Source organism: Paraburkholderia sp. EG287B (genome assembly GCF_040965595.1).
Lineage (GTDB): Bacteria > Pseudomonadota > Gammaproteobacteria > Burkholderiales > Burkholderiaceae > Paraburkholderia.
On the sequence record NZ_JBFRCG010000015.1, the window covers coordinates 1 to 56540 of the forward strand.

General features: G+C 63.8%; 53 protein-coding genes and 1 pseudogene (1 of these 54 running past the window's edge). 37 read left to right on the forward strand and 17 right to left on the reverse strand.

Translation table 11 applies throughout. The annotated features are described in order from the left end of the window. The first annotated feature begins 511 nt into the window (after positions 1–511). Entirely contained in the window at positions 512–2836 is a 2325-nt protein-coding gene (locus tag AB4Y40_RS26700) for a beta-glucosidase (RefSeq protein ID WP_368690375.1), read from the forward strand. A 331-nt stretch (positions 2837–3167) separates the two neighbouring features. Here the strand turns inward: AB4Y40_RS26700 and AB4Y40_RS26705 are convergent, their stop codons facing one another. Further along, positions 3168–3605 carry a GNAT family N-acetyltransferase gene (locus AB4Y40_RS26705; RefSeq protein WP_368690376.1) on the reverse strand — a complete coding sequence of 146 codons (438 nt, stop codon included), beginning with the start codon at positions 3603–3605 and terminating at the stop codon, positions 3168–3170. Between the two features lie 384 nt (positions 3606–3989). On the opposite strand from AB4Y40_RS26705, the gene AB4Y40_RS26710 reads away from it, so the two are divergent. The 4 genes from AB4Y40_RS26710 to AB4Y40_RS26725 all read left to right on the forward strand — a co-directional run bounded on the left by AB4Y40_RS26710 (position 3990) and on the right by AB4Y40_RS26725 (position 7222). Then, entirely contained in the window at positions 3990–4811 is an 822-nt protein-coding gene (locus tag AB4Y40_RS26710) for an ATP-binding cassette domain-containing protein (protein WP_368690377.1), read from the forward strand. Then, a complete protein-coding gene (locus AB4Y40_RS26715) occupies positions 4808–5848 on the forward strand; it encodes an ABC transporter permease (protein WP_324159124.1) in 1041 nt (346 codons plus the stop codon). Before AB4Y40_RS26710 ends, AB4Y40_RS26715 begins: the two co-directional genes overlap by 4 nt. A gap of 29 nt (positions 5849–5877) precedes the next feature. Further along, positions 5878–6882 (forward strand): substrate-binding domain-containing protein, encoded by a 1005-nt coding sequence (locus tag AB4Y40_RS26720; RefSeq protein WP_368690378.1) that lies wholly within the window; start codon positions 5878–5880, stop codon positions 6880–6882. 145 nt (positions 6883–7027) lie between these two features. Further along, on the forward strand, positions 7028–7222 hold the full coding sequence (locus tag AB4Y40_RS26725; protein WP_368690379.1) for a hypothetical protein: 195 nt from the start codon (positions 7028–7030) through the stop codon (positions 7220–7222). A gap of 55 nt (positions 7223–7277) precedes the next feature. Here the strand turns inward: AB4Y40_RS26725 and AB4Y40_RS26730 are convergent, their stop codons facing one another. Next, positions 7278–9245: a potassium transporter Kup gene (locus tag AB4Y40_RS26730; RefSeq protein ID WP_368690380.1), complete on the reverse strand. Its 1968-nt coding sequence runs from the start codon at positions 9243–9245 to the stop codon at positions 7278–7280. Positions 9246–9679: 434 nt separating this feature from the next. Here AB4Y40_RS26730 and AB4Y40_RS26735 point away from each other — a divergent pair, with 434 nt between their 5' ends. The 7 genes from AB4Y40_RS26735 to AB4Y40_RS26765 all read left to right on the forward strand — a co-directional run bounded on the left by AB4Y40_RS26735 (position 9680) and on the right by AB4Y40_RS26765 (position 18445). Further along, positions 9680–9775, forward strand: coding sequence for a potassium-transporting ATPase subunit F (locus tag AB4Y40_RS26735; protein WP_368690381.1), 96 nt, complete (start codon positions 9680–9682; stop codon positions 9773–9775). Continuing rightward, complete coding sequence (gene kdpA, locus AB4Y40_RS26740) at positions 9772–11580, forward strand: potassium-transporting ATPase subunit KdpA (RefSeq protein ID WP_368690382.1); 1809 nt, start codon at positions 9772–9774, stop codon at positions 11578–11580. The genes AB4Y40_RS26735 and kdpA overlap by 4 nt, the downstream gene beginning before the upstream one ends. Positions 11581–11593: 13 nt before the next feature. Further along, positions 11594–13744, forward strand: a complete 2151-nt coding sequence (gene kdpB / locus AB4Y40_RS26745) for a potassium-transporting ATPase subunit KdpB (protein ID WP_368690383.1) — start codon at positions 11594–11596, stop codon at positions 13742–13744. 3 nt (positions 13745–13747) lie between these two features. Continuing rightward, entirely contained in the window at positions 13748–14329 is a 582-nt protein-coding gene (kdpC, locus tag AB4Y40_RS26750; RefSeq protein ID WP_368690384.1) for a potassium-transporting ATPase subunit KdpC, read from the forward strand. 79 nt (positions 14330–14408) lie between these two features. Continuing rightward, complete coding sequence (locus AB4Y40_RS26755) at positions 14409–17228, forward strand: DUF4118 domain-containing protein (RefSeq protein ID WP_368690385.1); 2820 nt, start codon at positions 14409–14411, stop codon at positions 17226–17228. Further along, positions 17225–17926, forward strand: coding sequence for a response regulator (locus tag AB4Y40_RS26760; protein ID WP_368690386.1), 702 nt, complete (start codon positions 17225–17227; stop codon positions 17924–17926). Before AB4Y40_RS26755 ends, AB4Y40_RS26760 begins: the two co-directional genes overlap by 4 nt. A 102-nt stretch (positions 17927–18028) precedes the next feature. Further along, on the forward strand, positions 18029–18445 hold the full coding sequence (locus AB4Y40_RS26765) for a universal stress protein (RefSeq protein ID WP_368690387.1): 417 nt from the start codon (positions 18029–18031) through the stop codon (positions 18443–18445). Between the two features lie 25 nt (positions 18446–18470). On the opposite strand, the gene AB4Y40_RS26770 is transcribed toward AB4Y40_RS26765, so the two are convergent. After that, entirely contained in the window at positions 18471–19652 is a 1182-nt protein-coding gene (locus AB4Y40_RS26770) for a cation:proton antiporter (RefSeq protein ID WP_368690388.1), read from the reverse strand. A 393-nt stretch (positions 19653–20045) separates the two neighbouring features. Here AB4Y40_RS26770 and AB4Y40_RS26775 point away from each other — a divergent pair, with 393 nt between their 5' ends. From AB4Y40_RS26775 to AB4Y40_RS26790, 4 genes are all read left to right on the forward strand, one after another. Then, positions 20046–20594: an aspartate carbamoyltransferase gene (locus tag AB4Y40_RS26775; protein WP_368690389.1), complete on the forward strand. Its 549-nt coding sequence runs from the start codon at positions 20046–20048 to the stop codon at positions 20592–20594. Positions 20595–20603: 9 nt separating this feature from the next. Further along, entirely contained in the window at positions 20604–21281 is a 678-nt protein-coding gene (locus AB4Y40_RS26780; RefSeq protein ID WP_368690390.1) for a Crp/Fnr family transcriptional regulator, read from the forward strand. Positions 21282–21375: 94 nt separating this feature from the next. Next, positions 21376–22599 (forward strand): Zn-dependent hydrolase, encoded by a 1224-nt coding sequence (locus AB4Y40_RS26785; RefSeq protein WP_368690391.1) that lies wholly within the window; start codon positions 21376–21378, stop codon positions 22597–22599. 147 nt (positions 22600–22746) lie between these two features. After that, positions 22747–23199: a PA2169 family four-helix-bundle protein gene (locus AB4Y40_RS26790; protein WP_368690392.1), complete on the forward strand. Its 453-nt coding sequence runs from the start codon at positions 22747–22749 to the stop codon at positions 23197–23199. Between the two features lie 91 nt (positions 23200–23290). Here AB4Y40_RS26790 and AB4Y40_RS26795 read toward each other — a convergent pair whose 3' ends face one another. From AB4Y40_RS26795 to AB4Y40_RS26815, 5 genes are all read right to left on the reverse strand, one after another. Next, on the reverse strand, positions 23291–23593 hold the full coding sequence (locus tag AB4Y40_RS26795) for a hypothetical protein (RefSeq protein ID WP_368690393.1): 303 nt from the start codon (positions 23591–23593) through the stop codon (positions 23291–23293). 309 nt (positions 23594–23902) lie between these two features. Continuing rightward, a complete protein-coding gene (locus AB4Y40_RS26800) occupies positions 23903–24082 on the reverse strand; it encodes a hypothetical protein (RefSeq protein ID WP_368690394.1) in 180 nt (59 codons plus the stop codon). A gap of 275 nt (positions 24083–24357) precedes the next feature. Further along, complete coding sequence (locus tag AB4Y40_RS26805) at positions 24358–24540, reverse strand: hypothetical protein (RefSeq protein ID WP_368690395.1); 183 nt, start codon at positions 24538–24540, stop codon at positions 24358–24360. Between the two features lie 173 nt (positions 24541–24713). After that, positions 24714–25262 carry a carboxymuconolactone decarboxylase family protein gene (locus AB4Y40_RS26810; protein ID WP_368690396.1) on the reverse strand — a complete coding sequence of 183 codons (549 nt, stop codon included), beginning with the start codon at positions 25260–25262 and terminating at the stop codon, positions 24714–24716. 110 nt (positions 25263–25372) lie between these two features. Then, a complete protein-coding gene (locus AB4Y40_RS26815; protein ID WP_368690397.1) occupies positions 25373–26200 on the reverse strand; it encodes a helix-turn-helix domain-containing protein in 828 nt (275 codons plus the stop codon). Between the two features lie 567 nt (positions 26201–26767). Between AB4Y40_RS26815 and AB4Y40_RS26820 the strand changes: the two genes are divergently transcribed. Beyond that, positions 26768–26986 carry a BON domain-containing protein gene (locus AB4Y40_RS26820; protein ID WP_256095105.1) on the forward strand — a complete coding sequence of 73 codons (219 nt, stop codon included), beginning with the start codon at positions 26768–26770 and terminating at the stop codon, positions 26984–26986. 90 nt (positions 26987–27076) lie between these two features. Here the strand turns inward: AB4Y40_RS26820 and AB4Y40_RS26825 are convergent, their stop codons facing one another. Continuing rightward, positions 27077–27982, reverse strand: coding sequence for a LysR family transcriptional regulator (locus tag AB4Y40_RS26825; protein WP_368690398.1), 906 nt, complete (start codon positions 27980–27982; stop codon positions 27077–27079). A 98-nt stretch (positions 27983–28080) separates the two neighbouring features. Between AB4Y40_RS26825 and AB4Y40_RS26830 the strand changes: the two genes are divergently transcribed. The 10 genes and pseudogenes from AB4Y40_RS26830 (at position 28081) to denD (ending at position 37436) form a co-directional block, all read left to right on the forward strand. Further along, positions 28081–29385 (forward strand): CitMHS family transporter, encoded by a 1305-nt coding sequence (locus AB4Y40_RS26830; RefSeq protein ID WP_368690399.1) that lies wholly within the window; start codon positions 28081–28083, stop codon positions 29383–29385. Positions 29386–29403: 18 nt separating this feature from the next. Further along, positions 29404–30777 (forward strand): acyclic terpene utilization AtuA family protein, encoded by a 1374-nt coding sequence (locus AB4Y40_RS26835; protein ID WP_368690400.1) that lies wholly within the window; start codon positions 29404–29406, stop codon positions 30775–30777. After that, positions 30764–31078, forward strand: a complete 315-nt coding sequence (locus tag AB4Y40_RS26840) for a hypothetical protein (RefSeq protein WP_368690401.1) — start codon at positions 30764–30766, stop codon at positions 31076–31078. The genes AB4Y40_RS26835 and AB4Y40_RS26840 overlap by 14 nt, the downstream gene beginning before the upstream one ends. A gap of 123 nt (positions 31079–31201) precedes the next feature. After that, on the forward strand, positions 31202–31906 hold the full coding sequence (locus AB4Y40_RS26845) for a FadR/GntR family transcriptional regulator (protein WP_368690402.1): 705 nt from the start codon (positions 31202–31204) through the stop codon (positions 31904–31906). Positions 31907–31974: 68 nt separating this feature from the next. After that, positions 31975–32865: an L-threonate dehydrogenase gene (gene ltnD / locus AB4Y40_RS26850; RefSeq protein ID WP_368690403.1), complete on the forward strand. Its 891-nt coding sequence runs from the start codon at positions 31975–31977 to the stop codon at positions 32863–32865. Between the two features lie 19 nt (positions 32866–32884). Next, the gene (gene otnK / locus AB4Y40_RS26855) at positions 32885–34204 is read left to right on the forward strand and encodes a 3-oxo-tetronate kinase (RefSeq protein ID WP_368690404.1); all 1320 of its coding nucleotides are present in this window, start codon (positions 32885–32887) and stop codon (positions 34202–34204) included. After that, positions 34201–34857, forward strand: a complete 657-nt coding sequence (locus AB4Y40_RS26860) for an aldolase (protein ID WP_368690405.1) — start codon at positions 34201–34203, stop codon at positions 34855–34857. The genes otnK and AB4Y40_RS26860 overlap by 4 nt, the downstream gene beginning before the upstream one ends. 135 nt (positions 34858–34992) lie before the next feature. Beyond that, positions 34993–35585: pseudogene (locus AB4Y40_RS26865) on the forward strand (MFS transporter). Positions 35586–35607: 22 nt separating this feature from the next. Then, the gene (gene otnI, locus AB4Y40_RS26870) at positions 35608–36396 is read left to right on the forward strand and encodes a 2-oxo-tetronate isomerase (RefSeq protein ID WP_368690406.1); all 789 of its coding nucleotides are present in this window, start codon (positions 35608–35610) and stop codon (positions 36394–36396) included. Between the two features lie 50 nt (positions 36397–36446). Next, positions 36447–37436 (forward strand): D-erythronate dehydrogenase, encoded by a 990-nt coding sequence (denD, locus tag AB4Y40_RS26875; protein WP_368690407.1) that lies wholly within the window; start codon positions 36447–36449, stop codon positions 37434–37436. Positions 37437–37516: 80 nt separating this feature from the next. On the opposite strand, the gene AB4Y40_RS26880 is transcribed toward denD, so the two are convergent. Next, positions 37517–39232, reverse strand: coding sequence for an alpha-keto acid decarboxylase family protein (locus AB4Y40_RS26880; protein ID WP_368690408.1), 1716 nt, complete (start codon positions 39230–39232; stop codon positions 37517–37519). 320 nt (positions 39233–39552) lie between these two features. On the opposite strand from AB4Y40_RS26880, the gene AB4Y40_RS26885 reads away from it, so the two are divergent. The 6 genes from AB4Y40_RS26885 to AB4Y40_RS26910 all read left to right on the forward strand — a co-directional run bounded on the left by AB4Y40_RS26885 (position 39553) and on the right by AB4Y40_RS26910 (position 46732). Next, positions 39553–40230, forward strand: coding sequence for a heavy metal response regulator transcription factor (locus AB4Y40_RS26885; RefSeq protein ID WP_368690409.1), 678 nt, complete (start codon positions 39553–39555; stop codon positions 40228–40230). Next, entirely contained in the window at positions 40227–41633 is a 1407-nt protein-coding gene (locus AB4Y40_RS26890; RefSeq protein ID WP_368690410.1) for a heavy metal sensor histidine kinase, read from the forward strand. Before AB4Y40_RS26885 ends, AB4Y40_RS26890 begins: the two co-directional genes overlap by 4 nt. Before the next feature lie 161 nt (positions 41634–41794). Beyond that, a complete protein-coding gene (locus AB4Y40_RS26895; RefSeq protein WP_368690411.1) occupies positions 41795–42082 on the forward strand; it encodes a hypothetical protein in 288 nt (95 codons plus the stop codon). Between the two features lies 1 nt (position 42083). Next, complete coding sequence (gene mdtN, locus AB4Y40_RS26900) at positions 42084–43136, forward strand: multidrug transporter subunit MdtN (protein ID WP_368690412.1); 1053 nt, start codon at positions 42084–42086, stop codon at positions 43134–43136. Then, positions 43117–45153, forward strand: a complete 2037-nt coding sequence (locus AB4Y40_RS26905; protein ID WP_368690413.1) for an FUSC family protein — start codon at positions 43117–43119, stop codon at positions 45151–45153. Before mdtN ends, AB4Y40_RS26905 begins: the two co-directional genes overlap by 20 nt. Further along, positions 45140–46732: a TolC family protein gene (locus tag AB4Y40_RS26910; protein ID WP_368690414.1), complete on the forward strand. Its 1593-nt coding sequence runs from the start codon at positions 45140–45142 to the stop codon at positions 46730–46732. The genes AB4Y40_RS26905 and AB4Y40_RS26910 overlap by 14 nt, the downstream gene beginning before the upstream one ends. An 18-nt stretch (positions 46733–46750) precedes the next feature. Here AB4Y40_RS26910 and AB4Y40_RS26915 read toward each other — a convergent pair whose 3' ends face one another. After that, positions 46751–47104: a DUF4148 domain-containing protein gene (locus AB4Y40_RS26915; RefSeq protein WP_368690415.1), complete on the reverse strand. Its 354-nt coding sequence runs from the start codon at positions 47102–47104 to the stop codon at positions 46751–46753. A gap of 346 nt (positions 47105–47450) precedes the next feature. Between AB4Y40_RS26915 and AB4Y40_RS26920 the strand changes: the two genes are divergently transcribed. Beyond that, complete coding sequence (locus AB4Y40_RS26920; protein ID WP_368690416.1) at positions 47451–48230, forward strand: alpha/beta hydrolase; 780 nt, start codon at positions 47451–47453, stop codon at positions 48228–48230. A gap of 131 nt (positions 48231–48361) precedes the next feature. Here the strand turns inward: AB4Y40_RS26920 and AB4Y40_RS26925 are convergent, their stop codons facing one another. After that, positions 48362–48754, reverse strand: coding sequence for a hypothetical protein (locus AB4Y40_RS26925; RefSeq protein ID WP_368690596.1), 393 nt, complete (start codon positions 48752–48754; stop codon positions 48362–48364). Between the two features lie 366 nt (positions 48755–49120). Between AB4Y40_RS26925 and AB4Y40_RS26930 the strand changes: the two genes are divergently transcribed. The 3 genes from AB4Y40_RS26930 to AB4Y40_RS26940 all read left to right on the forward strand — a co-directional run bounded on the left by AB4Y40_RS26930 (position 49121) and on the right by AB4Y40_RS26940 (position 51486). Further along, positions 49121–49363, forward strand: a complete 243-nt coding sequence (locus AB4Y40_RS26930) for a hypothetical protein (RefSeq protein ID WP_368690417.1) — start codon at positions 49121–49123, stop codon at positions 49361–49363. Between the two features lie 659 nt (positions 49364–50022). After that, positions 50023–50190, forward strand: a complete 168-nt coding sequence (locus AB4Y40_RS26935; protein WP_368690418.1) for a hypothetical protein — start codon at positions 50023–50025, stop codon at positions 50188–50190. An 822-nt stretch (positions 50191–51012) separates the two neighbouring features. Further along, on the forward strand, positions 51013–51486 hold the full coding sequence (locus AB4Y40_RS26940) for a DUF3224 domain-containing protein (RefSeq protein ID WP_368690419.1): 474 nt from the start codon (positions 51013–51015) through the stop codon (positions 51484–51486). Positions 51487–51590: 104 nt separating this feature from the next. Here AB4Y40_RS26940 and AB4Y40_RS26945 read toward each other — a convergent pair whose 3' ends face one another. The 5 genes from AB4Y40_RS26945 to AB4Y40_RS26965 form a co-directional block, all read right to left on the reverse strand. Beyond that, positions 51591–52091: an FAD-dependent oxidoreductase gene (locus AB4Y40_RS26945; protein WP_368690579.1), complete on the reverse strand. Its 501-nt coding sequence runs from the start codon at positions 52089–52091 to the stop codon at positions 51591–51593. A 9-nt stretch (positions 52092–52100) separates the two neighbouring features. Then, positions 52101–52553, reverse strand: coding sequence for a nuclear transport factor 2 family protein (locus AB4Y40_RS26950; protein ID WP_368690420.1), 453 nt, complete (start codon positions 52551–52553; stop codon positions 52101–52103). Between the two features lie 517 nt (positions 52554–53070). Further along, positions 53071–54738 carry a phospholipase C gene (locus tag AB4Y40_RS26955; RefSeq protein WP_368690580.1) on the reverse strand — a complete coding sequence of 556 codons (1668 nt, stop codon included), beginning with the start codon at positions 54736–54738 and terminating at the stop codon, positions 53071–53073. 598 nt (positions 54739–55336) lie between these two features. Continuing rightward, the gene (locus AB4Y40_RS26960) at positions 55337–56101 is read right to left on the reverse strand and encodes an inositol monophosphatase family protein (RefSeq protein ID WP_368690421.1); all 765 of its coding nucleotides are present in this window, start codon (positions 56099–56101) and stop codon (positions 55337–55339) included. Between the two features lie 140 nt (positions 56102–56241). Continuing rightward, on the reverse strand, positions 56242–56540 hold the 3' portion of the coding sequence (locus tag AB4Y40_RS26965) for a response regulator (protein WP_368690422.1). 103 nt of this gene lie beyond the right edge of the window; only the last 299 of its 402 coding nucleotides appear in the window; its start codon lies beyond the right edge, outside the window; its stop codon occupies positions 56242–56244.

A 56540-nucleotide genomic window follows, 5' to 3' on the forward strand; every position in this document is an offset into this window, starting at 1 on the left:
TTCCATCAGGGCCAGCGGATCATCTTGATCCGCACCACAGGCCGGATATAAGTCTGCAGCCTCGTCCTATCAGTCACACATCGAATATCACCTGGCAAACCGGGAGGCGTCCATATAAGACACCATGGAACGGAGAAACGTCGCCTCGGCTAACCGCTGGTAGCTGGTGACTTTAGCATTCTTGCTGCAATCCTCAAACGGCCCGATGGGGCCGGATATCGAATCCGCATGAACCGCTGCCCGGGCGCCGTGAGCCGGTTCGAAGACTCGTAAACTGCCTGCAAGGTAGCGACGAAATGGCAGACGGCGCAGGGCTAAGGCAAACCCTGATGCCGCGACGCCAGGTTAAGTTCCGCGACGGCACGATAAGCGCAAACGTTTCGCCGGGTGCTATCGTCATCTCGCTACGTAGGGTAATTCAACATAAAACTAGAAGAAAAATGTAGTCCGATTACGGTCCCGCAATCCTGCGGGTCATCGCTCATGCAATCGGCAAAACAGGAGAGACACCGTGAGGAATGCGAAGCAAATAGCGGTTGCGGTCGCCGGCGCATTGTGTGCCGGCTCTGTGGCGTATGCGGATCAAGCCGCCACCGGCAACACATGGGGCGCCAGCCCATTTTCGATTGTGGCCCAGTTCTTTTCCCATGATTCGGGTGCGTCACAGCCGGCCTTCGACTGGAAAGCGAAGGGCGACCAGGCCGACAGGCGCGCGGCAGTGCTGGTCTCGCAACTGACGCTCGACGAAAAGATCCAGCTGGTGCACGGGACGGGCATTCCCACCGTCGGACTCGGTGGCCCGTTTCCTTCGTGGGTGCAGGGCGCCGGTTATATCCCCGGCGTCAGCCGTCTGGGCATTCCGCCGTTGGCCACTGCGGATTCGGCGGGCGGCGTGAACGTGCAGAACGCGCATACCACGGCCTTTCCCGCGCCGATCGGGCTCGCCTCGAGCTGGGACGTGGCGCTCGCGGGGGCCTACGGGGCGCGTATTGCCCGTGAGCTGCGCGTGCTCGGCTACGCGGAAGGACTCGGTGGCGGCGTCAATCTCGCACGTGAACCGCGCGATGGCCGCACGTTCGAGTACATGGGCGAAGACCCCGTTCTGAGCGGCACGATGAGCGCCGCGCGCACCATGGGAACGCAGTCGCAGAACGTGATCGCCACGGTGAAGCACTACGCGATGAACGACCAGGAAACCAACCGGATGACGAGCAATTCGGTGGTCGACGAAAGGACGATGCGGGAAACGGAGCTGCTCGCCTTCGAGATTGCCGTGCGCGAGGGGCATCCCGGCAACGTGATGTGCTCGTACAACCTGATCAACGGCGTGTATGCGTGCCAGAACCCGGAACTCCTCACGACCATCCTGAAGCAGGAGTGGGGCTTCAAGGGCAAAGTCCAGTCGGACTGGACGGCCAACCACACGACTGTCGCCTCCGCGATGGCGGGTCTGGATGAAGAGCAGCCAGGCGATCTCGGCACGGCAGGGGCGGGCTTCGGCATTCAGTCGTATTTCAGCAGCGCGCTGAAGGCCGCGGTCCAGGCCGGTACCGTTCCGGTCGCCCGCCTCAATGACATGGTCTTTCGCAAGCTGCGCACCATGATTGCCCTTGGCGTCATGGACAACCCGCCCACCCCTGGCGGCTCGGTCGACCAGACGGCAGGCAACCGTGATGCTCTCGCGGTGGCGCACGAGTCGATCGTTCTACTGAAGAATGGCGCGCCTTCCGGCAGCAACCAGCCGGTCCTTCCGCTCGCCGCTGGCGGCCTGCACTCGATCGTCGTGATCGGCGGCCATGCCGATGTCGGCGTGATGTCCGGAGGCGGGTCGGGAGGCGTGCCCGCGGCAGACGGCAATGCGGTGTCGGGATGCCAGTCCGGCAACCCGCTGCTGTCGAGTTGCGCGACCTGGTACAAGTCCTCGCCGTACAACGCGATCAAGGCCAAGGCGTCTCAGGCCACGGTGACGTACTTCGACGGCACGAACGCCTCCGCCGCCGCTAGCGCGGCCGCCAGCGCCGATGTCGCGATCGTGTTCGCCACGCAATGGGAAAGCGAGGGCACGGATCTGGCGAACCTGTCCTTGCCGGACAACAAGGCGGACCCGAGCAATCAGCTTTACGACCAGAATGCGCTGATCAACGCGGTGGCTGCGAAGGCCAAGCGGGTCATCGTCGTGCTGGAGAACGGCAGTCCCGTCACGATGCCGTGGCTCGGCAGCGTTCACGGCGTCGTGGAAGCGTGGTATCCCGGTGTGCAGGGCGGCCAGGCGATCGCGGACATCCTGTTCGGCGACGTGAATCCGTCCGCGAAGCTGCCGATCACGTTCCCGCGCCAGGAAGCCGATCTGCCGCAGCCGACCATCGACCCCAACAACCTGAACGTCGTCTATAGCGAAGGACTCCTGATGGGATACCGCTGGTACGATGCGAAAAACATCGATCCACTGTTCCCGTTTGGCTATGGTCTTTCCTATACGACGTTCTCGTACTCGGGGCTCAGGACGCATACCGATCAGGGCGGCAACGTGATCGCCACGTTCACCGTCGCCAACACGGGCTCGCGTGCCGGCGCCGAAGTCGCCCAGGTGTACGCCACGCTGCCGCCGGGTCTGGGCGAGCCGCCGCAGCGCCTGGTGGGATGGACGAAGATCGCCTTGCGGCCCGGGCAGTCCCAGCAGGTGAGCGTCGTCATCCCGGCGCGGCGCCTCGCGACGTGGAACGTCACGAAGCACGCGTGGCAGGTGCATGGCGGAAGCTACGAGATTCGCGCCGCGTCGTCGTCGCGTGATACGAACGCGTTGTCGGCACGCGTTGTCGTTGGCGATATGCACTGAGGTCGCTGCGGCCTGGGCGCAGCGCGCGCCCAGGCCTTGCGGACGAGCCGGGACACCCAGCAGCCGGGACACCCAGCATCCAGACAAAATCGGCAGATGCAATAATGTGCCGGCCTGCGGCACTGCCGATGCGCTGCGGGCTCCTTCATGTGCGATGATCGCCGCGGGCGAGTTGACGCCGGCGGCCGTGGCGCGAGGCTACGCGCGGGTTCAAACCTTGATGCGCGAAATGGCCGATGGCGCTACACGAGGCTGGTGCGCCTTGGCTTCGAGCCGGCTCAGGCGAAGCAACTTGCGGCGCTGCATACGCGCAATTTCATGTAGCGGCGGGTTACGGCCGCCTCATCAGCAACGACGTGTCAGTCGCATCGATCACCTGGAACCCAAAGCGCTGGTAAAGGGTGATTGCCCGATTGCCTTTCAGCACGCTGAGTTTGACAGGGACACGAGCGTCGTCGGCCCGACGCAGAAAATCACCGAGCAGCTGGGCCGCGATACCGCGACCCTGATGTTCGGGCAGGATCTGGATTTGTACGATGGTCCATTCATCCGGGTCGCGAAAGAACTTGAAGAGTCCGAGTCTTTCCGATCCGCAACAGATGACATTCGCGTCGTCGTAGCGATAGCGTAGACGCGCCCAATGCGCTTCCTCGTCGGTCGATTCGCCGGCACGTTCCAGATGCCCGGTCATCGTTGCCCTGCGTAACTCGAACAGAAATGGTTCGTCGGCGGGCGTCGCTGCGCGCAGCGTGAATTCAGGTTGATTCATACGTGGCGATGGAAACTGGCATTGACGGGCCCGGTGATTGTTGACCATCTCAAGGGCGTTGTCGACCTCGATGCCGTGGTGGCTCGTGCTGTCGTGCCTCCTGCACGAGCCACCGCGTCAGGTCATACGCGCGAAGTTTGCTATCAACCGTGGACGTGCCCGGGTCTCTTACATTCCGTTGTCCGGATGCCCGGGACTAGTAATTTCCCGATGAAACAAGCGGTCTCGCGAGGCTATTCTTGAACTAGACTTTGACTGTTAGTCTTACTATATTCCAGAGACTTTTCTATGTAAGTTGATGCGGCGATCGATAAGCAAAGGGGAAAGTTTTATGGCTATCGTCGTACACAACATCCCTGCAGGTCATTCGCGCTGGAGCGTAGCGTGACGGCGAGCGATGCCGCGCGCGCTGCGAGCGACTGGCGGCATATCGTGCGCGCGCAGGGCATCAGCCTGTCCTACGGCAAGATCCGCGCGCTTTCCGGCATCGACCTCGCCATTGGCCGCAACGAGATCGTCGGCCTGATCGGCGATAACGGCGCGGGTAAATCCACGCTCATCAAGGTGCTGACCGGGGTCGTGCGGCCGAGCTCGGGCAAGCTGTTCATCCGCGACGAAGAGGTCGACTGGAGCCGCTTTTCCGTGCGCGAGGCGCACCGGTTGCGCTTCGAGACGGTCTATCAGGAGAAATCGCTCGGCGAGAAGCAGCCGCTGTGGCGTAATTTCTTTGTCGGGCGGCAGATCACCAACCGCTTCGGTTTTATCAATGTCGCCGAAGAACGGCGCATCGCCAACGATATTCTCAAGCAACAGCTCGGTTTTCGCGGCGTGGGGATCGACGCGGATTCGTTGATCGCGAAACTTTCCGGCGGCGAGCGCCAGGGCATCGCGATCGGACGCGCGATGCATTTCGACAGCGATCTGATCATTCTCGATGAACCCACGGTGGCGCTTGCCATCAGCGAGGTGCGCAAGGTTCTCGACTTCGTGCGCTCCATTAAGGAGTCCGGCCGCGCCTGCATCTACATCGAACATAACCTCGCCCATGTGCATGAGCTCGCCGATCGACTGGTCGTGCTCGATCGCGGCCGGATCGTCGCGGATATCAAATCCGGTGAGATGAGCCTCGAGGATCTCACGCGGTTCCTGATTTCGCTTCAGCAGAGCGGGCACGGACCGGCGCCGGTTGCGGGGACAAGGACGTGAGCGATCCGATCAAGGAAAAGCGGCCGGTGCGCCCGGTAGGTTTGCGCCTGCCGGGTTTCGCCCGCATGGAGGGCTTGCCGAGCCTGGTCGTATTTGCGCTGGTGGTCGGCCTGTTCATGGCGACCGCGCCACGCGTCTTTCTGGGCTGGCCAATCTACTTCTCCTTCCTGACCACCGTGCCGCCTCTCGCGGTGTTGGCGATCGGGCTGACGCTGGTGATCGCGGCAGGGGAGATCGACCTGTCGTTCCCCTCGGTGATGGCCTTCTCGGGCTTCCTGTTCGCCTGGTGCGTGAACACCACGGGATCCGCCTGGCTGGCCATTATTGCGGCGTTGGCGGGCGGTGCGCTGGTCGGCGTGGTGAACGGGGTGCTGGTCGCGGTGGTCGGCATGCCGTCCATCATCGTGACGATCGGCACGCAGTTCCTGTGGGCCGGTGTGGCGTCGATCCTTTCCGGCGGGCTCTCCTATGCGCTGCAGCAACTCGCCAGCGGGTCAGCGTACGCGGTATTCACGGGCACGCTGTTCGGTCTGATCCCGATGCAGGCGCTCTGGGCGCTCGGCCTCGCCGTGTTCATGTGGTTCATCCTCAATCGCCACCGTTTCGGCGAGCACGTGCTGTTCATCGGAGACAACCGCAACGTGGCGAAGGTCGTGGGCATCAACGTGCTGCGCGAGACGGTGAAGCTGTTCACGCTGATGGGGGTGCTGGCCGGCTTCGCCACGGTCCTGCTCACGCTCGAGAATCTGAACTACTTCTCGACCCAGGGGCAAGGCTATCTGCTGCCGGCGCTAGCCGGTGTGTTCATCGGCGGAACCTCGGTGTTCGGCGGCACGGCGACGATCGTGGGCACCTTCTTCGGCACCTTCGTGATTGGCATGCTGGAGGCCGGCATCGTTGCGACCGGTATCGCCGGCTTCTGGGTCCAGGCGATCGAAGGGGTGGTGTTCATCGTCGCCGTGATCCTGCATCTGTTGGTCGAGAATCCCGCCAGGCTGCGCGCGTTGCGCGAAAGACTCAGGCTTGGGCGGCGCTAAAGCCGTTAAATCAGGAGATAGGAGCGGAAATGAACAAGATCATGACTGGGTTTCTCCTGGGGGCGGGCGTGCTTGCGTTCGGCCTCTCGCCGAACGCTGGTGCCACCGATCCGACCACGTCAGGCCAGCTCGGCGCCGGTATGACGATGTATATGCAGATGGGCGGAAACCCCGGCGACGGCGCCACGCTGCCGCGTCAGACCGGGGCGGCGGATGCGGGGCATGCCTTCGGCATCAAGGTGATCGAGCAGTTCTCGGCCTGGAGCCCGGAGACGATGCTTGCGCAGTTTCGCCAGGCGATGGCGGCGAAGCCGACCTGTATCGGCATCATGGGCCACCCGGGCGATCCGGCCTTCGCCCCGCTGATCAAGCAGGCGGTGGATCAGGGCATCATCGTGACCGTCGGCAATACGCCGCTGCCCGACAACCAGAAGCTCTACGACGCGAAGGGCTTCGGCTACGCCGGCGTCGAACTCTACGTGGGCGGCCAGATCACCGCACAGGCCATGCTCAGCGCCGGGCTCAAGAAGGGCGACGAGGCGCTCGAATACGGTGTCTTCAACGAGAGCGTGCGTAGCCAGTCCGACCGCGGACTTGCCGAGACGCTGGAGAAGGCCGGCGTGAAGGTGACCCGGCTCAATATCTCGCCGCAGGTGGATTCCGATTCATCGCTCGCCGTGCCGATCCTGGTCGCCTTTATCCAGGCGCACCCTGGTCTGAAGGCGATCGGCACCCAGCACGGCGGCGTGACCGGGTTCATTCCGCAAGCGCTCCAGCAGGCTGGCAAGAAGCCGGGACAAGTCATCGTGGGCGGCATCGATCTGGCGCCTGCCACGATTTCCGGGCTGCAGAGCAAATTCATCACCGCGACGCTCGATCAACAGCTTTATCTGCAGGGTTTTCTGCCGGTCACGCAGTGCGTGCTCTCGGCGGCCTATCACTTCGCGGGACTGACCATCAACACCGGCGCAGGTGTGCAGACGCCCGCGACGATCGACTCGCTCATTCCGCTCATCAAGCGCGGGATTCGCTAAGGACGCGTGATGCGAGATGGAGTGGCCCGGATGCCGTCGTCATATCGAACCGATCTGGCGCAGGTATCCCGGCCTTCCGCGCCTTTCATGAGCCGATCAGCGCGTCGTCGATCGCGGCGCATCTCGGCTGCAACGCGGCCGGTCAGTGGTCGTGCTCAAGGGCGCTGCACACAAGCGCGAAATCGATCCGGACTGGACGGGAGCGCTCTACCGGCCCCTGGCTGAAGCGGCCGATGCAACGCCGCGCCACGGTGCCACCTTGATCGCCATTCCTTACTTCGCCTGGCATCACCGCGAAAGCGGACCGATGAAGGTCTGGCTGAACTACCGTGGGGAGTGAAGCTGGCGAAGCGCGTAACGACCCTTCGCGACCGTAAGCGAGGACAGGCTTTCGTTCACTCGAGGTCGAGCCTCGCCCCCATCTCGACGACACGGTTGGGCGGCACCTTCAGGTGGTTGGTCGCATCGAGTTCATTTTTGCGCAGCAGAATAAAGACGCTCAGCAGCAAACGGCGCGCGGGATTGAGATTCCTGGATACCGTGAGCGACTCGCGCCCGAGGTAAAACGACGTAGTCATCGGGTCGTAAGCCTCTCGTCCGGCTTTCTGCAACGCTTGCTTGAGCAGCTCAGGAACATCGAGCGACTCCATATAGCCGTAACGACCCACGACGCGAATGAAGCCTTGATCGAAGCATTGCACATCGAAGCGGTCGTCCTGCGATACGCGCGGAATTTCCTCGGTCAGCAAGGTCAGCAGGATCACCTGCCGGTGCAGGACCTGATTGTGCTTCAGGTGATGCAGCAGCGTCGTGGGCACCGAGTCACCGGCGGCCATCAGAAACACGGCCGTGCCCGTCACCCTGTATGGCGCGTCCTGCGCGAGACTGGCGATGAAGACGTCGAGCGGCAAGCCCGAATCCCCCCGTGAACGGCGCATCGTCCGCAGCCCGACGAGCCAGGACGTCGAGACCAGAAACGTCAGGCCGCCGATGGCCAGCGGCAGCCAGCCGCCATCCGCAAATTTCATCGCGTTGGCGGCGACGAACGATGCATCCACCACCATGAAAACGCCGGCGACGAGTGCGACACGCCACACCGGCCACTTCCATCGCACGTGCGCGAACGCCGCGAACAGCAAGGTGGTAATCGCCATGGTGGTGGACACCGCAATGCCAAAAGCGGCCGCAAGACTGTCCGATGAGCGGAAGAGCAGCACCACGCCAATGGTGCCGGCCATGAGAAGCCAGTTCAGGCCGGGCAGGTAGATCTGTCCGGCCGTGCTCGATGAAGTGTGCCTGACCGTCACGCGAGGCGAGAGACCGAGTTGTCCCGCTTGTCGCGTGAGTGAAAACACTGCGGAGATCAGGGCCTGCGACGCGACGATGGTGGCGAGCGTCGCCAGCACCACCATGGGATACAGCCCCCACGTGGGGACGGTCGTATAGAAGGGCCGCGCCGCTGCGCCGGGATCGCGCAGCAAAAGTGCGCCCTGTCCAAGATAGCTGGCAGTCAGGGCAGGCAGTGCCAAGCCGTACCAGGCCAGACGTATCGGCCTGGCGCCGAAGTGCCCCATGTCGGCATACAGCGCTTCGCCGCCGGTCAGGCACAGCACCACGGCTCCCAGCGCGAGAAAGCCCCGGAAGCCGTTGTGCATGAAGAACGTGATGCCGTTGATCGGGTTGAACGCCGCGAGAATGGCGGGCGTGCCCGCAATGGACGCGACGCCGAGGATAAAGATCACGACAAACCAGATGGCCAGTATCGGCCCGAACGCCACACCGACGCGGCCCGACCCGAGTGGCTGAACGGCGAACAGCGCCACGAGGATCACCACCGTGACCGGCACGACGTAGTGCGAGAAGGCCGGCGTGGCGACCTCGATGCCCTCGACCGCGCTCAGCACGGATATCGCGGGCGTGATGACGCCGTCGCCATACAGCATGGCCGTGCCGAACATCGCGAGGAACACCCAGCGCAGGGCGGCCCGCCGCATTTCGCGTCCGGTCCGCTCTCCCACCAGCAGCGCGAGGAGTGCCAGCAAGCCGCCTTCGCCATGGTTGTCGGCCTGCATCAGAACGAGAACGTACTTGACGCTCACCATCAGGATGAGGGACCACAGAAAGAGCGAGACGATCCCCACCACGTTTTCCGGTGTCGCGGCCACGCCGCGCGCGCCATTGAAAGCTTCCTGCAATGCGTAGAGCGGACTCGTACCGAGGTCGCCGAAAACGATACCGAGCGCGGCGAGCGCCAGCGATGCCATTGCGGTGGCGCCGCCCGCGGACGGCGGCGCATGAGGATGACTCGCGTTTGTCCCGCGCGGGTCAGCCGGATCGACGCTGGCATTGGTCGGGTTCGACATGTTGGCTAAGGTCGTGTGGTTCGGGTCGCTGCAATTCGCAGACGTCGGTGCGCGGATTTTGCATCAGTTTTATGACGCCGTCGTTCGTAGCGTAGGTCACACGAGAAAGATTTTGCAGGCGATCCAGTCATGTCGAGACCCGGGGCCGATGAATTAAACAGCTTACGCAATGGAACCCGGTGACGCGACGGACACGGATGTGCCGACGACCGCCTTTTTCCATGGCTTCGATATTTACACCTTTTTTATTCGCGGTTTCCTAGTCTTGACAAGGCCAGTAGAAGGGGCCGACTTCACGTCGTGATTTCCGATCGTTTGCGGAGCATCGATATGGACCTGATCTACATCGCCGGCATTGTGGTCTTCCTCGGGCTCAGTGTCGCGCTTGTCATGGGTTGCGAGAAGCTTTACGGGCATGCACCGGGAGGCCGGCCATGACCGCATGGATGATCTGGCTCGCCGGCGCCGCGACGCTGCTCCTGCTCGTGTACCTCGTGTACGCGCTATTGCGCGCGGAGGAACTCGAATGAATACCTACAACCTGCTCCACGTCGTGCTTTTCATCGTAGTCCTGACGGCTGTCTCCATTCCGCTCGGCCACTACATGACCTCGGTGCTCGACGGCTCATCGGTCGTCGTGCGCAAGATCGGGCGGCCTGTCGAGCATTCGCTGTATCGGCTTGCGGGCGTGGACCCCGATGCCGAAATGACATGGAAGCAGTACGCGTTCGCGGTGCTGCTGTTCAATGCGCTCGGTGCCCTGGCGGTATATGGCTTTCTGCGCCTGCAGCAATGGTTGCCGGCGAACCCGCAGGGCTTCGGTCCCATGACGCCCGATGGCGCCTTCAATACGGCCATCAGCTTCATCACCAACACGAACTGGCAGAACTATACGCCGGAAAGCACGGTCAGCTATCTCACGCAGATGACGGCGCTCGCCGTGCAGAACTTCCTTTCCGCAGCGACCGGCATTGCCGTGGCCGTCGCGCTGATCCGGGGGTTTGCGCGCCACACGACAAAGACGATCGGCAATTTCTGGGTCGACCTGACGCGCTCCACGCTGTACATCCTCATGCCGATCGCGTTCGTCATCGCGCTGGTGCTCGTGAGTCAGGGGGCGATCCAGAACTTCAAGGCGTATGTGGACGTGCCGACGCTGCAGGTCACGACCTACCAGGTGCCGAAGACCGATGCGCAGGGCAATCCGGTCAAGGATGCCAAGGGCAACCCCGTGATGCAGGACATGAAGGCCGACAAGCAGACCATTGCGATGGGCCCGCTGGCATCGCAGGAAGCGATCAAGATGCTCGGCACCAATGGCGGCGGATTCTTCAATGCCAATTCCGCGCATCCGTACGAGAACCCAACGCCTCTGTCGAATTTCGTCCAGATGATCGCCATGCTGTGCATCGGCGCCGCGCTGTGCATCGTCTTCGGCCGGATGGTCGGCGACAACCGGCAAGGCTATGCCGTGCTTGCGGCCATGACCATCGCGTTTGCGGTCGGCTGCTGGGGCGAGATCTCGGCGGAGCAGGCCGGCAATCCGCTGTTCGCCTCGCTGCGCGTCGACCAGATGAGATCGGCGCTGCAGACCGGCGGCAACATGGAAGGCAAGGAAGTGCGATTCGGCATTGCCGATTCCGGCATCTTTACGGTCGCCACCACGTCGGCGTCGTGTGGGGCGGTGATCAATGCACACGATTCGCTCACGCCGATGGGCGGCTTCGTGCCGATCCTGATGATGCAGCTGGGCGAGGTCGTCTACGGCGGAGTAGGTTCGGGGCTGTACGGGATGCTGGTCTTTGCGCTGCTTGCGGTGTTCATCGCCGGGTTGATGATCGGTCGCACACCTGAGTACATCGGCAAGAAGATCGAATCTTACGAGATGAAGATGGTATCGATTGCGGTCCTCATCATGCCGATGATCGTGCTCGTCGGCACGTCGATCGGCGTGCTGTCTCCGCTCGGCACCGCGGGCATTGCCAATCCCGGCCCGCACGGCTTCTCCGAAATTCTCTACGCGTTTACCTCGGCCACGAACAACAACGGCAGCGCATTTGCGGGGCTCTCCGTCAATACGCCGTTCTATAACGTGCTGCTGGCCATCGCCATGTGGTTTGGCCGGTTCGTGCCGGCGGTCGCGGTGCTCGCCGTCGCGGGCTCGCTCGCCGAAAAGAAGCGCATTGCGGTGACAGAAGGGACCTTGCCCACGCACGGCCCGCTGTTCGTTGTGCTGCTGCTGGGGGCCGTGCTCCTGATCGGCGCGCTGACGTTCGTGCCCGCGCTTGCGCTCGGACCCGTTGCCGAGCATCTGTCGATGATTGCCGGTCACTGAGTACGAGGAAAGCATGTCTACGCCCACTCAACCGCCTGCCCATCGTCCCGACAATCTTGGCCAGGCACGCACGGCCGCACGCTCGATGTTCGACCCGGTGCTCGTGAAGCCCGCCATCGCCGAGTCGTTCAGGAAGCTCAAGCCCCGTACGCAGTTGCGCAATCCCGTGATGTTTTGCGTGTACGTGGGCAGCATCCTGACGACGATCCTCTGGTTCGCCGCGCTCGCCGGCCAGGCCGAGGCGCCGGCGGGCTTCATCCTCGCCATTGCGCTGTGGCTGTGGTTTACCGTGCTGTTCGCCAATTTTGCGGAAGCGCTCGCCGAAGGCCGCTCCAAGGCACAGGCAGCGTCGCTGCGCAGCGCGAAGCACAACGTGATGGCGAAAAAGCTCAACGACCCGCATCCGAAATCGCCCGTCACGGTGATGGCCTCCACCGATCTGCGCAAAGGCGATGTCGTGCTGATCGAAACGGGCGACACGATTCCGGCCGACGGCGAAGTCATCGAGGGCGTCGCGTCCGTTGACGAATCGGCCATTACCGGCGAATCCGCGCCCGTGATCCGCGAATCGGGCGGCGACTTTTCGTCGGTGACGGGCGGCACGCGCGTGCTTTCGGACTGGATCGTGGTGCGGGTTTCGGTCAATCCCGGCGAGGCTTTCCTCGACCGGATGATCGCGATGGTCGAAGGAGCCAAACGGCAGAAGACCCCGAACGAGATCGCGCTGACGATCCTGCTGGTGGCGTTGACACTCGTGCTGCTGTTCGCCACGGCGACCTTGTTGCCGTTCTCGATCTTCTCCGTGGCAGCCGCACAGGCGGGCCATGTCGTGACCATCACGGCCCTCGTGGCCCTGCTGGTGTGCCTGATTCCCACCACCATCGGCGGGCTGCTCTCCGCGATTGGCGTGGCGGGTATGAGCCGCATGATGCAGGCCAACGTGATTGCAACGTCGGGGCGCGCGGTCGAGGCGGCGGGCGACGTCGACGTGCTGCTGCTGGACAAGACAGGCACCATCACGCTGGGCAACCGGCAGGCATCGACCTTTGTGCCGGCGCCCGGCGTCTCGGAGCAGGACCTCGCCGACGCGGCGCAACTGGCGTCGCTCGCCGACGAAACGCCGGAGGGCCGCAGCATCGTCGTGCTCGCCAAGCAGCGCTTCAATATCCGCGAGCGCGACATGAGCGCGCTGCACGCCACGTTTCTCGGCTTCACGGCGCAGACGCGGATGAGCGGGGTCGACCTGCCGGAGCGCGAGATCCGCAAGGGCGCGTCGGATGCGGTGAAGCTGTATGTCGAGTCCCATGGCGGCCGCTATCCGGGAGAGGTCAACAACGCGGTGACGGATGTCGCGCGACGCGGGAGTACGCCGCTGGTGGTCGCCGAAAAACCCGGTGGTCACGGCACGGGCGAAGGGGGGCCGGCGCGCGTGCTCGGCGTGATCGAGCTGAAGGACATCGTGAAGGGCGGCATCAAGGAGCGCTTTGCCGAACTGCGCAAGATGGGCATCCGCACGGTCATGATCACCGGTGACAACCGGCTCACGGCCGCGGCCATTGCCGCCGAAGCCGGTGTCGACGACTTCCTCGCCGAAGCGACGCCGGAAGCCAAGCTCAAGATGATCCGCACGCATCAGTCGGCCGGGCGCCTCGTCGCGATGACGGGCGACGGCACCAACGATGCGCCCGCGCTCGCACAGGCCGACGTCGCAGTGGCGATGAACAGCGGCACGCAGGCGGCGAAGGAAGCGGGCAACATGGTCGATCTTGATTCGAACCCGACGAAGCTGATCGAGATCGTCGAGATCGGCAAGCAGATGCTGATGACTCGCGGCTCGCTGACGACGTTCTCGATCGCGAACGACGTCGCGAAGTATTTCGCGATCATTCCGGCGGCCTTCGCCTCGACTTATCCGAAGCTGCGCGTGCTGGACGTGATGCACCTGACGTCCCCGTCGTCGGCCATCTTGTCTGCGGTGATCTTCAACGCGCTGATCATCGTCGCGCTCATTCCGCTTGCGCTCAAGGGCGTGAAGTATCGCGCGCTCGGCGCCGCTTCTGTTTTGCGCCGGAACCTGCTGATCTACGGGCTTGGCGGCATCCTGTTGCCGTTTCCGTTCATCAAGCTGATCGATGTCGTGCTTACCGCATTTGGATGGGTGTGAACCATGAACAATTCCGTGCGCCCCGTGCTGGTGTTGTTTGTGTTGCTGACGGTGATCACGGGCGGCATCTACCCGCTCGTGGTGACGGCGGTGTCCCAGGCCGTGTTTTCGCATGACGCGAACGGCAGCCTGATCGAAAGGAACGGCAAACCGGTCGGCTCGACATTGATCGGCCAGCAGTTCGACGCACCGTACTATTTCTGGGGCCGCGTCTCGGCCACGACGCCGAATCCCTATAACGCGCAGAATTCCGGCGGCTCGAACCTCGGACCGACGAATCCGGCCCTTGCCGACGAAGTGAAGGGGCGCCTGGCGGCGCTGCACGACGCCGATCCGTCGAACACGGCGCCACCGCCGGTCGATCTCGTGACGTCGTCAGGCAGCGGGCTGGACCCCGACATCACGCCGGCCGCGGCGGCGTATCAGGCCGCGCGCGTGGCGAAAGCGCGTGGACTGCCGCTCGACCAGGTCGACGGACTGATCGCGCAGCACACGTCTGGCCGGCAGTTCGGCCTGTTCGGGGAGCCACGCGTCAATGTGCTGGCGCTGAATCTCGCGCTCGACGAGATCAAGCCGATGCATTGAGGTTTTGCAGGCGCGGCGTGACCTGGCCAACGCCCGCCCCGACAGCACGACCATGGGATGACTCGCAAGGAGACGTGCGATGAACCGGCCCGATCCCGACGAACTGCTGGACCGGATGCAGCGTGACGAGGAGAAAAGCCAGCGAGGACGGCTGAAAATATTTTTTGGCGCATCGGCCGGCGTCGGCAAGACATTTGCGATGCTGCAGGCAGCTCGCCGCCGCAAGGACGAAGGTGCCGACGTCGTCGTGGGGATCGTCGAAACGCATGGACGCAAGGAGACGCTCGCACTGATCGAAGGCCTGGAGGTCATCGCACCCGCGCGCATCGAATATCGCGGCCGCCTGCTTGCCGAATTCGATCTCGACGCCGCGCTCGCGCGCAAGCCGCAACTGATCCTCGTCGACGAACTCGCGCATTCGAACGTCCAGGGCAGCCGGCATCTGAAGCGCTGGCAGGACGTGCAGGAACTGCTGGCTGCCGGCATCGACGTGTTCACGACGGTCAACGTCCAGCATCTCGAGAGCCTGAACGACGTGGTCGGACAGATCACGGGCATCCGCGTGTGGGAGACGGTGCCCGACCGCGTATTCGATCTCGCCGACGAGGTCACGCTGGTCGATCTGCCGCCCGAGGAACTGCTTGACCGGCTGCGCGAAGGCAAGGTCTACATGCCGCAGCAGGCGGAGCATGCGGTCCGCAATTTCTTTCGCAAGGGCAATCTGATCGCGCTGCGCGAACTCGCGTTGCGCCGCACGGCCGACCGCGTCGATGCGCAGATGCGCGAGTACCGCGCCGATCAGTCGATCGAGCGCATCTGGCAGGCGCGCGAACGCATCATCGTGTGCGTCGGTGCGGGCCAGGCGAGCAGCAATCTCGTGCGCGCGGCGGCGCGCCTCGCTTCGAACCAGAAAGCGGACTGGCTGGCGGTCTACGTCGAGACGCCGAAGCTCGCGCGGCTGCCCGACGCCATTCGCAAGCGCACGCTCGAGGCGCTCAAGCTCGCCTCCGAGCTGGGCGCGGAAACCGTCACGCTGCAGGGCGACGAGGTCGCGACGACGGTGCTGGCTTACGCTCGCATGCGCAACGTATCGAAGCTGGTGGTGGGCGCGTCGTCGGTGCGGGGATGGCGCGCGCGCCTCAGTCCGTCCGTCGCGCAGCAGATGGTCTGGTCGGCGCGCGATATCGACGTCACGGTGGTCAACTCCGGCGCGGTGCGCGAAGCCGCCGAGCGCCACGATGCCGTGAGCGGGTTTGCGGGGCCCGATATGGGCGCGCACCGCTCCGCACCGGTCTCCTACGCCTGGGCACTCGCGATCTGCGCGGCCATTACGGCGATCGCCGGCATGCTGCTTGACCGGATCGCGCAGACCAATCTCGTGATGCTCTATCTGCTCGGCGCCGTCTTCACGGCCGCGCGGCTCGGGCGCGGGCCGGGCGTGCTGTTCTCGTTTCTCGGCGTGGCGGCATTCGATTTCTTTTTTGTGCCGCCACGCATGTCGTTCACGGTCGCCGACACCCAATATCTGCTCACCTTCGCCGTGATGCTGATGACCTCGCTGATGATCAGTCACCTGACCGCGAGCCTCAAGCGTCAGGCGCATCTCGCCACGCTGCGCGAGCGCCGCACGGGCGCCATGTTCGCGATGACGCGCGAACTGGGTGGCGCACTGATGACGGACCAGATCATCGAGATCGGCATGCGTCACGTGAGCGAAGTGTTCCAGGCACGCACGGCGGTCCTGCTGCCGGATAGCGCGGAGAAGGTGCGGCCCAAGGTCGAGAATCCCGATCCGGCGACCGCACTCGACGACGTCGATCTCGATATCGCCCAATGGGTCTATGACCAGCAGAAACAGGCCGGCCACGGCACGGAGACCCTGCCTGCCGCGACGGCGCTGTACCTGCCGCTGAAGGCGCCGATGCGCACGCGCGGCGTGATCGCGCTGCTGTCTGAACGGATGGCGGAGTTTGCCGTGCCCGAGCAGCGGCGCATGCTCGACACCTTTGTCGCGCAGATCGCGCTCGCGCTCGAACGGGTGCACTACGTCGAGATCGCACAGGACGCGCTGGTCAGCATGGAATCGGAACGCCTGCGCAACTCGTTGTTGTCCGCGATTTCCCATGACCTGCGCACGCCCCTCACGGCGATCGTGGGTTTCGCCTCGGTGCTCGCCGAGCAGGGCGCCGCCGTGACAGGCGGGCCCAGGGCACAGGAGCTTTCGGAGGCGATCCGCGAGGAGGCGCTGAGAATGAACGGGCTCGTCGTCAATCTGCTCGACATGGCGCGTCTCGAGGAAGGCAGCATGCGGCTGAACCGGCAGTGGTCGTCGATCGAGGAGGTGATCGGCTCCGCGCTGGCCGGCTGCCGGCGCATGCTGGGCGAACGCCAGGTTGAGGCACGCGTGCCCCCCGATATCCCGCTCGTGCAGTTCGACGCGGTACTCGTCGAACGGCTCTTCGCCAACCTGTTCGAGAACGCGGCCAGATATACGCCCGCAGGGTCGCCGCTCACCATTGGTGCGTCCATGTTGCACGAGGAGGCACACCGGTACGTGCGGGTCGAAGTCCGGGATAGCGGGCCGGGGCTGCCTGCGGGCATGGAAACACGGGTGTTCGACAAGTTCACCCGTGGCGAGAAGGAATCGGCACTGCCGGGCATGGGTCTGGGGCTTGCCATCAGCCGCGCGATCGTCGAGGCGCACGGGGGCAGGATAGGCGCGTCCAACCGCACCGATATGAACGGGAACGTGCTCGGCGCGTGTTTCTGGTTCATGTTACCTGCGGACGAAACACCGCCTGCGGAAACCGAAGTCCCGGAACTACGCGGGGCGGGGACGTCCCAGAACCGGTCGCCGGACGCCTCCGGTAGTGCCGTGAATCGCCTGGCCATGCCATGAGCGATCCGGGCGTTACGGTTGTCCTGATCGGGGACGACCGGCAGATTCGCCGGTATGTGCGAGCCGCACTCGAAAGCGAGGCGATGCGCGTCTTCGATGCCGGCACCGGGCAGGAAGGGCTCGCCATCAGCGCCAGCGCCAGGCCCGATCTGGTGATCATCGACCCGGGCCTGCCGGACATGGAGGGTGTGGACGTGATCCGGCAACTGCGCGCCTGGTCCGCTGTGCCGGTCATCGTGCTGTCGGCACGCGCCCGGGAAAACGACAAGGTGATGGCGCTCGACGCGGGCGCTGACGACTACGTGACCATGCCGTTCGGCATCGCCGAATTGCTGGCGCGCATCCGGGCGCACCTGCGCAGGCAGGATCGCTCCGTCACCGCGGATTCGGCCAGGGTGTCGTTCGGCGCGGTGACGGTCAATCTGGCAGCCAGGTCGGTAGAACGCGACGGCGAGACGATCCATCTGTCACCCATCGAGTATCGCCTGCTGGTCACGCTCGTTCGTCACGCAGGCTGTGTGCTGACCCATCGCCAACTCCTGGAGGAGGTTTGGGGACCCGCCCATGCGCAAAATGCGAACTATCTGCGCATCTATATGGCGCACCTGCGCCAAAAACTCGAAGGGGATCCGGCCCGACCCGAGCATATCGTGACGGAGACCGGGGTTGGATATTGCCTCGTCGGCGTAGGCTGTTGATGAGATTTTTATACGTTGCCCCGCGACTTTTACGTCATTCTGGCGAGGTCCGTGCTTCAATCAGGCTGGAAATGACGAATGGGTGTGGACTGGAGGTTGGCTGTGCTGAAACTGCTTATTCCCGTGCTCGGCGCCAAAGGGGCGACCGAAGCGGCGCGTCACGGAGCATTCCTGTTTTCGGAACGATGCGTATCCGAGGTCGAGATCGTCGAAGTGCTCGACGATGTGGCACGAGGCCGTGCCGTAGCGTTCCATTCGCCGGCGGCGTTGCACAGGCGGGAGAAGCAGGCAGCACTCGATGCGCTCATGCAGACGCGGGCGATTCTCGATGACGCGGGCGTGCCGTATACGTGGAAACGCGTGTTCGGGCCGGCGGAGCGGACCATCGCACAGTGTGCAGAGAAGGGGCATGCGGATATCGTGGTGCTCGATGCAAGCCACCTCGGCTTCTTCCACAAATGGGCCGTCCTCGCCAGGCTATGGCGCCTGACTTCGACACCAGTGACGATGCTCCACTGAAATCTGCATGCCGCTGGGCGCAGCGTCACACGACTCGCAAGCGCCGCAGCAGCACTGTCATCGTGGTGCCCTGAACGAAAATCGAAAAGGCCACCACGGCAAACGACACCGTAACGATTTCCTCGCGACGCGGCACGCCGGGCGGCAAACCCATGGCGAGCGCCAAAGCCAGCGCGCCTCGCATGCCCCCCCAGAACAGGATATGTTGATGCCGCACGTCGATGCGCAGCGATGAGCGCGCGAACAGCATGCAGCACGGGTAGACCGCCACCGCGCGGGCCAGCATCACGACGACCACGGCGATGCCGATCGAAGCCCACACTGTTTCGTACTCCCGCTGGGCCTGCTGAATGCCGATGAAGAGAAAGATGAACGAATTCGCGGCGAATACCGCGTATTCGAGTACGTTCTCGACGGCTTCGCGGCCTCTCTTCGTCATTGGATTGACCGCGTTGCGCGTCCCCATCACGAGGCCTGCAACCAGCGTTGCGAGCACCCCCGAAAGATGAAGGTTCTCGGCGAGCAGAAACGAGCCATAGGCCGCGATCATGGCGAACGCGATCTCGACGAGATGATCGTCGGTACGGTGTAGCAGCGACAGCACCACGTTGCCGATCAGCAAGCCGCACAGGACCGAGCCGAGAAGCACGACGCCGGTGATCTTCAGCACGTCGAGCGGATGAACGTGCGCGCCGCCGACGAATGCCAGCACGACGCGAAAGCCTGCGGCGGCCGTGCCGTCGTTGAAGAGGCTCTCCGCCTCCATCAAATTCCTGAAGCGGCCCGCCACGCCGGCTTCCCTGAAACTGGCCAGGACCGAGACGGGATCCGTCGCGGCGATCAACATGCCGAAAAGCAGGCCCGAAATCCAGTCCCAGTGCAACAGGTAATGCATGCCCATGGCCGTCACGCCAGCCGACACGAGCACGCCGACGAAAGCTAACGTCTGGACGACGGCAAAGTCTCTGCGAATTTCCCCCCAACGCATGTGAAACGCCGCTTCGAAAATGAGCGGCGGCAGCAGTACGTTGTAGATGAAGTCTTCGTTGAGAGGGATAACGGGAAATCGGGAAGAGGCGAGAAAAGAGAGGGCGATTCCAGCGATAACCAGACCGACGCTGTACGGCATGTGCAAACGCCGCACGAGCATTGCCACCAATGCCGAAACGAGCAACAGCACTTCGAAAAGGCCGACGTTAAAGTCCATCCGGACGGCTCCGGTCGAGGGAGGCGGAAATTTCGCTGCGGCTGGCCCGATCTCGCCAACGCCTTGTGTTGCTGGGCGAATCCCGCAGTATAGGCGCTGCGCTGTTATCAGATCATACGCAGGGAAAGGTCCTCGCTGCTATGCGTGCCGGCCTGGACGATGTGGACATCGACGCGCCTCCTGTTCGTCGCCAGGGCGTGACGATATAGGCGGTGGCATGCCCATTAGAATTGGCGTAGCTGGCGGCATCTCATCGGCCATGGCACGACGCGTCCAGCGGACCCGCGAACGCTGGCTTCCCGCGCGAAAGGCGCACTGCGGCGTATGATTCCAGTCATAGTCCGAGCGAAACGCCGGCGCTAAACTGCTTGCGACTTTCGACTGGAGCACCCCATGAAATGCCCTTCAACCACCGCATTCGCGACATGGACTGCCGTGCTGCTCGGCGCCGCCGTTCTTTCGTCTCCCGCCACCGCCGAAGTCACGGCACGACAGGGAGACGTTGCGCAACAGGGCGCAAAGGTGATGCCATTCTCGCTTGCCGCCACCACTCACATCTTTACGAAGACCGCAGACGGTGGGATTCAGCAGGTCGTCACGAAGCATCATGATCCGAAGCAGGTCGCGCTGATCCGCAGGCATCTGGCCGGGATCGCCCAGCGGTTCGCGGCGGGTGACTTCGAGGCGCCGGAGCAGACCCACGGCAGCGATATGCCCGGCCTCGCTGCCCTGCGTACAGCCCAGCCGGGCGAACTGAAGATCCACTATCTCGACTCGCCCAATGGCGGCGAAATCGTGTACCGCTCGGAGGAGCCTCGCCTCGTCGCCGCGCTGCACGTGTGGTTCGATGCGCAGCTGTCCGATCACGGCCAGGATGCGATGGCGGGGCACGAATCCGGCATGATGCATCATCATTCGATGAACGCTTCGACAGCGCAATAGACCGCACAGGTGAACACGACCGATATTTCCGATTCCTTCAGTGCATATGCGGTGGCGGACCTGCAGACGTGGCCGGACGCGCTGCGCAATTCAGCCCTGTTGCGTCGCTACGATCGGGGCGCTTACGTATTCAAGCGCGGACAGCGGGTCGAGTCGGTCTACCTTGTTCAGAAGGGGCAGGTACTCTTGCGACGTGACGAAGCGCACGGCGAATCCCTCACGCTGCAAACTGCGCGTCCTCGTGAGTTCCTCGCCGAAGCGAGCCTCTTCAGTCCGCACTACCACTGCGATGCATTTTGCGCGAGCCCGAGCGAACTGCTGGTCTTTCCAGCGAAGACGCTGCTTGCGTGTCTGGAGGGTGATCCATTGTTCGCGGTCGACTGGATCCGGCTCCTGTCTCGGCAACTCGTGCGCAGTCGCGCACGCGAGGAACGCCTGACGTTGCGTTCGCCGCGCGATCGCGTCCTGCATTGCCTGCGTCTTGAGCACGACACTCACAAACGGTTCACGGCACCCGGCACGCTCATGCAATGGGCGGGCACGCTCGGAATCGCCCATGAAACCTTGTATCGCATTCTGGCTCAGCTGGAACAGCAGGGCCTGATCGTGCGCGACGGGACTCAAATCGTCCTCACGGAGCGTCAACGGGAGAATGCCGGACGATCACGCCGAACGCAAAGCCGTTGAGAGCGAGAAGGAAAGGTTTTCGGGCGTCAATTATTTTTGAGTTTTCGTTATCGAGCCAGGTGGACAGGCTCGGTGCTTTTCGGGAGCGTGCAAGATGATCTTCGTAAATCAGCAAAGACTCTGGGATGCGCTGATGGAGATGGCGGCAATCGGCGCGACCGCGCACGGCGGTAGTTGCCGGCTGGCGTTGACCGACAAGGACGTGCAGGGCCGGCGGCGCTTCATGCGCTGGTGCGAGGAAGCCGGCTGCGAAATCCGCATCGATCCGATCGGCAACGTGTTCGCGCGACGGCCAGGCACGCAGCCCGACGCCCCCGCCGTGATGTGCGGCAGTCATCTCGACACGCAACCGCTCGGCGGCCGATTCGACGGCGTGTACGGCGTGCTCGCGGGTCTCGAGGCCATTCGCACGCTCAACGAGCTTGGCATCGCGACGCGGCATCCGATCGACGTGGTGGCATGGACCAATGAAGAGGGCTCGCGCTTCACGCCGGGCATGATGGGCTCCGCGGTCTACGCGGGCACGCTGGATCTCGATACCGCACGCGAGCGGCCCTGTATGCAGACGGGCGTGCGGCTCGGCGAGGAACTCGAGCGCACCGGCTTTGCCGGCAGCGCGCGCGAGCGGCAGATGCCGAAAGCCTACTTCGAAGCCCATATCGAGCAAGGCCCGGTGCTGGAGAACGCCGGCGTGCCGATCGGCGTCGTGACCGGCGTGCAGGGCATGTACGAACTCGATGTGACGGTGACCGGCTTCGAATCGCACGCGGGCACGACGCCGATGAGCGCGCGCAAGGATGCGATGGGCGCAGCGGCCGCGATGATCGCCGCGATCATCGAGCACGGCCATGGCTTCGATGCCGACGCCCGCGTGACCGTCGGGCATGTCGCCTGCCAGCCGAATTCGCCGAGCACGATACCAGGGCTCGTCAAGTTCAGCCTCGACGTTCGCCACCCATCGCGGCCGGCGCTGCAACGGCTCGTCGCCGACATTGAAGCGATCTGCCTGCAGCGCACCGCGCTGCGCGGCACGAGTGTGCAGGTGCAGACGGTCGCCGAGTATGAACCGGTGCTCTTCGACACCGAGTGTGTTGCGCGCGTGCGCGAGACGGCGACCGCCGCCGGCTACGCGTGGCTGGAGATGTGCAGCGGCGCGGGGCACGACGCGGTGAACCTCTCATACGTTGCGCCGAGTGCGATGGTGTTCGTTCCTTGCAAGGCCGGACTCAGCCACAACGAGGCGGAAGACGCCGACCCGCTGCATCTCGCGCAAGGGGCGTCGGTGCTGGCGAATCTGCTGGCAGATTGCGCGCGGTAAAGGAGTGGGGCGTGAAGCAGTTCGCTCACCGCGCGCATACCGGGATCGTACCCTTGGCGCGAGGTTCGCGCGCCTCAACAGCCCATAGTTCGGGCATGGCGTATGCGAACCGGGAGTCTCACGCGGTTACTGGACGGGAGCAAACCTATGACAACCACTGTCATTGCCATGCTGAACGAGTTGATCGAAACATCAAAGGACGGCGAGCAAGAATTCACGAAAGCAGCCGACGAGGCACAGCACGCAAGCGTGAACGAAGCACTGCTCGAAAGTGCCGTGCACTGTTCGCGTGGCGCGCGCGAGTTGCAGGAGCTCGTCGTCAAGCTTGGCGGCAAGCCGGAAAACGGCGGCAGCGTTGCGGGTGCGTTGCATCGCGGCTGGCTCAATGTGAAATCTGCGGTTGGCACCCGCACCGACGACGCCATCCTGGCGGAATGCGAAAAGGGTGAAGATACCGCGGAGAAGCGGTTTCACGTTGCGCTTGAAAGGAATCTGCCCGCTGATGTGAACGCCGTGGTGGCGCGGCTATATAGCGATGTGGCACAGGATCTCGATCGCATCCGCGAGCTGCGCGTCCAGTTTGCCGAGACGAAGCCCTGACCTGCGGTCGCGCGGCCGTTGCATGGTGACTTTGCATGGTGACCCGTGCCGCCACTGCGGCGGCAAACAGCGAGACCGGGCCTTCTGGCGATCAATGAAATTTGGCGGTGTGGCGACGGTGCGCGGTCGCAAGGAGCGTATTGTCGGCGTGGTCGACGTGGCGCTCCTGCGCGCCAGGTTCGGTCACGACCACCCGCACGTCCTGCGCGAAGGCGTCCTCGAACCGGATGCGCGCCACTGTAAGACAATCCGCGGGCGTGCCGGCTCCCAGACGTACCGCGGTCTGGGCAGTGGCCTTCGCGGCAAGGCCAAATACAGCGACCGCCTCATCCCATGTGAGGCCCGTCGTCATCACCTCCTGAATGAGCCTGCCCGCCACCGCCTCGATCTTCACTCTTCGTTCCTTATTCATCACACTACTCCCGGTATTGCACGTAGTCGCTTCAGGTATGGAAACAGCGCAAATTTCGGGCCTGGTGCGAAGCCGGGCTTGCTGCGGGGCAGCTACCTCAATCGATTTCAGTGTTCTTGAGCGAGCGCCCCTGGAGACGGCTACGTTTTCACTTCCGAGTGTTTTGCGATAAAACGACTGCCTTGTGATAATAAAAATTATCTTTACAGATGTGTCGTGGATCGCTTTTCCGACGAATCTCCAACAGTTCGTGTCCTACGGTCGCCGGGTTACCCTGCTCCGCGCGACACGTTATTCGACACGACAATTGCATCGCGTGAGCTTGCGAAAGATCTGAAGCGCGAGCCCGCCGATCACCACGATCAATGCACGACCGATACTCGAATCGACACTCGCCATGACCTCGGTGAAATAGATCGCGGCGCCTGCTACCAGGGGATGAAAGAGCCCCTTATCATGAAGTTCATCCATTTGAACTCTCCAACGTATGGACCGCCGACGGACGGCCCGTGCAATGTCTTTCCACTTGATACCGAAGGCGGTTCTCTCGCTGATTCGCTGCGATGCTTCGCATACCTTATTTCGTGTTTCCATGATCGACCACTCGTCCTGTCTAGCTAGTGCACCGTTCTTGTTCCTCTTTTCCGAGGATCCAGGGGAATCTTGGCGATCGCATGAGCGCGATTCAATTACGTCACGGGTAATCGAGAAGCTTCGAGGAAGCGGGGGCACGCTATCGTGATCGTTTAGTCAGCCATCACTCCCACATGCACCGCATCTTCGTAAGCCTGCGATAGCAGGTCCTCAGTTCCGAAGAAATCGTTGGCACTTTCGTCCAGCCAGGTACGGCTTAGCCCTCCATCGCGCTTGCACGAAGAGACGAATTGGTAGGGGAACGAAGGTGCGGTCGATGGATTCACGTTGTTCATGATTGGCTCTTGTCCTTAAATCGGCGCACACGATTACCCCACAGGGTTGATGGGTCTGTACCCTGGCTTAGAGGAACCGGAGGATCAAAGACCCTTTCCCGAAGGGGAAAGGGCTTGAACGAGGCATTCTGCGGCGGCGGGTTTGGATGGTGCTCCCGCCGCTCAAACTCACTTCACGCCTTCCACGCGTAGGGCTGGAACATGTCTTCGAGGGGCGGCTGGGTGACGCTCGCGGTGTAGTTCGTGATCGTCGAGGCGGCGACCACGAGGATGACGTCGAGCACCAGTGCCTGATCGAAGCCAGCTTTGGTGAACGCAGCGATGTCGTCATCGTCGACATGGCCGCGCTTTTCGATCAGCGTGCGTGCCAGGCGCGAGAGCGCCGCGAGCTTCGGGTCCTCCGGGAGGCGGCGCTCGCGGATCGCCTGCACGTCGGCCTCGCTCAGGCCTTCCTTGAGACCGAGGCACGAGTGGAATGCGACCGGCCAGGTGGCGCCATTGGTCACCGCATTGGTGAGCAGCAGCGTCTGGACATGCGCTTCGGAAAAGTTGCCGCCATGCGCCTGCTGAAACAGGCCGACGAGGCCATTGATCAGCTTCGGCGAGCCGGCAATCGCGCCAGCGATATTGGGCACCATGCCGAAGGCCTGGGCGAGCCCGTTCAGCGCGGGCTTCGATTGTTCAGGGGCGGATTCGAGGGTATAGATGGGGAAGTGAGCCACGGTATTTCCTTGAGAGTTGAAGGTATCGCTGATATCGATCAGGCGACAAGCACAGGTTAGTGAGAGAAACGAGCCTCGCCAATTACATGGCTGGTAATCGGCGAGTCAAATCATTCCCGGGCCGCATCGAGCAGGGCGATGTGCCGCGCTTCGGTTGCGTCGTCGGCGGGAAACATGCATTCGATCCGCAGTTCCTGTGCGGCGACCGTCAGCGGTGTTCCGACCGTTGTGATCATCGAGAAGTAGTTGAGTACGGCGCCGTCGTTGATGAAGCCCATCGGCACGATCGGCAGCGTGGACGCAGAACCGGCCATCCCTTGCGATCGCCATTCGGGGCGCACGCCGGGGTAGGACAGCAGCGCGTCGAGGAGCTGTTTCGTCTGAGGATCGACGACGTGGCCCACCGATTCGCGTTGCACGCGCTGGATAAGGCTGTGCGCCACCGCCTCCCAGTTGGCCATATGGGGCCGCAAGCCGCGGGGATCGAAGATCAGGTGCAGGATGTTGCGCGGCCCCGCGCGTGCCGCCATATCGACGAAGCGGTTGAAGAAGTCCGGCGCGGCACGGTTGGTCATCAGCACGTTCCAGTACCGGTCCATGACGATCGCCGGATACGGCTCGTGCTGCTGCAGAACACGCCTGGCCGCGCCTGTGACCAGCGACATCTCCTGGGCATTCCACGCCGCTTCCGAATACATGGGTGCGTATCCGGCCGACAACAGCAGAACGTTGCGCTCGCATAGCGGCACATCGAGCGACTGCGCGAGATTCAGCAGTGTCTGCCGGCCCGGCACGCTTCGGCCGCTCTCGATGAAGCTGACCTGCCGCTGCGAGAGGCCCGCGTCGAGCGAAAGATCGAGCTGGCTGACGCCTCGCACTTCTCGCCAATAGCGAAGCAATCCGCCCAGCTCCTTCGATACTCGCTGGTTGAGGTCCAATGTGCTCATGGTCTTTCCGTATGTATGAGAACAAGCGGTCCGTTGCGATCGATGTACAACCGCGTTCGACCGGATAGCGGAAATTATCGATTCGTGACCATTTCGAGCAATTACGTCGCATGTAATCATTACGGCGGCGCGCCAACTGCCGCGAAATGATGTTCGGAAATGTTCCGCTAAATGGACCTTATCCCTTCGAAGGACCTTCAAATACCGGCATCAAAGCCTGTGACATCTGCACGGGCGATCGGTCTCTCGCGTGTGCGACGAGAAGCTATATTGAGCAGTGACGACATCCATACACGAGCATGTCGGGTGTTCGTCCTATCGTTGCTCGCGCTGTTGGGCTCACGCGAGAACGTTCGTCGCGAGGTGCCGTTCTAAAACCGCCCTGGAGGGAGCATGAGAAGTCGCCTTGGAGGACAAGTCGTCGGTGCCGCACTGGTATTTGCCATCGCAGGCGGCGCGACCTGCGCCAGCGCGCAAACAACTGTAAGTCCGCCTGTCGAGACGTCCGCGCAAACGGCGGCGGCTGCGCCGGCCGCGCCGCGACGGAGGTCCGATACCATGCTGGCTGGCGACGTCCGTCGAGCCCTCGTGCGCAATCCTGGGGTGAATTCCATGAATATTCACGTACAGGTGCGCGGCGGCATCGTTACGCTGACTGGGTGGGTACCACAGCGCTCGCAAATCGAGCGGGCCAGTATCGCGGCAAGGTCCGTTCGCGGCGTCAGAGCGGTTTCGAATCGTTTAACGGTACGAACGGGGCACGGCGGTGGTCGTTGAGCACGCCGACTGGGACGGCACGCCCATACCCGACAAGCGCGAACTGCTGACCATTTTCGGAACCACAGTGCAGAGGGCGGACCGCTACGTCTAGCCCGCGTTACCCCGCGCCTTGCCCCCAAGATCAACCGTATCGACAAAGTCCTCAGTCACACGAGGCAGCGTCCGACCGCGCTTCTTGACGAGCGCAATCGGGCGCACGAACGCCGGATCGTCGATCGGCCGCATGACGAGACCTCGCTCCGCATGCACTTCGCGCGCGGACTCCGGAAGAACCGAGATCCCGAGGCCGCCGCGCACCATCGCAACGGCGGTCATCATATACATCGGCTCGCACGCGATATCGGGCGTGCAACGCGCGTTCGACAGCGCGGCGTCCACGACCGCACGCACGCTGGTTCCAGGCGCGGTCAGCACGAGCGGCATCGATGCGAAGTCGTCGACCGTCACCGTGCGCTTGCGGGCGAGCGGGTGGGTCTTCGGGCACACGATCACGAGGCGATCCTCGCCCGTCTGCAGGACATCGAGCGTCGCATCGACGCTGTGCCCGCCCGTCAGCCCAATATCGACCTCTTCATTGCGCACGAGCGTGTTGACAGCGCTCGCGACGACATCGCGAACCTGAAACCGCGCCTGTGGCACGCGCCTGCGAAACGTCTGGATCAACTCGGGCAGCGCGCTCGCGGCGAAGGTCGGCAGACACGCGAGCCGCACCGTGCCGCTCGACCCGTCGCCAAGCGCGCGCGCATCTCTGAGGGCCTGCTCCATATCGCTTAGCGATCGCGTCAGGATAGGCAGCAATTCGCGGCCCGTCTGGGTCAGCGCGACGCTGCGGCTGTTGCGATCGAACAAACGCGCACCCACCGTTTCCTCGAGGCGTCGAATCTGCACAGTCAGCGCGGGCTGCGACAGATGCAGCCGCGCCGCCGCGCGCGTGAAGTTGCCCGCGTGCGCCACGGTCACGAACGCACGAATGTCGCGGAGATTGAGATCCATAACGAACTGTGATTGCTGCGATCAATTCATTTCAATTGTGTTATTGCAGCGCCGAACTTACGCTGGTCCGCACTAAAAGACAAGACTGGAGACAGAACATGCTGCCGTTGCTGGGGCTCGTGACGATCGTGGTGCTGCTGGCCGCGATACTTTCAAAACGCATGTCGCCGCTCGTCGCGCTCATCATCGTGCCGATCGTCGCGTCGCTGATCGGCGGATTCGGCTTGCAGACGAGCAAGTTCGTCATCGACGGATTGAAGGGCCTCGCGCCCGTCGTCGGCATGTTCGTGTTCGCGATTCTCTATTTCGGCACGATTACGGACGCGGGCACGCTCGATCCGATCATCGACCGCATCCTGCGCACGGTCGGCACCAAACCGACGCGTATCGTGATGGGCACGACGCTGCTCGCGCTGCTCATTCACCTCGACGGCTCGGGCGCCGTGTGCTTTCTCGTCACCATCCCCGCCATGCTGCCGCTGTACGAGCGCCTGAACATGGACAAGCGCGTGCTGGCCGCGGCCGTCTCGATGGCGGCCGGCATCAACTTCCTGCCATGGACGGGGCCGATGATCCGCGCATCGGCGTCGCTGCATCTGCCGGTTTCGGCGCTGTTCAATCCGTTGATTCCGGTCCAGGCGATCGGCCTCGTGTTCGTGTTCAGCATGGCCTGGTGGCTCGGCCGGCGCGAGGAAAAGCGTCTCGGCTATTCTTCCGCCAGCGGCACGCTTGCGCTGCCCAAACGCGAACTCACACCCGAGGAGCAGGCGCTGCGCCGCCCGCAGAACTTCTGGTTCAACATCGTGCTGACGATCGTCGTGCTCGGCACGATGGTCGTGATGGGCGAGAAGATTCCGCCCGCGATCATGTTCATGGTGGGCCTGTGCATCGCGCTGATGGTGAATTACCCGAACGTCGACATGCAGCGCAAGCGCATCGACGCCCACGCGCGCGCCGCGCTGATGATGGCGGGCATTCTGCTCGCAGCGGGCGTGTTCACCGGCATCATGCAGGGCAGCGGCATGCTCAAGGCGATGGCGCAGGCGGCGGTCGGTTTCGTGCCGCCTGCGTTTGCCGGACGCATTCCGGTCGTGCTCGGCGTGCTGTCGATGCCGCTCTCGATGCTCTTCGACCCCGATTCGTTTTATTTCGGCGTGCTGCCGGTGATTGCCGAAGTGGCGTCGCAACTCGGCGTGCCGGCGGTGCACATCGGCCAGGCCGCGCTGCTCGGCCAGATGACCACCGGCTTTCCCGTGAGCCCGCTCACGCCCGCGACATTTCTCGTCGTCGGCCTGTGTGGAATCGATCTCGCGGATCATCAGAAGTTCACGTTTCCGCTGCTGTTCGGCGCGTCGATCGTCATGACGATCGCGTGCGTCGTGCTGGGCGTGTTTCCGCTGTAAAGAGGAGTGGTAGAAGTCATGAACCGTATCGAATCACCAAGGCGCATACGGATAGGCGCGGGCGCAGGCTATTCGGGCGACCGCATCGAGCCCGCTGTCGAGCTCGCGGAGCACGGCGCGCTGGACTACCTCGTATTCGAATGCCTCGCGGAGCGCACGGTCGCGATCGCCCAGCAGACGCGCCGTCACGATCCCGCACTCGGCTACGATCCGCTGCTCGAAGCACGCATGCGCGCCGTACTGCCGGTCGCCGTGAGGAAGCGCGTACGGATCATTTCGAACATGGGCGCGGCCAATCCCCGCGCGGCGGCGATCAGGACGGCGCAGATCGCGCAGGAGCTCGGACTCGGCGGACTGAAGATTGCCGCCGTCACCGGCGACGATGTGCTCGATGTCGTCCTGCGTTCCCAACTGCGCTTCGAAGAGTCCGGCGACGATGTCAGCCGCTACACGGACCGCATCGTTTCGGCGAATGCGTATCTCGGCGCCGCGCCTATCGTCGATGCGCTCGCGGCGGGCGCGGATATCGTGCTGACGGGGCGCGTCGCGGACCCGTCCCTGTTCGCGGCGCCGCTCATCCACGAGTTCGGCTGGCGCATGGACGACTGGAACACGCTTGGGCAGGCAACCGTCGTCGGGCATTTGCTCGAATGCGCCGGGCAGGTGACTGGCGGCTACTTCGCCGATCCCGGTTTCAAGGACGTACCGGATCTCGCGCGGCTCGGTTTTCCGATCGGCGAAGTGAGCGCCGATGGCAGCGTCGTCGTGACGAAGGTGCCGCATGCGGGCGGCCGCGTGACGGAAGCGACATGCAAGGAACAATTGCTCTACGAGATTCACGATCCGCAACGCTACTTGCAGCCCGATGTCGTCGCTGATTTCAGCGGAGTGCGTGTCGTGGAAGAGGCAAGAGACCGCGTGCGCGTGACGGGCGGACGCGGCAGCACACGCACCGGAACGCTGAAGGTGTCGGTCGCCTATGTCGACGGCTACATCGGCGAGGGGCAGATTTCCTATGGCGGCCCGGGCGCGGTCGAGCGTGCGCGACTCGCGCTCGACATCGTGCGGGAGCGGCTGGCGATCACGGGCGTCGACACGAGCGAACTGCGCTTCGACCTGATCGGCATGAACGCGCTCTATGGCGATGCCCTCGCGGCACGTCACGACGCGCCGTACGAAGTGCGCGTTCGCGTAGCAGGGCGCGCGGCCAACGCAAAGGAAGCGGCGCGCATCGGCAACGAGGTCGAAACGCTCTACACCAACGGCCCTGCGGGCGGCGGGGGCGTAACGAAATCGACTCGCGAGGTGCTCGCCGTGCAGTCCGTGTTGCTGCCACGCGAACAGGTGAATCCGGTTTTCCAGGTTGTCGAGGCAAGCGATGAAACTGCGTGAACTGGCCCATGGCCGCACTGGCGACAAAGGCAATACGCTGAATATCTCGGTGATCTGCTACGACGCGAAGCACTACGCCCATCTGCGCAACGTCCTGACGCCCGAACGTGTCAAGGCTCACCTCGCCGACGTGGTCAAAGGCGAGGTCGTGCGCTACGAACTGCCGCTGCTGGGCGCGTTCAATTTCGTGCTCGGCAACGCGCTCGGTGGGGGCGTCACGCGCTCTCTGGCGCTGGATGCGCACGGCAAGTCGATGAGCATGGCGCTCCTCGATCTCGAAGTAGACGACCTCCCTGAATGACCGCATTGCGGCGCACTTCTCAGCGCCGCGCGACACCCGGGCTGAGCTTTAAGGGTTCTCCCCAATGCAGACCCATGTCCTAAAATTTGTATGATGACCCTATGACATGGCAAATCTGCTGATATGTTCGAGAAAATTCCCAACCGGGCGCTGAGCGACACCGTCGCGCAACAGCTGCTCGCACAGATCGACAAGGGCACGTTCGCGCGCGGCGGCAAGCTGCCGACGGAAGCCGTGCTCGCCCAGGAGTTCGGCGTCAGCCGCACCGTGATACGCGAGGCCATCTCGCGCCTGAAGAACGAGGGCGTCGTCGAGCCGCGTCAGGGCAGCGGCGTGTACGTAGCCGCGCATGGCGCGATCCGGCCGCTGCGCATCGACTACGCGGAAGCGATGGAAGGCGGCTCGGTGCTGCAGATTCTCGCGGTGCGCCGCGCGATCGAAGCCGAAGTCGCGGCGGAGGCCGCGATGCGCCGCACCGACGCCGACATGATGGCCATCGACGCCGCGCTCAGAAAGATCGACGAAGCCGTCGCCGAAGGCCGCGACGGCGTTGCCGAAGACGTCGCGTTTCACCGCGCGATCGCCTCCGTGACGGGCAATCCGTACTTTCTGAAGACACTGACGTTCCTCAATCAATACCTCGAAGCGGGCACGGTCATCACGCGCCGCAACGAGGCGCTGCGCGAGGACTTCTCGCGCCAGGTGCGCGACGAACACGCCGCGATCGTCGCGGCGATCCGCGCTGGCGATCCGATGGCCGCGCGCAATGCCGCGCAAACGCACATGTACAACGCGGCGCGCCGTCTGGCCGAAGCCGGTATCTGCTGAATTTGCAGACGCATTCGCCGGTGCAATCCGCGCGCGCAGTCTGCAGCACTGTTCGTAAAGGAAAGGGTATGTCGAGAAATGTCGGAGTGATCGGTCTCGGTGCGATGGGCATGGGTGTCGCGCGTTCGCTGTTGCGCGGCGGTTTCAACGTCCATGCATGCGACGTGCGCCGCGAAGTGCTCGACCAGTTCGTCGCCGCGGGCGGCACGGCCTGCGCGAGTCCCGCCGAGCTTGGCGCGCAGTGCGACGTGGTCGTCACGCTCGTCGTCAATGCCGCGCAAACGGAAACGGTACTGTTCGGCGAGCAGGGCGCGGTGCAATCGATGAAGCCGGGCGGCGTCGTGATTGCGTGCGCGACGGTTGCGCCCGACTTCGCGATCGACCTCGGCCGCCGCGTGGAAGCGGCCGGCCTCCAACTGCTCGATGCGCCCGTCTCGGGCGGCGCGGCGCGCGCGGCATCGGGCGAAATGACGATGATGACGTCCGGGCCCGCCGCCGCGTATGCCGCGTGCGAGGACGTGCTCGCCGCGATGGCCGGCAAGGTCTACCGGCTGGGCGAGCAGCACGGCGCGGGCTCGAAGGTGAAGATCATCAACCAGTTGCTCGCGGGCGTGCATATCGCCGCCGCCGCCGAGGCGATGGCGCTCGGTCTGCGCGAAGGCGTCGATCCCGACGCGCTCTACGACGTGATCACGCACAGCGCCGGCAACTCGTGGATGTTCGAAAACCGCGTGCCGCACATTCTCAACGGCGACTACACGCCGTTGTCGGCCGTCGACATCTTCGTCAAGGATCTCGGCCTCGTGCTCGATACCGCGCGAGGCTCGAAGTTTCCGCTGCCGTTGTCGGCGGCTGCGCATCAGATGTTCATGATGGCGTCGACGGCCGGTCACGGCGGCGAAGACGATTCGGCCGTCATCAAGATTTTCCCGGGCATCGATGTGCCCGCGAAGCGCTGAGCGGGAAGGGCGCAACGACATGACGAACACGAACGCCTCTGCCGGCAAGCCGCTGCTCGGCTGCATCGCCGACGATTTCACGGGCGCGACCGATCTCGCGAACATGCTGGTGCGCGGCGGCATGCGCACCGTGCAGACGATCGGCGTGCCCGGCGCCGACACGCGCATCGAAGCCGACGCGCTCGTGGTCGCGCTGAAGTCGCGCACGATCGACGCCGCCGACGCCGTGGCGCAGTCGCTTGCCGCACTCGAATGGCTGCGCGCGCAAGGCTGCCGCCAGTTCTTCTTCAAGTACTGCTCGACCTTCGATTCGACCGATCGAGGCAACATCGGGCCCGTGGCCGACGCGCTGCTCGACGCGCTGTCGCGCAAGGGAGGCGACGCGCCGTTCACGATCGCGTGTCCCGCGTTTCCGGAAAATGGCCGGACGATCTATCGCGGGCATCTGTTCGTCGGCGACCTGCTGCTGAACGAGTCGGGCATGGAGCATCATCCGCTCACGCCGATGACGGACGCGAACCTCGTGCGCGTGCTGCAACGTCAAACGCGCTCGAAAGTCGGCCTCGTACGCTACGACGCTGTGGCGCGAGGCCCGCAAGCCGTGCGCGCCTCGGTCGACGCGTTGCGCGCCGACGGCGTGCGCATGGCAATCGCCGATGCCGTCTCGGACGCCGATCTCTATACGCTCGGCGAAGCGTGCGCGGACCTGCCGCTGATCACGGGCGGCTCGGGTGTCGCGCTCGGTTTGCCCGCGAATTTCCGCCGCGCCGGGTTGCTCGCCGACGCCGCCGATGCAGGCGAGCTGCCGCATATCGACGGCGCGTCGGCGGTGCTGGCGGGCAGTGCGTCGAAGGCGACGAACGCCCAGGTTGCCGCATGGCGCGAAACACGCCCCGCGTTCCGCATCGATCCGCTTGCGGCGGCGCGCGGCGAGCCCGTCGTCGAGCATGCATTGGCCTTCGCGCGCGAGCACATGCACGCAGCGCAGCCCGTGCTGATCTACGCGACGGCCTCGCCCGACGAGGTGAAGGCGACTCAGCGCGAACTGGGTGTGGCGCAAGCGGGCGAACTGGTCGAACGCACGCTCGCGTCGATCGCGCGAGGGCTGCGCGATCTCGGCGTGCGCAAGTTCGTCGTCGCGGGCGGCGAGACCTCGGGCGCCGTGGTGCAGGCGCTGGGCGTCGCCATGCTGCGCATCGGCAAGCAGATCGATCCGGGCGTGCCCGCCACCGCCACCATCGCTGCCGAGCCGCTTGCGCTCGCGCTCAAGTCCGGCAACTTCGGCGCGGTCGACTTCTTCGCGAAGGCGCTGCGTATGCTCGACGGAGGCGCGCAGTGACGGCGGCCATTCACACCAGCGGCGAGGCGAAGGTCCGCGAAGAAATCTGCGTGACGGGCGCGAGCCTCTACGCGCGCGGCTACACCGTCGGCAGCGCGGGCAACATCAGTGCGCGGCTCGACGACGGCTGGCTCATCACGCCGACGGATGCCTGCCTCGGCCGCCTCGACCCCGCGGAGATCGCGAAGGTCGATCTCGACGGCAACGCGGTGTCGGGCGGCAAGCCGTCGAAAACGCTGGCGCTGCATCGCGGCGTCTACGAGTGCAATCGCGAGGCGCGCGGCATCGTGCATACGCATTCGACGCACCTCGTCGCGCTGACGCTCGCGGGCGTCTGGAGCGACGCCGACGTGCTGCCGCCCATCACCCCGTATTACGTCATGAAGGTCGGGCACGTTCCGCTGATCCGCTACCGGCGTCCCGGCGATCCGCAAGTCGCGCAACAGATCGCCGCGCTCGCCGAGCGCGTGCGCGGCGTGCTGCTGGAGCGGCTCGGACCGGTCGTCTGGGAGCGTTCCGTTTCGCAGGCTTCGTACGTACTCGAAGAACTGGAAGAGACGGCGCGCCTGTGGCTGACGACGAACCCGCGTCCCGCGCCGCTCGACGACACCGCGCTCGAAGAGTTGCGCACGGTGTTCGGCGCGCGCTGGTAGCCCCCTCGATCCCATCGAGCGTTCCGCGCCCCCATGCGGACCCTCCGTATCACCCACCTCAGGCAAAAAGCCGGAGGGCCGTCCGGTATGAAGCGGGCGGCCTGCAACCGGCGCCAACCCGAAGGAGACAAGCGCATGACAAGCTATCAGGCGGCATCCGTTCGCCCCGCATCCACCGCCGACGCTGCCGGGCAACCCGGCGCGGCCGAAATCGAACGCACCTACGGCAAGGTGTTCTGGCGCATCGTGCCGTTTCTGATGCTGTGCTACGTGGTCGCGTATCTGAACCGCGTCAACGTGGGCTTTGCCGAGCTGCAAATGTCGCAGGACCTCGCGTTCAGCGAGACCGTCTTCGGTCTCGGCGCGGGCGTGTTCTTCGTCGGCTACTTTCTCTTCGAACTGCCCAGCAATATCCTGATGCATCGGCTCGGCGCGCATCTGGATTGCGCGCATCATGATCACGTGGGGCCTGCTTTCCGCCGTGTTCGTTTTCGTACGGACCGATGCAGTTCTATGCACTGCGTTTCCTGACCGGCGCGACGGCGGCTGCGGGCATCGCGATCATCAATTCGATCGGTAATCTGGCGGGCTTCGCCAGCCCGTACATGATCGGCTATCTTAAGGATCTCACGCACAGCACACAGACCGGCATGTACGTGCTGGCCGCGATGCTCGTCATCGGCGCGCTCGCCGTCTGGCTGACGCCCGCGCGGCTCGTGAACCGCTAACCGTATTCAAGGAGTCGCTTCGATGCCACGCTTTGCCGCCAATCTTTCGATGATGTACAACGAACACGCGTTTCTCGACCGTTTCGCCGCCGCCGCGCGCGACGGTTTCGAGGCCGTGGAGTTTCTGTTCCCTTATGAGTTTCCGGCCGCCGACATCAAGCAGCGTCTCGATGACAACGGCCTCACCCAGGCGCTCTTCAATGCGCCGCCGGGTGACTGGGCAGCCGGCGAGCGCGGCACCGCGTCGCTGCCGGGCCGCGAGGACGAGTTTCGCCGCAGTATCGACACCGCACTCGACTACGCCCGTGTACTCGGCAACGACAAGCTGCACGTGATGGCCGGGTTGATCAAGCCGGAGCAACCGCGCGCCGCGCATCGCGAGGTGTATCTGAAGAACCTCGCTTACGCGGCGCAGGCCGCCCAGGCTCACGGCATCACCGTCGTCATCGAGCCGATCAACACGCGCGATATTCCCGGCTTCTTTCTGAACCGGCAAGACGACGCGCAGGCCATCTGCGCGGAAGTGGGCGCGCCGAACCTGAAAGTGCAGTTCGATCTCTACCACTGCCAGATTGTCGAAGGCGATCTCGCCGTCAAGCTCAAGCGTGACATGAAGGGCATCGGGCATATCCAGATTGCCGGCGTGCCTGAGCGGCACGAGCCGGATCTTGGCGAAGTGAACTACCCGTATCTGTTCTCGCTGATCGACGCACTCGGCTACGACGGCTGGATCGGTTGCGAATACCGGCCGCGCGCGGGCACTTCGGAAGGGCTTGGATGGATCAGGCCGTACGTGAAGGCGCGTAGCTGAGCGAAAGTACCTGAGCGCATTCGACGAACACACTGAGGAACAACAGCGACATGAAAGTACTGATCACGGGCGGTGCGGGATTTCTGGGCCAGCGTCTCGCGCGCGAACTGCTCGCACGCGGCGAACTGAAGGGCGCAGATGGGCAGCGCGAGCCGATCACCGAACTGGTGCTGCTCGACGTCGTCGCGGCGCCGGGGCCGGCTGACGAACGCGTGCGTGTCGAGGTCGGGGACATTGCCGAGCGCAGCGTGCTCGAACGTGTAGTCGACGACAGGACCGCGGCGATTTTCCATCTCGCGGCGATCGTCAGCGGCCAGGCGGAAGCGGACTTCGATCTCGGCATGCGCATCAATCTCGACGCGTCGCGGCTGCTGCTCGACGTGTGCCGCGAGCGCGGGCATCGGCCGCGCGTCGTGTTCACGAGTTCGGTCGCCGTCTATGGCGGCGATCTGCCCGACGTCGTCCTCGATGAAACCGCCTTGAATCCGCAGTCGTCGTATGGCGCGCAAAAGGCCGTCGCCGAGTTGCTGCTCAACGACTTCTCGCGACGCGGTTTCGTCGATGGCCGCGTGCTGCGTCTGCCGACCATCAGCGTGCGGCCGGGCAAGCCGAATGCGGCGGCGTCCTCGTTTGCCAGCGGCATCATTCGCGAGCCGCTGAACGGCGAGCCGGCCGTGTGCCCGGTGAGCGGTTCGACGCGGCTGTGGCTGCTGTCGCCGCGCAAGGCGATCGAATGCCTCATTGCCGGATGCGAGATCGACGGCGCGGCGCTCGGCAACCGGCGCACGGTGAATCTGCCGGGCGTCTCGGTGACGGTCGACGAGATGATCGCCGCGCTGCGGGAAGTCGCGGGCGATGCCGTCGCGGCACGGATCGAATTTAAGGCGGATGAACGTGTGGAGAAGATCGTCGGCAGCTGGCCCGCGCAGTGGGACATCGCGCGCGCGTCCCAGCTTGGCCTGCAAGGCGACGCGTCGTTCAAGGATATCGTGCGCGCGTTCGTCGACGATGAACTCGGTGGGAAGACTGCGCAGCGTTGATTGCCTGCCCGGCTTCTTGCGCGAGAAATAACACACGCCGCCTTCGCAGACCTGAGTCTTTGCGAGGCGGCGTTCTCGTTTTACCGCAGTTGGAGACCCTCGCGATGCTGCGGGCCGCGCGGACCATAGTCGAGTTCGGCGCCCAGATTGCTGCTTCGCGTGATCGCCGCGGGTGCATCGCAGGCGTCCATGATCGATTCGACAAAAATCAGTTTGTCGTTCGGCGCGGCGAGGGCGTTTTGCAGATCCCCGCAGGTCCTGGCCACGAACGACTGCACGGAGGCGCCGGGATGGAGCACTTTCGGCAGCTCCGCGTAGGCCCAGTTCGCGATGTCGTTGTAGGGCTCGGTTTTGCCGAGATAGCCGCGTTCGATGGTGTAGCCGCCATTATTGATCAGCAGGATCGCCGGCTTGTGATCGTGATGCAGAATGGTCGACAACTCCTGCGCCGTGACCTGGAACGAACCATCGCCGATGAGCAGCACGTGGCGGCGCTCAGGGGCCGCAGTCAGCGCGCCGAGCAGGGCGCCGACCGAATAGCCAATCGACCCCCAGTTGATCGATCCGATGAACGTGCAGCCCGGCGGCAGCTTCAGGCCGAGAAGGGAAAACGACGTGCCATTGTCGACATACAGGACGTCGCCGGGCCGCAGATAGTCCTGCACAGACTGCCAGTAAGCGGCTTGTGTCAGCTTCGCGGCAGCCTCGACGTGCATCCGTGCGGCGGGCGCATCCACCGGGCGTTGCACGCGCGTCGCCACCTGCGGGATCGCATCGATCACGCCCCGTAGCACTTCCTTGAGCGTCACCGCCTGATAGTTGTCTTCGCCGATGTCAACGGCGTGCGCGCGCGCGTGGATCGTGCGGGCCGGAAGCGTTGCCGAGAAATCGCCCGTGGTCACTTCGATCGGCCGGTAGCCCACGGCGAGAAGGCAATCGCTGCTCTCGATCGTTTCCTGCACCCCAGGCTCGCTGCCCTTGCCGGCGTAGATGCCAACGTATTGCGGGTGCGATTCGTCGACCACGCCCTTGGCGGCGTTGATCACCGCGACCGGAGCCTGCAGCTTTTCCGCCAGCGCCACGAGTTCGGGGACGACGCCGAACCGGTCGGCGTCCGTATCCACGAGGATCGCCGGTGCGGTTGCCGCGGAAAACTGTTGGGCGAGCGCGGCGATGCACGTTTGCAACCGTTCCGGATCGCTCGGAACGTGGGCAGGAACGAGCGGCGCGGCCGGCACCTCGATCTCGAGGTAAGCGATGTCGGAAGGCAGTTCCATATAGACCGGGAGCTTTTCTCGCCAGGCGGTGAGGATCAGCCGGTCGATCTCGACGACGGCGTTGCGCGGCGTGATCCTCGCCTGGGCGACCGTCACCGGCGCATAGGCGCGCAGGAAGTGGTCGAAGTTGCCGTCGGCCATGGTGTGATGCATGCCGAGGCCGCGATCGATGGAGCGCAGCGGGATCGAACCGCTGATGCAGATGACGGGGACGTGCTCGGCATAGGCGCCCGCCACACCGTTGAGCGCGCTCAAGGCGCCGACGCCGTTCGTGACGAGCAGCGCGCCGAGGCCATTGAGACGGGCATAGCCGTCCGCAGCATACGAGGAGGTCAACTCGCCCGTCGTGCCGACCCATTCCAGCTCACCGCTATCCTGGAGTTGCTGCAACAGCGTGAGATTGTAGTCGCCCGGGACACCAAACAAATGACGAATACCGGCTTCCTGGAGACGGCGCAGCAGGAAGTCGCCAATCGTCATGCGTTGGGTGAGTTTGGCCGTGTTTTGCGTGATTTCCATGGAGGACTCCTAAGGTGGGTCATTGGAGGAAGGGGCGGTACCGGTGATCCATTGCACTCCGCGGAAACGGCGCTGCGTAAATCGGTATGCGGTACAACGGAATCGAAGTCTAGGCGCCCTGCAAAAACAAGAGCGTGACCGGGCCATTACAAAAAAATATCAGGGAGAGAACACGCTGCACTTCGTCATTTCTCTGTAATGATTGAGTAACGGCCCTGTTGGAACGCACTGCCTAGACTGCTATCACGCCTGGCTGGCATAGGGGCGCAAAACGAGCACAGAATCAGTGACACGCGCATGAGAGTGCAGGGATCGACGCCATGAAAATCCTCGTCATCGAAGACGAAGCCAAGACCAGCGAGTACATCCAGAACGGCTTGACGGAAGCCGGCTACGTGGTGGACGTGGCCACGAACGGCATCGACGGGCTGCACCTCGCACAGGAGATGGCTTACGACCTGATCCTGCTCGACGTGATGATGCCGGAGATGGACGGCTGGACCGTCATGAAGAAGCTCGGTGCCCGCATCAAAACGCCAGTGTTATTCCTGAGCGCACGCGGCACGCTCGAAGACCGGCTCAAGGGCCTCGATCTCGGCGCCGACGATTATCTCGTCAAGCCTTTCTCGTTTGCCGAGTTGCTGGCGCGCATCCGCATCATACTGCGGCGCGGCCAGCCACAAAAGCAGGAGGAGCAGGTCTTCGAAGTCGGGGATCTGCGGGTCGACGTGCCGAAGCGGCGAGTCGACCGGGGCGGCGTGCGCCTCACGCTCACCAACAAGGAATTCAACCTGCTGGCGTTCTTTCTGGAGCATCAAGGTCAGGTGCTGTCGCGCGCCCTGATCGCTTCGCGCGTCTGGGACATGAACTTCGACAGCGATAGCAACGTGGTCGATGTTGCGGTGCGCCGGCTGCGGCAGAAGATCGACGACCCGTTCCCGATTCGTCTGATTCATACGATTCACGGCGTGGGATACCGTTTCGAGTACGAAGCATGAAGCGGCTTTCGCTCACCACGCGCCTTGCGGTGTTATACGCGCTCATCGTTTTTACCGCGATGGCGTTGCTCGGCACCTTGCTGTATCGCGGGCTGGAGCGGCAACTGATGGTGCGCGACGACGCGGCGCTGGTGACGCGCGTGGACCAGCTTCGCACGCTGATGAACGATGTCGACGTGCGCGAGCTGATACGCGACAAGCCCCATCTCTTCGCGAACATGCTCGGCAATACGGAATCGCTGCTGATCGTGGGCTTTCCGGGTGAAGCGCCGCTCATTACGGTGAATCCCGGTCACCGGGCGGTGCCGGACATGAAGCCGGTGCCGGTGGATATGCCGCTCACGCTGGGCGCGGTCCAGCATACGGTTGCGGCCGATGGGACGCCGTTCATCTACGTCGCCGCTGCGGCGCACGACGTAGCCGGAAAACAGGACCTGCAGATCATCTCCGGCCGCTTGCTGACCGAGCGCACGCAATTGCTGCGGGCATATCGGAACCAGATACTGCTATTCGCCTCCGCCGGCGCAACTATCGTCGCCTTGCTCGCTTTCGTCCTCGCGCGCCGCAACATGCAGCCGTTGCGTGTGCTCGCGGCGCAAACCGGGGCGATCGGCGTCAGCACGCTTTCGACGCGCATCGAGCAGCGCGCCACGCCGCCCGAACTCGACGCACTGATCGCCGCATTCAACGGCATGCTCGACCGGCTGGAGCGCGGGTTCACCCAATTGAAACAGGTGTCGGCCGACATGGCGCATGACCTGCGCACGCCCATCGGCAATCTGCTCGGGCAGACCGAAGTCGGCTTGAGCCAGACGCGCGACACCGCGTATTACCAGCGGCTGCTCGGCTCGAATTACGAGGAATTGCAACGTCTGTCGAAGATGATCGACAACATGCTGTTTCTCGCGCGCACCGAGCAGGCCGATAACGCCATCGAGCGCAAGGACCTGCCGCTCGCCGTGGAGTTCGAGCGCATGCAGGAGTATTTCGAGGGTCTCGCGGAGGACCGCAACGTGAGCCTCGAGTGGCGCGGCGAAGGCCACGTATGCGCGGATCCGGATCTGCTGCGCCGTGCGCTGGGCAATCTGCTTGCGAATGCCTTGCGCTATGCCGAACCGGGGACGGCCATCTCGACCGTGGCGCAGCAAGGACCGGAGGCGACGACGCTCCATGTCGAGAATCGCGGGCCGACGATCGAGCCGCATCATCTCGAACGGATCTTCGACCGCTTCTATCGGGCCGATCCGTCACGGCACCGCTCGTCGGAGTCCAGCGGGCTAGGGCTTTCGATCGTGCGCAGCATCATGTTGCTGCACGGCGGAACGTGGCAAGCGTCCAGCAGCAACGGCGTGACGCGCTTTACGCTCGTGTTCCCGCGGCAGCGCGAGCGGCTGGGCCAGTAGGCGCCCCAGGGGCGGCGGCTCGACAAACCGCGCTATGATGGGTTGCCTTGAATTGGGGAATGCGGGACGCAACCCGTCGATGCGCGCGTGGGTTGTTCGTACGAGTGGAATTCAGCATCTATTCCAGTCATGAAGCCCAGTCATGAAGCGTAGAAGAAGCGATGAAACAACGTACATGGCCCAGACTCGTTGTCGTTTGTTCATTCCTGGCTTTCATGCCGCTTGCGGGTTGCGCGGCCCGCGGCGCGCCGTCCTGGTCGCTCTTCGGTGCGTACTTTCCGTACTGGCTCGTGAGCGCCGTGATCGGCATCGTGGGCGCGCTCGTCGCGCATCGCGTGTTCATCTCGACCGGCTGGATTCGCGTGGTGCCGTACCAGCTGTCCGTCTGCACCGCGATCGGCATCGTCGCCGGGGTGCTCGTCTGGCTGTGGGGAACGGGGCAGCTCTGACATGAAAATGGCCGGCCAGAATCCTCGACATGCATGGAAGGGCCGCGCGATCGCCATCGTGATCGTCCTGCTCGGCGCCGCGGCGCTCTGGTACGCGTATGAGCGGTCGTCGCGCTATCCGTCCACCGACGACGCGTCGATCGACGCGGACGTCGTCCACGTCGCGTCCCCCGTGGGCGGCCGCATCATACGCGTGCCCGTGGAGGAGAACCAGCATGTTGCCAAAGGCGACGTGCTGTTCGAAATCGATCCGGTGCCGTACCGGCTCGCGGTCGCGCAGGCGCAGGCCGAAGTCGAGCTGGCGCGCGCCGCGCTCGCCACGCGCCGCCGCACGCTGATCGGCGAGACCTCGAACGCGACGATCGCGGCCGACCAGACCCGTCGTGCGACGCACAATTACGACCTCGCGACGCGCAGTGTCGACCGGCTGCGGCCGCTCGAGGCGCAAGGCTATGTGTCCACGCAACAGCTCGACCAGGCGGTCGTGGCGCAGCGCGATGCGAGCGTCTCGCTCGCGCAGGCGAAGGTGCAGCAGCGCTCCTCGGCGCAGACGATAGGCGACGACACCGACGCCATCGCGGCCTTGCACGCGCGCGAGGCCGCGCTGGCCATCGCGCAGCGCGCGCTCGACGACACGGTCGTGCGCGCGCCGTTCGAAGGCTACGTGACGGGACTGACGATCCTCGCGGGCGAGACGGTCGCGCCGAACCAGTCCATCTTCACGCTGGTTCACTCGGGCGAATGGTTTGCCGTGGCGAACTTCCGCGAGACGGCGCTCGGCGCCATCGAGGTGGGCGACTGCGCCACCGTGTACTCGATGATCGACCGCAGACAGCCGATGAGCGGCAAGGTGATCGGCATCGGCGCCGGCATCATGGATACGGACCGCGTGAACCTGCCGCGCAGCCTGCCGTACGTGCAGCAGTCGGTGAACTGGGTGCGCGTGGCGCAACGCTTCCCGGTTCGCGTGCGCATCGACGCGCCGGTCAACAAGCTGGTGCGCATCGGCGCCAGCGCGATCGTCGAGGTCCGGCATGGCCAGTCTTGCCGCTGACATCAGGCGGCCCGGTCCGCGGGAAATCGCCAGGCTGCTCGCGCCGTTTCCGGGCCGCGCCGCGATCGTCACACGCATCGCGCTGATCTGCGCGCTCACGGTGCTCGTGACGGTCGGCTACGGCACGCCCGATGCCGCGACGGCCGTCTATATCGTGTTCTTCCTGAACCGGCCCGACCGCATGACGAGCGTGGTCATGTCGTTCGCCTTGATGCTGCTGGTGACCGTGATCATCGGGATCGTGATGATCTTCGCGATCTTCACGATCGACCAGCCGCCGCTGCGGGTGGCGAGCATGGCGCTCCTGTCGTTTGGACTGCTATTCGCCACGTCGGCAAGCAAGCTTCGTCCGATCGGCGCGATCCTGGCGATGATCGTCGGCTTCGGGCTCGACGAACTCGGCCTCGCGCCGCTTGGCGAAGCGGCGACGCGTGGCCTGATGTACGCATGGCTGATGGTTGCGATTCCGATCGGCGTGGCGATCGTCGTGAATGTCGTGATCGCGCCGTCGCCGCGCCGGCTTGCTACCGCGCAGCTTGCGCGGCGCCTGAGGCTCGCTGCGCGCCGCCTCACGGGCACGGCGACCGATGAGGAGCGTGCCGCATTCGAAGCGAGCCTGCGCGAGGGCGACCATCAGATCCTCACGTGGCTCAAGCTCTCGACGCTCGAAGGCACGTTGGTGCCGGCCGACGGCGCGGCGCTGCGCCAGGCGGCGGCGTCCACGACGGCGATCCTGGTCGCGACGGATTTTGCGGCGAGCGAGCCCGGCGCGCGCCTGCCCGACGCATGCACGGCGCAGCTTGCCGAAACGATGACGCAAATGGCCGCGATGCTGGAGGCGGGCGGCTATCCCGTGGATGTCACGCTCGACGTGCCGGACCTGCCCGAGGGAGCCGCGCTGCCAGCGCTCGTGCTCGCCGACCTGCGCGCCGCGCTGGAGGGCTTCGCGGTGCCGCCTGCAGAAGGCGCCGCCGCGCCGGTTCCGGCTTCCGAAAAAGCCGCCGAGGCTCCTGCAAGCAGCGGCTTTTTCGACGCCGATGCCTTCTCGAATCCCGATCACGTCCGCTACGCGTTGAAGACCACGGCGGCGGCAATGTTCTGCTACGTGCTGTATCAGCAGCTCGACTGGCAGGGCATTCATACGTGCTTCATCACCTGCTATATGGTGTCGCTCAGCACCACGGCCGAAACCGTCGAGAAGCTGACCCTGCGCATTGCGGGCTGTCTCATCGGCGCGTTGTTCGGCACGGCGGCGATCGTGTTCGTCACGCCGCGATTGACCTCGGTGGGCGAGCTGATGGCGCTGGTGTTCGCCGGTGGCTGGCTGGCCGCGTGGGTGGCGATGGGGTCCGCACGGATCGCCTACGCGGGCATGCAGATCGCGTTCGCCTTCTTCCTGTGCGTGATCCAGGGCGCGGCGCCCGCATTCGACCTCACGCTCGCGCGCGACCGCGTGATCGGCATCCTGATCGGCAACGTCGTGATCTATCTGATGTTCACGCGCGTCTGGCCGGTGAGCATCGCCAGCCGGATCGACGCGACGTTCAAGACGCTCGTGGCGCAATGGAGCCGCATCGCGCGCGCCGCGGACGCCCGCACGCGCCGCGCGCTCGCGGCAGGCGCGCTCGCCCAGTACGGTGGACTGCGCCAGGATGTCGGGCTGATCCATTACGAGCCCTCGTGGGTGCGTCCCGAGCCGGAGTGGGTGGCGAGCCGGCGGCGTGCGCTTGCGGAAATCGAGGCGCTGGAGGCGCCGCTGGTCCTGGCGGCAGGGCGCGCGGGCGCGTCGCGGCTGGGTGAGATCGCCGAGCGCCTCGCTGCCGGCAACGACACGCAGGGGCAAGCCGCACATCATGCCGCCGACATGCAGACGCGAGACGCCGGGGCCACGGAGGACCGCACGGCCGACCCCGCGCTCGATGCGCTCCAAAGCGTCATCGCCCGGCGGTTCCGACAGATCGCCGAGATCACACGCCCAGCTTCGGCCACGGAGACGACGACCGATGCGCGCCCCTGAACCGACGCCCCGGCTCATCGTATTGGCCGCCACGCTGGCTGCCACATTGGCTATATCGGGACTCGAGGGTTGTGCGACGTCGTCGATCGATCTTGCACCTGCCGCGCCGGACCGCCCCTGGCCGCCGCAGACGGACGCCGGCGGCAACATCGTGCCCGGGCCGCCGCGCAGTGCCAGCGAGGCGACGCAGGCGGGCTACACGTTGCCGCGGAGCGCCGCGCTCGCTTCGATCGAACCCGCGGCGGCGCTCGATGCGAACCACGCGTACACGCTGCCCGAGCTGATCGATCTCGCGGAGTCGACGAACCCGCTCACGCGCATCGCCTGGAACGACGCGCGCAATGCGGCGCTCGCAGCGGGCATCGCGAAGACCGCCTACTTGCCGCAGCTCACCGCCACCGCCATGGGCGGATACGAGGCGGCGAGCGGCGCGGCATCGACGCCGCTGCTCGGCACCACATCGACCAACTCGAACATTCACGGCACGGTTTCGGTGCTCTCGCTGCAATGGCTGCTATTCGATTTCGGCGGCCGGCGCGCGCACCTCGACGCGGCCAAGCAGCTTTCCGTGGCGGCGAACGTCGCCTTCACGTCGGTTCACCAGCACGTGATCCACGACGTGAGCATCGCGTACTACACGTATGAAGCCGCGAACGCGCGGGAGCATACCGCGCAGCAGGCGCTCGACAACGCGGACGGCATTCTCAGCGCCGCGCGCGCACGGCGAAAGCAGGGCGTGGGCACCGTGGTCGAGGTCGCGCAGGCCACGCAGAACCGCGCCCAGGCCAATCTCCTGAAGGTGCAGGCGGACGGCGCGCTGAGCGACAGCTATCTGAGCCTCGTCTCCGCGCTCGGTATCTCGCCGTTGTCGAAACCGCTGATCGCCCCGTTGCCGACGCGTACGCTCACGCCGGCGTTGCACCAGAGCGTCGATGAGATCGTGGCCGATGCGATTGCGCGACGGCCGGACGTGCAGGGCGCCTATGCGCTGGAACAAGCCAACCAGGCGAAGATCCGCGCGGCCGAATCCGCCTTCATGCCGAAGATCTTCCTCTCGGCAGCGGCCGCGTATGGCACCGGCACGACGTCGATCACGGCGATTCCCCCGGTCGGCGATCAGGCGGCGACGGTGAACCTGAACGGCAGCCGCCGCAGCGGCAGTATCTTCCTCGGCGTGACGATTCCCCTGTACGACGGCGGCTTGCGTTCCGCCGTATTGATGCAGGCGCGCAACGATGCGGACAGTGCGTCCGCGCAATTGACCCATACGAGGCAAGAAGCCGTCCGGCAGGTCGTTGCCGCGCAGAACGGGCTTTCGACTAGCCTCGCCTCGAACGACGCCGCGAAGGCGCTGGTCGAGGCCGCGCAGACGACCTACGATGCGGCGTTCGCCGCGTACCGGCACGGCGTCGGTACCATCACCGATGCGCTCCTCACGCAGAATCAGCTGCTCGCCGCGCAGAACGCCTATGCCGACAGCTACAGCGCCGCGCTTTCTGCCGCGGCAACGCTCGCCCTGGCAACGGGCGAGATCGGCTCGCCGTCCATGGAAGGCGAGCCGTTTCAACAGGATCACTAAATACCGTTCGCCGGCGATTCAGCTGCCAAAATACGTCATGCAATAACTGGCGGGGCCAACACAGGTGGACGGTGCGGGCGTATGCGTACGCGAACCCGCAGCCGAGCTGCCCGCCATCGATACGCCACCCATGTCGTGTTGCGCCGAATCCTGCGCGTATTGTGCAGCTGCCACCTTGGCCTCGGCGGCCTGAATGTCAGCCGGATAGTCGATGTCGTCGCCGCGGCCCGGGCTGTAGCCGGCTTGCTCGACACGCACGAGATCCGCACGCACTTCGGCGCGGGTCAGCGGTTGAGTGGACTGCGCGAAGCTATATGCCGGGACGGCGACCGCAGAAGCTGCGACGAGAATGCTGAGAAGAAGCCTGGACATGATCAATACTCCTATATACCCGCAGAGCGGACGAGTCGGGAAGGAAAGCCGCAGCATCGACTGTGCATGGACGCGAAGACAGGCTTAGGAACGGGCGACTTGAAACATGGCTAAGCGAGGCAAGGCGTTACTGCGTGGTTGCAGTGTAGGTAAGCGATCCGGTCGCCAAGGTTACCCAGTCATTACAAGAAAATAACGAATCTTCCGTCCCTTTGATTCGATGCCCCGGCGCCGGCACGTCATTTTTTCGTAATGACCGGGTAACCCTCCCGTTCGAGGCGGCTTTCTAGACTGGCCGTGTTGTCAATCGATTCGTACTCACATCGCGTCATTCCGAGGAGCTGCCATGTCTTTCCCTTCTTTCCGATCTGCCGTTGCCCATGCAGCAGCGGCGCTTTGCCTGGTTGCCGGCGCCGCTACGACAGCGCAGGCCGCGCCCGTCAAGAATGTCGTCCTCGTGCATGGCGCGTTTGTGGGCGGCGCCGGATGGCGTCCGGTCTACGACATTCTCACAAAGGACGGCTATAACGTGACGCTCGTGCAGGAACCGCTGACGTCATTCAAGGACGACGTGACGGCGACGAAGCGCGTCATCGATAGTCTGGACGGCCCGTGCGTGCTCGTCGGCCATAGCTACGGCGGCGCCATCATCACGGAGGCGGGCAACGACGCACACGTGAAGTCGCTCGTCTACATTGCCGCGCATGCACTCGATGTCGGCGAGACCGAAGTCTCGAATGGCAAGCGTTATCCGAATGCGACGCCCCACGAGGACATCGTGAAGACAGCCGACGACTATCTGTACCTGAAACCCGCCGATTATCCGCGCGATTTCGCCGCCGACCTTCCGATCGCGCAGGCCGAATTCGAGGCCCATGAACAAATGCCGACCGCGGCAGGTGTATTCGCGTCGGAGATCCCGGATCCGGCGTGGAAGATCAAGCCGACGTTTTATCTGGTCGCGAAGGCGGACAAGATCATCAACCCGGACCTCGAACGCATGTACGCGAAGCGTGCTCACGCGCAGACGGTGGAAATCGATGGCGCGAGCCATTCGGTTTATGAGTCGCATCCGAAGGAAGTCGCCGCGTTGATCGAGCAGGCGGCTCAGCAGCAGGGGCAATGAGTCGGCGTGCGCGCGTCGGACCGTCGCCGTCGCTCGCGGGATGAATCCAGCGCCCGAAAGCGCGGTTGCGCCAGGACTCAGTCCCGAAGCGTCTCAAGGGGGAGCGTAAAATTGCGAGGTGAGGTCCACCCTCACATCGGCGGCACCACGCCGTCCTTTTCGACCACGACGCGCTGCGCAAGGCGACGCGCCCGTCCTGCGTATTCCTGGAGCTTGTAGACGCAGTCCAGGTAGGGTGCGTCAGCCGACGTTCCCACGTGGGTGCCGAACCTCCCGCTGTTGATGCTGACGTCTTCCCTGGTGCCGCTTTGGCCTGGAAGGACGATAGCGTTGTCAGCAATTGCCGTACCTTTGAATGGCTCCGCCTGCGGCATGAACGTTGCTGTTTTTTTTACGGAACCGCTATTGGAGTATGAGATGAGACACAGCATGACAGGGATTGCGCTTGCGGCGCTGGTGGCACTACTGTCCGCAGCTGGATGCAAACGCGCCGACAATACCAGTGCCCAGAGCGGCACGGGCATGAGTAGTTCGCCTGCTGCGGCAAGCAGCGCTGGCGGTGCCAGTCAGTGAGGAAAGGCGCACCCCTTTGGGATGTATTTTCAGCGGTGAGTCGAGCGACGTCAGCCTCCGGACGATGCCACGTCGCTTCGGCCGTGTGCGGCCGGTGAATCTGGCTGGTACAAGTTGCAACGGGGCTGCAGGTCTTACAAGGGCGTAGCGGTGCTGGCCGGGGCGTTCTGGCCGGTGCCACTGCCGGCGCGAATGCCACCAACGCTGAATATGGGCGGCGGAGTTCAACGATTGGTGCGCTCGCGCATGACGGATGCCCGAGACTGGCCGGCATTGAAGCCATTCTGTTCCGAAGTGCTTCCCCATCGAGGGACCCTATGAAAACCGAACACGTTACCGAATACCGCGGTTGGCTGATCCGGTCCGTTGTAACGCCCGCTGAAAGCGGCCGCTGTAAGGCGGCTGCCATCGTGACGGACCATGCGGGTGAAGCCAGGACGCTTGGCGTCGACGGCGACTTTGCGCAGGCCGATGACGGTCTCGTCCAGGCGACAGAACTCGCGATTGCATGGATCGACCAGCGTCACGTCGTATCCGCTCGCTATGTGCGCCACAGGTAAGCCGGAATTCTCCCGGCGAATATTCGCCCCGCAGCGCGTATTGCCTGTATCGCCCCATCCTCACGCGTGCAGGCTCAGCTTGGGTCCAATGGACGCGGGATCGCGCGTCATCGCTTCTGCAACCATGGTCATGATCGGCGCCTTCCGGTTTTGACGATGTCGGCCAACGCAGGCGAGCATCGCTCGTTCCAGACGCACGCGGGCGCATTCGGAGCGCCTGAACCGGCGAGAAGTCGTGCGCCTCGTCAGGACCGCAACGTTCACGCTTGCGGCGCCACGGACACGCTTCAGGACATACGTCAATCGGGTGGTGTTCTCTCCGTTCGTCGGAGTTCGAGCAGACCATGACAGCGCAACAGCGCAGCCGAAAACAACGTAGCCGCTCCCAAGCGAGCCGATCCCCTCGGGAAGTGCGATCCGGGTCGATAACAAATACGTATCGACGCGAAGCCGACATCGCGGCGTAGCCGGCATGCGCGATGCTAGACAAAGGCTGACGAGGTCATCAGCCCGCCTGAATTCCTGCGCTTCCTGCAATGCCGGAATAGGCGGTTTTCAATTTATCGGAACGTTTCCGTCCCTGGTAACGAAGTCCTCGCCAGTCGGCGTGAGACCCCGAAGCGATGAAGGGCAAATGTTGCCTTTTACGGAGCGCGAAGATGAAAGTCAGGATCGCCAACGAAGGAGATGCGCCCATCTCGCTGATTGTGGATGGCGACGAAGAACTGCAGGAAACGGTCGAGGCGGGTGCGGAGTTGCTCGTGGATGGCGACCAGGTCGAACTAAGGGATCCAGAGGCCGGACAGTACATGCTTCCGGACGAATGACGCATTAACCTGCATGTTGCGTGTGGCCCATGTCCCGGAATCCATCCGCTCGAACGGCCTGGCGTGCGTTGCTTTTTGGCCATATTTTTGTCAGGGAGGACATCCTATGAAAGCAGGTAGGGCGGTCTTCATTTCGGCTGTTCTGTTGGCAACGGGCTCAAGCGGTGTCGTGCTTGCGCAGCGGAATCCGGACGCGGCAAGCGGCGGGACCGGAAACGGCAACGCGTCAGGCGTCCCAGGGAACGCTGTCGTTGGGCCAACGGCAACCACGAATGTGCCGGCCAGGTCGACCACATCGCGTGAGGAAACACTGGGGAAGCACCATACGCACGCGAAGAGGCCGATGACGACAGAAAGCAGGGCAACGAACGCGGGCAGCAACTCGAACGGACAATGACCATGCCCGTGTCGCGAGATGGTAGCTATGCAGGAGCTAACCATGTATTCAGTGGGTGAATACTTCGTGGAATGCGTTGCGAACCACGTACCCGGTGACGGATGGACAGCAACAGCTCGCATCTCCCGTAAGGAAGACTGGCGGAAGTTAATCGAAACGCCGAAAGCGGTATTCGCACTGTCGTTTGATCATCCTACGAAGCGGGACGCCGAACGCGCCGCTATCCGGTGGGCTCGCGAGCGCGTCTCCAGACACGGTGACGCTATTGAAATGGCCCTCAACGAATGCACACGGACGTTGCAAGACCGGTTCCAGGCCCGCATAGGGCACAACTAATGGCGATCTCACTACGGCTAGCCGGAAAGAGTTCGTACCGTGCGGCAATGGGGCGACGCTTTGCTACTCGGCCGCATTGGAAAGGGGCTATGATGCGTCGCGGAACTCATACATTGCTGGCGACTGCGAAAGAAACCGGCGCAGGCTTCACTGGATCAAGCGCGGCGGCGTACACCCACGCGGCGGTAACAGTCACTGTACGGGAATCCGAGGCAAAGCCCTACGACGAATCCGTGATCCCGGCGTTGGTAGAGGTCAACATCGACGAAACGTTTACCGGAGATATCGAAGGCGACTCGCACGCTCGCGCCTTGCAGGTTCGACACGACGATCAATCTGCAAGTATGGTCAGCGTGCAGAGAGTCCGCGCAAAACTGGGGGAGCGCAAGGGCACCTTCGTGCTGCAGGGCTCCGAAAATATCGCAAACGGCAGGATCACGGCGACATGGTTCGTTGTGCCCGGCTCGGGGACCGGCGCGCTTGCCCGATTGCGCGGCAGGGGCGGCTTTGAGGGCGCATTCGGAAAGCAGTCCGAGGCAACGCTGGACTACTGGTTTGAATGATTTCACCCTGCAGGCGTGATGTTCGCGGCTCCGTCAAGCATTTCGCTAATCACGCGATCGGCCGCCAAATGCCTGCAGCCCGGGACTCCCGATTTCCCGGTTGCTCAGTGCAGGCGCACGTCCGAATCGAGCCCGGTGAGCAACGCCACCATGGCGTGCGCCGACGGGCCAAACTTCGTGAGGCCCGGTATCAGGTTGTCACGCAGGAGGCCGACGAGGTCGGCCTCCTGGCGCAGCGCATCGAATTGCACGCCGCGTTCGGGAACGACGCCGCGCTCGCGCAAGGCTTGCGCGAGCAGTGCCTCGCTGCGAGCCTGCGACAGGATCGTCATTCCGTAGCGCGGATGCGCGCCAGCGAACTCGAGTTCCGCAATCAGTTTCCAGTCCTCGTAAAAGCGCGTGCGGTGGATGGCGCGCCCTTGCGCGACCATCGCCTGCGCGACGCCCGTGGACTCCAGCAGTTCGAGCGCGCGGGGATTGACGACCTGTGCGCGCGATTCGGTGGCAGCCTGCGGCGCGGCATCGACGATGCGGGTGCGCATGCCCTGGTCAGCAAGAAAAAGCTTTAATGGAGGACGTTCAAGGTCGCTCTCAGGGAAAGTGATTCGGGCCCGCTAGCGGCGCCCCTTGTAATACGCGTCAGCCTTGATCACTTCGACGCCGCGCCAGCCCCAATACACGCGATGGCGACTGATCCGGCCGTTCTCAATGTCCATCGCTTCAACAAAGTCCATTTGCTCGCCGTGGGGCGTCGCACGCGGATATTCCCATATCAGCCGGCGTCCATTCGTAAAATAACCGTCGCGATGGAACGAGCGGGCATCAGGTTTGCGTGGCGCCGCGCTGTCAAGCAGTGAACGGATTCGCTCGCGCCCTTCAAGGACACCGTCGCTGCCGCCGAGCAGGTGAGGAACGAGTGGGCTTTCGAGGATTGCCTCCGGTGCATAGAGCGCGATCATCGCGTCGAGATCGTCGGTCGACCATGCGCGGTCCCATTGCCGATAGATGCGTTCGACCTCTGCGGCCACATCGGGCGGCAGGTCTGTTCGATTCAGAATGTCAGTCATCGTGAACTCCGATTGAGCGGCGCCCCGACGAGGTGCGTGTCAGCTAGCGTTGATCAATGATCGCCACGCGTGCCTCGTTCCGGCACCTGCGGCGCGCGGAGCAGGCTGCAAGGGCCTGATTTTCGCTTCTCGCCGCAATTCAGGAGGCGCGCATCATCTGATCCTGCCAGCCGCGACTCTCACTGCAAGGAAAGGTGCGGAACGCGTACCTGACGCCGGAGACATTTGATCCCGGGCATGTATCACGAAGCAGCTCTCACAAAGCTTGGCTGGTTTGAGTGCGCGCTGACTCGCACGTCAGTCCAGACGCGCCTGGAAGATGCCGGCCCTTCGAGTTCTTTTCTTGCCAGCATTGACCCGCGTTCTGGCGGCGCTAGTCGCCCTTGCCGGACGATGACGCGCTGTTCAGGGCCGGCGATGCCCGCAGGTAACGAAGATGCGTCGCTACGGACACCGGAACTTTGGGCGAAAGCATGCGCATGCCTACCGTCGTGTGGAGATCCGCCGCATTCTGACGTTAGGTCTTCTGAGGCTTGTTGACCTGAAGTCCCGTCTGCGGATCCAGAAACAGCCTGCGTTGAGAGAGGGCTTCGCCGTCGCGGCTGAAATCGAACATGCCCATGATGCTGCCGGCCTTGCTGTCGAACGATCCGCCGCCGATGCGTTCTCCGTCGAGCCAGTTGTCCTCGATGAAGCGAACGATCGACGACTGGTCGATTAACGTATGGTCGACGTAATTCTCCTTTGCCCAGGGTGAAATGACGAGAAACGGAATGCGTGCGCCCGGGCCGCAGCGACCGTTCACGGGCTTACCGTTCAAGCCATCCTGCGCCGGGCCGGTACCGCACTTTCCCTGGCCGTTCAGGCGGTCGGCGACCGAATCGTATGACGCGCTCGTCGGCGACGCGTACGCATGGTCGTACCAGCCATCCGAGTCATCCCACGTTACGACGATGGCGGTGCTGGTCCAGTCCGGCTGGCGCTCCAGGAAGTTGACGACCTGGGTGATGAATACCTGTTCGTCGAGCGGATCTGAATAGCCCGCATGACCGTCCTGGTATGCGGGGGCCTTGAGAAAGCTCACGGCCGGAAAGTTCCCGGCGCTCACCGCGGCAAAGAAGTCGTCGCAATCGTACTGATGATTGGCGGGGTCCGGAGTTCGGCCATCTCTTTCCAGCGTATGCCCGATCGCCTCGATCGAACTCGGGCGCAGATGCTTCGGGTTCGACGTCGACGCGTAATACTGGAACCAGTTATGGTGTGGGATGTAGTCCGCCGTGGCCGCACCGACGACTGCCGATAGCGTGCTGCGCCTGCACCCGGTCGTGCCGTTGCTGTTCACGGTCTCGAGATTGAAGCCGCCCATGAAGCCGCCCCACGAGATATTGCGGGCATTCAGGAGGTCGCCGATATTTCGGCCCGTCATGAGGACGGTGTCGCGCTGGCTCGAGCATTGGTCGAAGGCAGGGTCGACGTCGTCGATCAGCGTGAAGCCGCCCTGTCCGTCGTTCACGTAGTAGGAGCCCGGGGCCGACGGCTGTTTCGTCGTGCGCACGGGCTTCACGCCGTTGGTTTGACCCGAGACCACCTCCAGGGCACCCGGCGTCGAGGGGCCATAGGTCGATGTCCATGCGTTGTCGCTCATCGCGAAGCGCTGCGCGTAATTCCATAGCGCAGTGACCGTATTGCCGTCGTAGTAGCCCATCACCTCGCCAGGCTTTTCGGCTATCCCGTCGTTCGTACCGTTACCCGTGTAGCGCGGAAAGAGGTCGACCGCACCGTTGTCGTAGGCTTGTTGTTCCGCCGCGTACGCGTGCCTCTGGTCAGCGGTGACCGGCTGCGTACGGTCAATACGAAACGGGTTCGACGCGCCCGCACCATTGGCTGGATTCGCGGCATTCGGATTTCTGTAGAGCAGGGTGTGCGAAAGGCCATTCACTTTGGGCGTGCCGGGTCGCGCGTTGAACGGCGGCTCATCAGAAGGATTCGCCGCATATGGATAGGTCGCGAAGTAATGATCGAACGAAACGTTCTCGCTATAGATCACAACCAGATGCCTGATCGGGGTGGCGGTATGTAGGTCATATGGCCGATTCGTCTGATCGTTGTCGCCCGCACTCCACGCAACTGAGAATGACAATGCCGCCGCTATGAGCAGACCACGTGCTAGATGACGCCAACGCATATACGACTCCTGGCAGGTTTTGCTTCTTGATTGAGCAATGGAGGTTCCCACCTGCCGTGCAGGCGATGCGGGGCGGCTGGCCCGGAGCGGGGGAGACACTTCTGGTCTGAGGTCCAGGACAGACCGTGGCCAGGCACCGTCGTCTCTGCGAGCCACGGTTCGGCTGAGCACCTCATCGAGCGGCGCCAGCGATGAATGCCCACCCCGCAATATCATCGGCCAGCCCGGCCGCACCAGGCGTCAGCCTGCCGCTGGGAGGCGAGCAGGCCGAAAGGTCCGATTGCCTCAGCACAAGACGCTCTGCAGTTCCGCCGTGACGTCGATGAACCACACCAGCACTTCCATATGCCGCGAAATTCTTGCTTCCCAGGCATCAAGAACGAGCATCGTTAAATGAGGTACACCGGGGGTATGCGATATTCAGCGCAGATGCATGCGAGCAACGCACGCTGTTCTGCGAGCGGTACTCCGTTGTGCCGAGCTATCACGACAGTTGCGCTGTTATCCGGCCGCCGTACCCGGCGGCGGCCGGGGCGCCTGGAACACGCTGCCGCTGCGGTTTCGCTGTTGTTGGAGACGGTGCACCTGCTCGAGGCAATCATTGGCCGAGGAGTCGAAGCGCTTCGGCGTGGAGCAATGGAGTCGCCGCCGCGATGACCGTGCCATCAAAACGTCTATCGACAGGATGACCTGACCATGTCGTCACGACGCCGCCCGCGCCCTCGACGACGGGTATCAGCGCCATGACATCGAACATTTCCAGTTCAGCTTCCACAACAAGGTCAATGTATCCGGAGGCAAGCAAGGCATAGCCGTAACAGTCGGTGCCAAACCGTGTGACCGAAACAGAGCGCGACAAGGTCGAAAAGGCTGCTGAAGCTCTGCCGGCGAAGATCTGCGGGTCCTTTGCGCAGAGCCGCGCATCCCGCAATTGGGTACACGCACTGACACTGCACGGTATGCCGTTCAGAACGGTGCGATTACCGTCGCCTATCCAGCGCTCGCGTAGTACGGGGACTTCAATCATGCCGTAGCGGGAAAGTCGTTCTTCAAGCACCGCTACGAGTGTGCCGAACAGCGGCAGGCCCGCTACGAAGCTTTTTGTGCCGTCGATGGGGTCGATCACCCAGGTTGTGCCATCCCCAGACTCTCCACCTTCCTCTTCCCCCACAATGCTGTGCGATGGATACCGTGAAAGGATGTGTTCCCGGAGACGTCGTTCAATCTCGCGGTCCGCTACCGTGACGGGCGTGTCGTCGGACTTCGCGGAGACTTCGAACTTCGTCCTGAAATACTTTAGGGCGAGCGTACGGGCTTCATTTCCGAGCAGTTCGAGAAGCGTGCAGGCGTCCATCGGCGACATGTTCGATTCCTTCACTTCACAGCAACGCACCGACCGTGTCCATCGAGCATGTGTGCAACGCGAAGACGTTGCACGGCGAAGCTCCCTGCTGGCTTGAACGCGCCTTGGGACGTCGCGCGACAAGGTGGTTCGCACGCTACTCATGCTGACGGGATCCGTGTATCGACGTTCCGGAATGATGTGCGCGCTGCAACTGCATGAGCGCCACAACACTGACCCGGAACAGTCGCATGCGCGGACATAGGAATGACCGACATCTGCTCGAATTCCGGTATCGCTCTGATTCTGCGAACCATTTCGACGCCATCGATGAACGGCATCGTTACGTCAGAAACGATCCCCCGGGGACGGGCGCCGGGAAGAATGCCCAAGGCGTCACGCCCGTTTCGTGCGGCAGCGACCTCGTAGCCTGCAACGTCAAGGACTGCGCCCAGGGCGT

What these genes read in the sequence shown, in the direction of transcription:
- AB4Y40_RS26705 (WP_368690376.1), bottom strand. Translation starts at nt 3,605, where the DNA reads ATGAATCAACCTGAATTCACGCTGCGCGCAGCGACGCCCGCCGACGAA.
- AB4Y40_RS26720 (WP_368690378.1), top strand. Translation starts at nt 5,878, where the DNA reads ATGAACAAGATCATGACTGGGTTTCTCCTGGGGGCGGGCGTGCTTGCG.
- AB4Y40_RS26730 (WP_368690380.1), bottom strand. Translation starts at nt 9,245, where the DNA reads ATGTCGAACCCGACCAATGCCAGCGTCGATCCGGCTGACCCGCGCGGG.
- AB4Y40_RS26735 (WP_368690381.1), top strand. Translation starts at nt 9,680, where the DNA reads ATGACCGCATGGATGATCTGGCTCGCCGGCGCCGCGACGCTGCTCCTG.
- kdpA (WP_368690382.1), top strand. Translation starts at nt 9,772, where the DNA reads ATGAATACCTACAACCTGCTCCACGTCGTGCTTTTCATCGTAGTCCTG.
- kdpB (WP_368690383.1), top strand. Translation starts at nt 11,594, where the DNA reads ATGTCTACGCCCACTCAACCGCCTGCCCATCGTCCCGACAATCTTGGC.
- kdpC (WP_368690384.1), top strand. Translation starts at nt 13,748, where the DNA reads ATGAACAATTCCGTGCGCCCCGTGCTGGTGTTGTTTGTGTTGCTGACG.
- AB4Y40_RS26755 (WP_368690385.1), top strand. Translation starts at nt 14,409, where the DNA reads ATGAACCGGCCCGATCCCGACGAACTGCTGGACCGGATGCAGCGTGAC.
- AB4Y40_RS26760 (WP_368690386.1), top strand. Translation starts at nt 17,225, where the DNA reads ATGAGCGATCCGGGCGTTACGGTTGTCCTGATCGGGGACGACCGGCAG.
- AB4Y40_RS26770 (WP_368690388.1), bottom strand. Translation starts at nt 19,652, where the DNA reads ATGGACTTTAACGTCGGCCTTTTCGAAGTGCTGTTGCTCGTTTCGGCA.
- AB4Y40_RS26775 (WP_368690389.1), top strand. Translation starts at nt 20,046, where the DNA reads ATGAAATGCCCTTCAACCACCGCATTCGCGACATGGACTGCCGTGCTG.
- AB4Y40_RS26785 (WP_368690391.1), top strand. Translation starts at nt 21,376, where the DNA reads ATGATCTTCGTAAATCAGCAAAGACTCTGGGATGCGCTGATGGAGATG.
- AB4Y40_RS26790 (WP_368690392.1), top strand. Translation starts at nt 22,747, where the DNA reads ATGACAACCACTGTCATTGCCATGCTGAACGAGTTGATCGAAACATCA.
- AB4Y40_RS26800 (WP_368690394.1), bottom strand. Translation starts at nt 24,082, where the DNA reads ATGGATGAACTTCATGATAAGGGGCTCTTTCATCCCCTGGTAGCAGGC.
- AB4Y40_RS26805 (WP_368690395.1), bottom strand. Translation starts at nt 24,540, where the DNA reads ATGAACAACGTGAATCCATCGACCGCACCTTCGTTCCCCTACCAATTC.
- AB4Y40_RS26820 (WP_256095105.1), top strand. Translation starts at nt 26,768, where the DNA reads ATGCTGGCTGGCGACGTCCGTCGAGCCCTCGTGCGCAATCCTGGGGTG.
- AB4Y40_RS26825 (WP_368690398.1), bottom strand. Translation starts at nt 27,982, where the DNA reads ATGGATCTCAATCTCCGCGACATTCGTGCGTTCGTGACCGTGGCGCAC.
- AB4Y40_RS26830 (WP_368690399.1), top strand. Translation starts at nt 28,081, where the DNA reads ATGCTGCCGTTGCTGGGGCTCGTGACGATCGTGGTGCTGCTGGCCGCG.
- AB4Y40_RS26835 (WP_368690400.1), top strand. Translation starts at nt 29,404, where the DNA reads ATGAACCGTATCGAATCACCAAGGCGCATACGGATAGGCGCGGGCGCA.
- AB4Y40_RS26840 (WP_368690401.1), top strand. Translation starts at nt 30,764, where the DNA reads ATGAAACTGCGTGAACTGGCCCATGGCCGCACTGGCGACAAAGGCAAT.
- AB4Y40_RS26845 (WP_368690402.1), top strand. Translation starts at nt 31,202, where the DNA reads ATGTTCGAGAAAATTCCCAACCGGGCGCTGAGCGACACCGTCGCGCAA.
- ltnD (WP_368690403.1), top strand. Translation starts at nt 31,975, where the DNA reads ATGTCGAGAAATGTCGGAGTGATCGGTCTCGGTGCGATGGGCATGGGT.
- otnK (WP_368690404.1), top strand. Translation starts at nt 32,885, where the DNA reads ATGACGAACACGAACGCCTCTGCCGGCAAGCCGCTGCTCGGCTGCATC.
- otnI (WP_368690406.1), top strand. Translation starts at nt 35,608, where the DNA reads ATGCCACGCTTTGCCGCCAATCTTTCGATGATGTACAACGAACACGCG.
- denD (WP_368690407.1), top strand. Translation starts at nt 36,447, where the DNA reads ATGAAAGTACTGATCACGGGCGGTGCGGGATTTCTGGGCCAGCGTCTC.
- AB4Y40_RS26880 (WP_368690408.1), bottom strand. Translation starts at nt 39,232, where the DNA reads ATGGAAATCACGCAAAACACGGCCAAACTCACCCAACGCATGACGATT.
- AB4Y40_RS26885 (WP_368690409.1), top strand. Translation starts at nt 39,553, where the DNA reads ATGAAAATCCTCGTCATCGAAGACGAAGCCAAGACCAGCGAGTACATC.
- AB4Y40_RS26890 (WP_368690410.1), top strand. Translation starts at nt 40,227, where the DNA reads ATGAAGCGGCTTTCGCTCACCACGCGCCTTGCGGTGTTATACGCGCTC.
- AB4Y40_RS26895 (WP_368690411.1), top strand. Translation starts at nt 41,795, where the DNA reads ATGAAACAACGTACATGGCCCAGACTCGTTGTCGTTTGTTCATTCCTG.
- mdtN (WP_368690412.1), top strand. Translation starts at nt 42,084, where the DNA reads ATGAAAATGGCCGGCCAGAATCCTCGACATGCATGGAAGGGCCGCGCG.
- AB4Y40_RS26905 (WP_368690413.1), top strand. Translation starts at nt 43,117, where the DNA reads ATGGCCAGTCTTGCCGCTGACATCAGGCGGCCCGGTCCGCGGGAAATC.
- AB4Y40_RS26910 (WP_368690414.1), top strand. Translation starts at nt 45,140, where the DNA reads ATGCGCGCCCCTGAACCGACGCCCCGGCTCATCGTATTGGCCGCCACG.
- AB4Y40_RS26915 (WP_368690415.1), bottom strand. Translation starts at nt 47,104, where the DNA reads ATGTCCAGGCTTCTTCTCAGCATTCTCGTCGCAGCTTCTGCGGTCGCC.
- AB4Y40_RS26920 (WP_368690416.1), top strand. Translation starts at nt 47,451, where the DNA reads ATGTCTTTCCCTTCTTTCCGATCTGCCGTTGCCCATGCAGCAGCGGCG.
- AB4Y40_RS26925 (WP_368690596.1), bottom strand. Translation starts at nt 48,754, where the DNA reads ATGCCCGTGCCGCTCTGGGCACTGGTATTGTCGGCGCGTTTGCATCCA.
- AB4Y40_RS26930 (WP_368690417.1), top strand. Translation starts at nt 49,121, where the DNA reads ATGAAAACCGAACACGTTACCGAATACCGCGGTTGGCTGATCCGGTCC.
- AB4Y40_RS26935 (WP_368690418.1), top strand. Translation starts at nt 50,023, where the DNA reads ATGAAAGTCAGGATCGCCAACGAAGGAGATGCGCCCATCTCGCTGATT.
- AB4Y40_RS26940 (WP_368690419.1), top strand. Translation starts at nt 51,013, where the DNA reads ATGATGCGTCGCGGAACTCATACATTGCTGGCGACTGCGAAAGAAACC.
- AB4Y40_RS26950 (WP_368690420.1), bottom strand. Translation starts at nt 52,553, where the DNA reads ATGACTGACATTCTGAATCGAACAGACCTGCCGCCCGATGTGGCCGCA.
- AB4Y40_RS26955 (WP_368690580.1), bottom strand. Translation starts at nt 54,738, where the DNA reads ATGCGTTGGCGTCATCTAGCACGTGGTCTGCTCATAGCGGCGGCATTG.
- AB4Y40_RS26960 (WP_368690421.1), bottom strand. Translation starts at nt 56,101, where the DNA reads ATGTCGCCGATGGACGCCTGCACGCTTCTCGAACTGCTCGGAAATGAA.